The organism is Sandaracinaceae bacterium, assembly GCA_016706685.1.
Lineage (GTDB): Bacteria > Myxococcota_A > Polyangia > Polyangiales > Houyiibacteriaceae > JADJJE01.
The window spans coordinates 403,701-461,371 of record JADJJE010000001.1; the positions used below are offsets into that span (position 1 = coordinate 403,701).

General features: G+C 70.7%; 47 protein-coding genes and 2 pseudogenes (2 of these 49 cut by a window edge). 10 read left to right on the forward strand and 39 right to left on the reverse strand.

Going from position 1 to position 57,671, the window contains the following annotated elements; genetic code table 11:
- From IPI43_01725 to IPI43_01745, 5 genes are all read right to left on the reverse strand, one after another.
- On the reverse strand, positions 1-1,264 hold the beginning of the coding sequence (locus tag IPI43_01725) for an efflux RND transporter permease subunit (GenBank protein ID MBK7772847.1). 1,880 nt of this gene lie to the left of the window's left edge; only the first 1,264 of its 3,144 coding nucleotides appear in the window; its start codon is at positions 1,262-1,264; the stop codon falls past the left edge of the window.
- 10 nt (positions 1,265-1,274) lie between these two features.
- Positions 1,275-2,456 (reverse strand): efflux RND transporter periplasmic adaptor subunit, encoded by a 1,182-nt coding sequence (locus tag IPI43_01730; GenBank protein ID MBK7772848.1) that lies wholly within the window; start codon positions 2,454-2,456, stop codon positions 1,275-1,277.
- On the reverse strand, positions 2,453-3,739 hold the full coding sequence (locus IPI43_01735) for a TolC family protein (GenBank protein MBK7772849.1): 1,287 nt from the start codon (positions 3,737-3,739) through the stop codon (positions 2,453-2,455). The genes IPI43_01730 and IPI43_01735 overlap by 4 nt, the downstream gene beginning before the upstream one ends.
- 64 nt (positions 3,740-3,803) lie before the next feature.
- A complete protein-coding gene (locus IPI43_01740; GenBank protein ID MBK7772850.1) occupies positions 3,804-4,826 on the reverse strand; it encodes a hypothetical protein in 1,023 nt (340 codons plus the stop codon).
- Complete coding sequence (locus IPI43_01745) at positions 4,823-5,239, reverse strand: BlaI/MecI/CopY family transcriptional regulator (GenBank protein ID MBK7772851.1); 417 nt, start codon at positions 5,237-5,239, stop codon at positions 4,823-4,825. The genes IPI43_01740 and IPI43_01745 overlap by 4 nt, the downstream gene beginning before the upstream one ends.
- 96 nt (positions 5,240-5,335) lie before the next feature.
- Between IPI43_01745 and IPI43_01750 the strand changes: the two genes are divergently transcribed.
- Positions 5,336-6,016, forward strand: a complete 681-nt coding sequence (locus IPI43_01750) for a hypothetical protein (protein MBK7772852.1) — start codon at positions 5,336-5,338, stop codon at positions 6,014-6,016.
- 10 nt (positions 6,017-6,026) lie between these two features.
- Here the strand turns inward: IPI43_01750 and IPI43_01755 are convergent, their stop codons facing one another.
- From IPI43_01755 to IPI43_01780, 6 genes and pseudogenes are all read right to left on the reverse strand, one after another.
- Positions 6,027-6,545 carry a DUF420 domain-containing protein gene (locus IPI43_01755; GenBank protein MBK7772853.1) on the reverse strand — a complete coding sequence of 173 codons (519 nt, stop codon included), beginning with the start codon at positions 6,543-6,545 and terminating at the stop codon, positions 6,027-6,029.
- A 74-nt stretch (positions 6,546-6,619) separates the two neighbouring features.
- Positions 6,620-7,036: pseudogene (locus tag IPI43_01760) on the reverse strand (hypothetical protein).
- Positions 7,037-7,351: 315 nt separating this feature from the next.
- On the reverse strand, positions 7,352-8,563 hold the full coding sequence (locus tag IPI43_01765; GenBank protein MBK7772854.1) for an aminotransferase class V-fold PLP-dependent enzyme: 1,212 nt from the start codon (positions 8,561-8,563) through the stop codon (positions 7,352-7,354).
- Positions 8,564-8,569: 6 nt separating this feature from the next.
- Entirely contained in the window at positions 8,570-9,802 is a 1,233-nt protein-coding gene (locus IPI43_01770) for a pyridoxal phosphate-dependent aminotransferase family protein (protein ID MBK7772855.1), read from the reverse strand.
- A gap of 2 nt (positions 9,803-9,804) precedes the next feature.
- Complete coding sequence (locus tag IPI43_01775; GenBank protein MBK7772856.1) at positions 9,805-10,974, reverse strand: hypothetical protein; 1,170 nt, start codon at positions 10,972-10,974, stop codon at positions 9,805-9,807.
- A complete protein-coding gene (locus tag IPI43_01780) occupies positions 10,974-12,257 on the reverse strand; it encodes a beta-ketoacyl-[acyl-carrier-protein] synthase family protein (GenBank protein ID MBK7772857.1) in 1,284 nt (427 codons plus the stop codon). Before IPI43_01780 ends, IPI43_01775 begins: the two co-directional genes overlap by 1 nt.
- A 175-nt stretch (positions 12,258-12,432) precedes the next feature.
- On the opposite strand from IPI43_01780, the gene IPI43_01785 reads away from it, so the two are divergent.
- The 3 genes from IPI43_01785 to IPI43_01795 are packed head-to-tail and all read left to right on the forward strand — an operon-like array spanning position 12,433 to position 14,834.
- The gene (locus IPI43_01785) at positions 12,433-14,130 is read left to right on the forward strand and encodes a fatty acyl-AMP ligase (protein MBK7772858.1); all 1,698 of its coding nucleotides are present in this window, start codon (positions 12,433-12,435) and stop codon (positions 14,128-14,130) included.
- 51 nt (positions 14,131-14,181) lie between these two features.
- On the forward strand, positions 14,182-14,415 hold the full coding sequence (locus IPI43_01790; GenBank protein MBK7772859.1) for an acyl carrier protein: 234 nt from the start codon (positions 14,182-14,184) through the stop codon (positions 14,413-14,415).
- Complete coding sequence (locus IPI43_01795) at positions 14,415-14,834, forward strand: YbgC/FadM family acyl-CoA thioesterase (protein MBK7772860.1); 420 nt, start codon at positions 14,415-14,417, stop codon at positions 14,832-14,834. The genes IPI43_01790 and IPI43_01795 overlap by 1 nt, the downstream gene beginning before the upstream one ends.
- Before the next feature lie 28 nt (positions 14,835-14,862).
- Here IPI43_01795 and IPI43_01800 read toward each other — a convergent pair whose 3' ends face one another.
- The 8 genes and pseudogenes from IPI43_01800 to IPI43_01835 all read right to left on the reverse strand — a co-directional run bounded on the left by IPI43_01800 (position 14,863) and on the right by IPI43_01835 (position 27,858).
- Positions 14,863-15,375: a hypothetical protein gene (locus IPI43_01800; GenBank protein MBK7772861.1), complete on the reverse strand. Its 513-nt coding sequence runs from the start codon at positions 15,373-15,375 to the stop codon at positions 14,863-14,865.
- Complete coding sequence (locus IPI43_01805; GenBank protein ID MBK7772862.1) at positions 15,372-15,827, reverse strand: hypothetical protein; 456 nt, start codon at positions 15,825-15,827, stop codon at positions 15,372-15,374. Before IPI43_01805 ends, IPI43_01800 begins: the two co-directional genes overlap by 4 nt.
- The gene (locus tag IPI43_01810; protein MBK7772863.1) at positions 15,817-16,503 is read right to left on the reverse strand and encodes a DUF4956 domain-containing protein; all 687 of its coding nucleotides are present in this window, start codon (positions 16,501-16,503) and stop codon (positions 15,817-15,819) included. The genes IPI43_01805 and IPI43_01810 overlap by 11 nt, the downstream gene beginning before the upstream one ends.
- A complete protein-coding gene (locus tag IPI43_01815; GenBank protein ID MBK7772864.1) occupies positions 16,496-17,293 on the reverse strand; it encodes a polyphosphate polymerase domain-containing protein in 798 nt (265 codons plus the stop codon). Before IPI43_01815 ends, IPI43_01810 begins: the two co-directional genes overlap by 8 nt.
- Positions 17,290-18,012: a hypothetical protein gene (locus IPI43_01820; protein ID MBK7772865.1), complete on the reverse strand. Its 723-nt coding sequence runs from the start codon at positions 18,010-18,012 to the stop codon at positions 17,290-17,292. Before IPI43_01820 ends, IPI43_01815 begins: the two co-directional genes overlap by 4 nt.
- 5 nt (positions 18,013-18,017) lie before the next feature.
- On the reverse strand, positions 18,018-18,719 hold the full coding sequence (locus tag IPI43_01825; protein MBK7772866.1) for a hypothetical protein: 702 nt from the start codon (positions 18,717-18,719) through the stop codon (positions 18,018-18,020).
- A pseudogene (glpK, locus tag IPI43_01830) lies at positions 18,716-20,214 on the reverse strand (glycerol kinase GlpK). The gene IPI43_01825 and the pseudogene glpK overlap by 4 nt, the downstream one beginning before the upstream one ends.
- A 66-nt stretch (positions 20,215-20,280) precedes the next feature.
- Positions 20,281-27,858, reverse strand: a complete 7,578-nt coding sequence (locus IPI43_01835; protein MBK7772867.1) for a tetratricopeptide repeat protein — start codon at positions 27,856-27,858, stop codon at positions 20,281-20,283.
- Positions 27,859-28,012: 154 nt separating this feature from the next.
- Here IPI43_01835 and IPI43_01840 point away from each other — a divergent pair, with 154 nt between their 5' ends.
- Positions 28,013-28,762 carry an SDR family oxidoreductase gene (locus tag IPI43_01840; protein ID MBK7772868.1) on the forward strand — a complete coding sequence of 250 codons (750 nt, stop codon included), beginning with the start codon at positions 28,013-28,015 and terminating at the stop codon, positions 28,760-28,762.
- Here the strand turns inward: IPI43_01840 and IPI43_01845 are convergent.
- Entirely contained in the window at positions 28,723-31,062 is a 2,340-nt protein-coding gene (locus IPI43_01845; protein ID MBK7772869.1) for a hypothetical protein, read from the reverse strand. The genes IPI43_01840 and IPI43_01845 overlap by 40 nt on opposite strands.
- An 8-nt stretch (positions 31,063-31,070) precedes the next feature.
- Positions 31,071-31,718, reverse strand: coding sequence for a PspA/IM30 family protein (locus tag IPI43_01850; GenBank protein MBK7772870.1), 648 nt, complete (start codon positions 31,716-31,718; stop codon positions 31,071-31,073).
- Positions 31,719-31,861: 143 nt separating this feature from the next.
- Here IPI43_01850 and hisC point away from each other — a divergent pair, with 143 nt between their 5' ends.
- Positions 31,862-32,959 carry a histidinol-phosphate transaminase gene (gene hisC / locus IPI43_01855; GenBank protein ID MBK7772871.1) on the forward strand — a complete coding sequence of 366 codons (1,098 nt, stop codon included), beginning with the start codon at positions 31,862-31,864 and terminating at the stop codon, positions 32,957-32,959.
- A 267-nt stretch (positions 32,960-33,226) separates the two neighbouring features.
- Here hisC and IPI43_01860 read toward each other — a convergent pair whose 3' ends face one another.
- Positions 33,227-34,921: a DUF2254 domain-containing protein gene (locus IPI43_01860; GenBank protein MBK7772872.1), complete on the reverse strand. Its 1,695-nt coding sequence runs from the start codon at positions 34,919-34,921 to the stop codon at positions 33,227-33,229.
- Positions 34,922-35,080: 159 nt separating this feature from the next.
- Here IPI43_01860 and IPI43_01865 point away from each other — a divergent pair, with 159 nt between their 5' ends.
- Positions 35,081-36,094, forward strand: coding sequence for an HDIG domain-containing protein (locus IPI43_01865; GenBank protein ID MBK7772873.1), 1,014 nt, complete (start codon positions 35,081-35,083; stop codon positions 36,092-36,094).
- A 22-nt stretch (positions 36,095-36,116) separates the two neighbouring features.
- Here the strand turns inward: IPI43_01865 and IPI43_01870 are convergent, their stop codons facing one another.
- The 17 genes from IPI43_01870 to IPI43_01950 form a co-directional block, all read right to left on the reverse strand.
- The gene (locus tag IPI43_01870; protein MBK7772874.1) at positions 36,117-37,247 is read right to left on the reverse strand and encodes a beta-lactamase family protein; all 1,131 of its coding nucleotides are present in this window, start codon (positions 37,245-37,247) and stop codon (positions 36,117-36,119) included.
- Between the two features lie 176 nt (positions 37,248-37,423).
- A complete protein-coding gene (gene ftsZ / locus IPI43_01875; GenBank protein MBK7772875.1) occupies positions 37,424-38,689 on the reverse strand; it encodes a cell division protein FtsZ in 1,266 nt (421 codons plus the stop codon).
- A gap of 129 nt (positions 38,690-38,818) precedes the next feature.
- Positions 38,819-40,051: a cell division protein FtsA gene (ftsA, locus tag IPI43_01880; protein ID MBK7772876.1), complete on the reverse strand. Its 1,233-nt coding sequence runs from the start codon at positions 40,049-40,051 to the stop codon at positions 38,819-38,821.
- A 66-nt stretch (positions 40,052-40,117) separates the two neighbouring features.
- On the reverse strand, positions 40,118-41,008 hold the full coding sequence (locus tag IPI43_01885; GenBank protein ID MBK7772877.1) for an FtsQ-type POTRA domain-containing protein: 891 nt from the start codon (positions 41,006-41,008) through the stop codon (positions 40,118-40,120).
- 291 nt (positions 41,009-41,299) lie between these two features.
- Positions 41,300-41,779, reverse strand: coding sequence for a hypothetical protein (locus IPI43_01890; protein ID MBK7772878.1), 480 nt, complete (start codon positions 41,777-41,779; stop codon positions 41,300-41,302).
- A gap of 251 nt (positions 41,780-42,030) precedes the next feature.
- On the reverse strand, positions 42,031-42,357 hold the full coding sequence (locus IPI43_01895) for a hypothetical protein (protein MBK7772879.1): 327 nt from the start codon (positions 42,355-42,357) through the stop codon (positions 42,031-42,033).
- 55 nt (positions 42,358-42,412) lie between these two features.
- Positions 42,413-43,792, reverse strand: coding sequence for a UDP-N-acetylmuramate--L-alanine ligase (locus IPI43_01900; GenBank protein MBK7772880.1), 1,380 nt, complete (start codon positions 43,790-43,792; stop codon positions 42,413-42,415).
- A gap of 47 nt (positions 43,793-43,839) precedes the next feature.
- Complete coding sequence (gene murG, locus IPI43_01905) at positions 43,840-45,165, reverse strand: undecaprenyldiphospho-muramoylpentapeptide beta-N-acetylglucosaminyltransferase (protein ID MBK7772881.1); 1,326 nt, start codon at positions 45,163-45,165, stop codon at positions 43,840-43,842.
- On the reverse strand, positions 45,162-46,661 hold the full coding sequence (gene ftsW / locus IPI43_01910) for a putative lipid II flippase FtsW (protein ID MBK7772882.1): 1,500 nt from the start codon (positions 46,659-46,661) through the stop codon (positions 45,162-45,164). The genes murG and ftsW overlap by 4 nt, the downstream gene beginning before the upstream one ends.
- Positions 46,658-48,064 carry a UDP-N-acetylmuramoyl-L-alanine--D-glutamate ligase gene (murD, locus tag IPI43_01915; protein ID MBK7772883.1) on the reverse strand — a complete coding sequence of 469 codons (1,407 nt, stop codon included), beginning with the start codon at positions 48,062-48,064 and terminating at the stop codon, positions 46,658-46,660. The genes ftsW and murD overlap by 4 nt, the downstream gene beginning before the upstream one ends.
- 4 nt (positions 48,065-48,068) lie before the next feature.
- Positions 48,069-49,199: a phospho-N-acetylmuramoyl-pentapeptide-transferase gene (locus tag IPI43_01920; GenBank protein ID MBK7772884.1), complete on the reverse strand. Its 1,131-nt coding sequence runs from the start codon at positions 49,197-49,199 to the stop codon at positions 48,069-48,071.
- The gene (locus IPI43_01925; protein MBK7772885.1) at positions 49,196-50,656 is read right to left on the reverse strand and encodes a UDP-N-acetylmuramoyl-tripeptide--D-alanyl-D-alanine ligase; all 1,461 of its coding nucleotides are present in this window, start codon (positions 50,654-50,656) and stop codon (positions 49,196-49,198) included. Before IPI43_01925 ends, IPI43_01920 begins: the two co-directional genes overlap by 4 nt.
- Positions 50,656-52,170: a UDP-N-acetylmuramoyl-L-alanyl-D-glutamate--2,6-diaminopimelate ligase gene (locus IPI43_01930; protein MBK7772886.1), complete on the reverse strand. Its 1,515-nt coding sequence runs from the start codon at positions 52,168-52,170 to the stop codon at positions 50,656-50,658. Before IPI43_01930 ends, IPI43_01925 begins: the two co-directional genes overlap by 1 nt.
- Positions 52,171-52,190: 20 nt before the next feature.
- Positions 52,191-54,431 carry a transpeptidase family protein gene (locus IPI43_01935; GenBank protein ID MBK7772887.1) on the reverse strand — a complete coding sequence of 747 codons (2,241 nt, stop codon included), beginning with the start codon at positions 54,429-54,431 and terminating at the stop codon, positions 52,191-52,193.
- A complete protein-coding gene (locus tag IPI43_01940; GenBank protein MBK7772888.1) occupies positions 54,428-54,739 on the reverse strand; it encodes a cell division protein FtsL in 312 nt (103 codons plus the stop codon). Before IPI43_01940 ends, IPI43_01935 begins: the two co-directional genes overlap by 4 nt.
- The gene (gene rsmH, locus IPI43_01945; protein MBK7772889.1) at positions 54,736-55,632 is read right to left on the reverse strand and encodes a 16S rRNA (cytosine(1402)-N(4))-methyltransferase RsmH; all 897 of its coding nucleotides are present in this window, start codon (positions 55,630-55,632) and stop codon (positions 54,736-54,738) included. The genes IPI43_01940 and rsmH overlap by 4 nt, the downstream gene beginning before the upstream one ends.
- A complete protein-coding gene (locus IPI43_01950; protein MBK7772890.1) occupies positions 55,598-56,080 on the reverse strand; it encodes a division/cell wall cluster transcriptional repressor MraZ in 483 nt (160 codons plus the stop codon). The genes rsmH and IPI43_01950 overlap by 35 nt, the downstream gene beginning before the upstream one ends.
- A gap of 273 nt (positions 56,081-56,353) precedes the next feature.
- On the opposite strand from IPI43_01950, the gene IPI43_01955 reads away from it, so the two are divergent.
- The 3 genes in view from IPI43_01955 to IPI43_01965 are tightly spaced (at most 20 nt apart) and all read left to right on the forward strand, a layout consistent with a single transcriptional unit that may run on beyond the window.
- Positions 56,354-56,722 carry a hypothetical protein gene (locus IPI43_01955; protein ID MBK7772891.1) on the forward strand — a complete coding sequence of 123 codons (369 nt, stop codon included), beginning with the start codon at positions 56,354-56,356 and terminating at the stop codon, positions 56,720-56,722.
- A 20-nt stretch (positions 56,723-56,742) separates the two neighbouring features.
- Positions 56,743-57,402 carry a gliding motility protein gene (locus IPI43_01960; protein MBK7772892.1) on the forward strand — a complete coding sequence of 220 codons (660 nt, stop codon included), beginning with the start codon at positions 56,743-56,745 and terminating at the stop codon, positions 57,400-57,402.
- Positions 57,399-57,671, forward strand: the 5' end (the start) of a protein-coding gene (locus IPI43_01965; GenBank protein MBK7772893.1) for a PocR ligand-binding domain-containing protein. The gene runs 1,134 nt beyond the window's last position; only the first 273 of its 1,407 coding nucleotides appear in the window; the start codon lies at positions 57,399-57,401; its stop codon lies off the right edge, out of view. Before IPI43_01960 ends, IPI43_01965 begins: the two co-directional genes overlap by 4 nt.

Consider the following 57,671-nt stretch of genomic DNA (forward strand, 5'->3'; position numbering starts at 1 on the left):
CCGCGTTCTCCACGACGATGATCGAACCGTCGACCACGATGCCGAAATCGATCGCGCCGAGGCTCATGAGGTTGCCACTCAAGCCCAGCGCCTTCATCGCGGTGAACGCCACCAGCATGGCGAAGGGGATCGCAGCAGCGACGATGAGCCCCCCGCGGATGCTGCCTAGCAGCAGAAAGAGCACACCGATGACGAAGAGCGCGCCCTCGGCCAGGTTGGTGCCCACCGTGCGGATCGTGCGGTTCACCAGGTCCGAGCGGTCGTAGAAGACATCGATGCGGACGCCCGGCGGAAGCGACGGAGCGATCTGCGCGATGTGCGCCTTCACGTCGTTCACCACTTCGCGACCGTTGGCGCCCACCAACATCATCACGATGCCGGTGACGATCTCGCCACGCCCGTCGCGGGTCACCGCGCCCTGGCGAATGAGCGGGGCCAAATGCACGCGGCCCACGTCGCGCACGCGCACCGGCACCCCGTCGGCGCGCGTCTCGATCAAGACGTCGCCGATCTCGTCGAGGCTCTGGATGCGCCCTTCGCCACGCACCAGCAGCTGCTCACCGGAGCGCGTGAGGTACCCACCGCCGGCGGTGGCGTTGTTGCGCTCGAGCGCCTCGAAGAGGTCGTTCAAGGACACGTTGAGCGCGCGCAGACGCTCCGGGAGCACCTCCACCTCGTACGTCTTGAGCTCGCCCCCGAAGGCGTTGACCTCCACCACCCCGGGCACGGAGCGCAGCTCGTAGGCCACGAACCAGTCCAGCAGCGAGCGCAGCTCCATCGGCGTGTAGCAGGCCTCCGTGTCTTCCGCGCCCTCCTCGCACATGACCTCTGCGCGGACCTCGAACTGGAAGATCTCGCCGAGGCCGGAGCTGAGCGGGCCCATCTCGGGCGACGCGCCGGGGGGCAGCCGCTCGCGCGCCTGGATGAGCCGCTCGGAGATGAGCTGGCGCGCGCGCAGGAGGTCGGTGCCCTCCTCGAACACCACCGTGACTGCGGAGAGACCGAAGCGCGACACGCTGCGGATCTGCTCCACGCCGGGGAGCCCGCTCATGGACGACTCCACCGGGAACGTGATGGTGCGCTCCACGTCCACGGGGCCGAGCGCAGGCACGTTGGTCAACACCTGGACCTGCACGTTGGTGATGTCCGGGACCGCGTCGATGGGAAGCTCGTACGCGCTGCGCGCGCCCACCGCGGCCACGATGACCACGAAGGCGAAGACGAGGAGGCGCCACTCGAGGCAGAACGTGAGGAGCTTCTTCATGGCGGTTCCATCAGTGAGCGTGACCCGCAGAGAGTTCGCCGCTCTCCACCGCGCTCTTCAGGGTGAACGCCCCGCTCACGGCGAGCTCAGCCCCTTCATCGATGCCCGAGCGCACCTCGATGAGGCCGCCCGCGCGCCGACCGAGCGCGACGGGCTGCACCTCGAAGCTGTTGGGTTCGTGGCCCACCAGGAACACCACCGTCTGGCCGTCGAGCGTGGCGATGGCCTCGACGGGCACCACCAGCGGACGCTCGTCGGCGCTGCCTCCCAGCAGCTCGATGCTGCCGAACAGCCCGCTGCGCAGCCGCGCGTCAGGGGTCTCCAACATGACCCGAATGGGCAGCGAGCGCGTGAGCTCGTCCAGCGCGGGGGCCACGTAGGTCACGCTGCCGGACATCACGAGGTCGGGAAAGGCGTGCAGCCGCACCACCGCGGCAGCGCCCGTGGTCACGTGGCTGATCTCCAGCTCGGGGACGTTCCCACGGACGAACACGCGGAGCGGGTCGGTCACGATGAACACCGGCTGCTCGGGCGTGGCTGTCTCGCCCAGCGTCCCGTGCATGGCCACGACCACGCCATCGATGGGCGACGTCAGCGCCAGCTCGCCCGCCCGGCCCGAGCCGAACACCGAGAGCTGCCGCTGGAGTCCTTGGACCTCGGCACGCAGCTCACCCACCTGGGCCTCGGCGCCGATCAGCTCGCGCTGCGCGCCGATGCCCTCGGTCGCGAGCTGCTGCTGGCGGCGCAGCGTGGCCTCCGCGGCCGTGAGCCGGGTTCGAGCCTGGTTGAGGCTGGCGCGGGCCGTGGAGACGTCGATGGAGGCCACGACGCCGAGCACCTGTCCGCGACGCACGCTGTCTCCGAGTGCGACGGACACGGCCGTGATGCGCCCTGGGGCCAGCGGACTCACGTGTGCGGTGCTGCTGGGCTCGAACTGCACCTCGGCCGGGATGGCCACGCCTCCGCGGAGGGCGCGTCGCTCCGCCCGACCGAGGCGAATGCCGGCGCGCTCTTGCGCCTCGGCCGAGACGTGGACCTCGCCCGGGTGCCCAGCCTCACCTTCCCCGTCGTCATCGTGAGCCTCGCCCTCTTCGTCGTCGTGTCGCTCGTGTTCGTCCTGGCCCTCGGGCGTGCCGGCACACCCGGCGTTCCAGGCAACCAGCAGAAGCAGAAGCCAGAGAGGTCGGGTCATGGCGCGCTCCCGTCGTGTTGGTCGTCTGTCCACAGCTCGGCGCCGACCACGCGCTCGAGCCACGCCGACGCAACGAAGAAGTCGAGCTGCGCCGTCAGGGCGTCGCTCTGGATGCGCAGGAAGCGCTCGCGGCCGGTCGACAGCGCGAGGATGTCTATCTCTCCCAGCTCGAACGAGCGACGGAGCAGCGTGAGGTTCTCCTCGAAGCGCGGCAGGATCTCGGTCCCGTAGGCGAGGGCACGCCGTGCCGCCGCGGTGGTCGCGCTGTGCGCCTCGGCGATCTGACCGTCGAGCAAGTCGAGCGTGGCTTGCAGCTCGGCCTCGGCCACGACCACTTCGGCGCGCGCGGCAGCACGTGCCCCCTGGTTGGTCTGGAAGCTGGGGATGGGCACCGAGACCACGCCCATGATGATGTCGAAGGCGCCGGCCCGGGTGGGGCTGCCCTCGCGGTTGTACTGCACGCCGACCGTGGGCCGAGGCCACGCTTCGCGGTCGGCGACGGCCACACGCGCCAGGGTGGCCTGCACGCGGGCGCGACCGGCGACCAGGCTGGGAACGCGCTCACGCGCCAGCGTCTGCAAGGTGGCGAGCGCTGGAGGTTCCCTGGGCGACTCCGCGTGCCCCACAGGCTCCGGCGGGGTGGTCACGGGCCAGCCCGAGAGCTGCGCGAGCCGGATGCACGAAGCCAGGTACACCTGCTCGGCCGCCACGAGTTGCTGCCGCGCCTGCGCCACCTCGGCTTGGGCCAGCCGCAGCGCCAGCGGTGCCGCGGCCCCCGCTGCGATCTGACGCTCGACCACGCGCAAGACCTCGGCCTGGAATTCCACTACGCGCTCGGCGAGCCTCACTCGCTCCCGCTCCACGAGGGCACGGTGAAACGCCGCGTGGACATCGGCGTGCACGAACCAACGCACCTGCTCGATCTCGGCCACGGTCTGCGTGCGGAAGCGCTCTGCCGCCTCGACCCGGCGGCCACGCTCGCCGCCAATCTGGATCTCCTGCATGAGCGACACCTGCACGTCCACGCCGGTGCCCATGTCCCCGAAGCGCGGCCCCACGTAGACCGTGAGCTCCGGGTTCGAGGGCATGCGCGGTGCGGCCGCCGCGTCCGCCGCGTCCGCGCGAGCCTCAGTGCTGCGGGCCGCACGCAAGACCGGCGCGTTGGTGTCGGCGTACTCCAGCAGCTGCTCGAGCGTGACGGGCCCGGAGACGGGCGCGCCGGGAGCTTGCGCCGCCGAGGGGTGCGCACGACCACCGACGAGCGCGAGCAGCAGCAGGACCACCCGACTACTACGTTGGATAGTAGTTCTGCGCGAAGGAGCGAGAGTCGGGGTCAGCATGGGTCCATCACCTCACGAAGTAGTGCAGCACGTGCTCGCTGCCCGCGTGCAGCGTGTCGAGCGCGGTAGAGCCAATCTGGCCCGGGAGGATGGCGGTGAGCGCCGCGAGCAGCAGCACGGTGGGAAGCACCGCAGGGCCCTTCTCACAACAGCGCGAGGGCGGCCGCTCGGAGAACGCCATGAGCATGCGCACCCGGAAGGTGAGCATGACCACGTCGCGCGCCCCGAGGGCGACCAGCTCACGCACGCTCGGACGGGCTGCGCGCAGGATGGCCTCGGCCAGCGGCAGCGGCGACGAGCCACGAATGACGGCCTCTCGGTCGCAGTGCGCCTCGCGGGCGGCGAGCCAGCGCGCCACGTGCGGTGCGAGGAGCAGCTGCCCCACGGGGTTCACGGCCTGGGTGGCGCGCAGAAGCACGTAGCGCAGCGGGTCCAGCGAGCGGACGTGCTCGCTCTCGTGACCCAGGGCGCTCGCCAGCATGTCGTCCGTGAGGCGCGCTGCGAACGCCGAGCCCACGAACACCCGCGGCCGGAAGATGCCGTGCGTGCCGATGGCGAAGTCGGCCGCATCGGTGGCGTGCACCCGGTCGCGCAGGGGCTGCAGCGCCGGGTGAGCCGCGAAGATGTGGTCGAGGCGATCTGCCAGGGCGGCTCGGCCTGCGGGCGACGCGGCGGGCGGCGCAACGTGCTCGCGCAGGGCCGGCGCCGCGAGCAGGCCGGAGAGACCAAACAACGTGAGCAGGAAGAAGGTGGTCTCGGCGCACTCACCCGAGTTGCCGTGGTCCAGCAAACAGACGAGCGCGGAGCCGCCCGACCAGACCTGGTGCAGTCCGGCCGAGAGGAACCAGGCGAGCGGCAAGACGCTAGCGCCCGTGAGCAGCAGGTAGCGGAGGTCGAGGCCGTGCAGCGCACCACCCACGTCGTCGCGCTCGAGCAGCGACAGCACGCCCTTGGCGAGCAGGGAGAAGGCGGGCAACACGCACAGCAGCACGAACGCCGCGCCCAAGATGGGGAACGCCGCCTCGGTCATGAGCCGAGCTCCTCGCGGCGCTGCCGGATGAGCAGCTCGAGCGCGTCGAGGTCTCCTGCGGACGCCTCCGACACCTTGTCGACGAGCATGGCCAACGCCGCGCGCCCTCCCACGGCCTCGTCCAGCACCGTCCAGGCGGTGGCCTCCAGGAACTGCTCGCGCGTGACCTTGGGCGAGTAGAGGTAGCGGCGCCCATCGCGCACCCGGTCCAGCAGGCCCTTGTCATGGAGCCGCGCCACGGTGGTCATGACCGTGGTGTACGCAATCTCGCGCCGCTTCTCGAGCTCGGTGAGCACGTCGCTCACGGCAAACGAAGTGAGCCGCTTGCTCCAGACCACCTCCATGATGACCGCTTCGAGGTCGTGGAGGCGCAGCTCGATGCCACGCTTACCCGGGCGAATACGGAACGACATGCGCAGAGTCCTGCTGGGTGACGACTTACTAGCCATGATAGTAGGTGGCCGCAGAGGGCCAGTCAATGGAGGGCCGGCGGCGCTAGACTGGCGCCGATGCCACCCCCCGATGGACCCGAGAGTCATTGCTACGATGCCGTGGAGCCCCGCGCGTTCACGTGGGACACCTTCTCCCAGCTCGCGGTGCTGCGTTCCCTCGAGGTCGAGTACTCGTATTTCGACTCCAACCCCGCATGCGCGGCGACCTGCATCGTGGGGACTCAATCGTTCGAGGAGTTCCTCTCGCGCGGTGCCGGCACCACGGTGCCGGACGCCGTCCACGCGCAGGTGCGGGACTACCTGCTGTCGCAGCGCACGCCTGGGTCGTCCACCTGGGTCTCGGTGGATTTTGGGTCGCTGGTGGGCCTCGGGGCTCCCTCGGCCGAGCAGCCGTGCGCTGTGTGGTGGGGGTTCTTGGTCGAGGACACCGAAGGGGCACATCCGGGCTTCCCGGGGCCGTCGTACGCAGGCTTCTTCGACGAGCAGCCCGGCGCCGAACGCGGCACGTTGCGGCGCTTGTTGGTCATCCCGGGCGAGCGCACGGTCGTTGCCAACGTGAGCGTGCGATACCCGGTGGCCTCTCCGACGCAGGGCGTCGCGTTCGTCACGCTACGGGCCACGGCGAACGTGCCTGTCACCGCGGGTCAGCACGTGCCCCTGCGCTGCGAAGTGGACCTCGCTGGGCGGTCCGCCACGTTGGTGGACGATGGCGCGAAGGTCGCACGCACCGTGAGCTAGCCCGCCGCGCTCAGCCGTGCAGCATGAAGTAGATCACCACGCCGGTGACCGACACGTAGAGCCAGATGGGGAGCACCACCCGGGCCACGCGCTTGTGGCGCTCGAACTCGCCGCGGTACGCGAACCAGAAGATGGTGAGCGCGCCGGGCACGATGGCCATGGACAACGGGATGTGCGTGCCGAGCACCGCCAGGTACAGGCCGCGCAGCGGGCCCTCGTAGCGCGTGTCGCCGTGCACGGCGTGGTAGAGCACGTAGCCCACCAGGAACACCGCGCTGCAGGCGAAGGCGCTCACCATGAGGCGCTTGTGCAGCTCGCGGCGCCCGCTGCGGATGGCCAGGAAGCCACTGACCAAGAGCACGCTGGCGAGGGCGTTCAGGCCGGCGTTGACGGCGGGCACGAACGAGAGATCCACCTCGAGCCCGGCCACGCCGTTCTGGATCAGCGTGAGCCAGATCAGGAACGCGAAGGCGGCGCTCGAGACGAGCGCGTTGAAGACGTAGAAGCGGCGGTCGGGGCTGAGGCTCATGGCTGCGCGTAGGACGAGAGGGCCAGAAGCGAAGCACGGCCAGGGGGGGAACGCACGCCTCCGTCGGCCTCACCTCAGGGGCAGGGAGACGGGGCTTCGCCCAAGTCCGCCCACTCGATGGGGCCGTCTTCGAGACCCCAGCGTGCGTTGGTGTAGCTCTCGAGGTCGATCAGCGCGTCGGCGCTGCCCTGGTTCTGCGTGCAGCACCCCGAGCAATCCGAGTCGGCGCAGGTGTCGAGCACGTGAACGATCATGCGCCGGTTGCCGCTGCGCAGGCACAGGCGGTGGTGCTCGAGGTTGTTGAAGCCGGGGAACACCGCCGCGATGTCGTGCGCCTCGACCCACGCCTCGGTCTGCTTGCCGTTGCAGCCCGCGAAGAGGCCCTCCCACATGCAGCCGTTGAACTCCACGCACTCTTGGCTACCGGGCTCTGGGTAGGACGTGTAGTTGGTCTTGTTGGCCGTCTGCCACACGAGGCTCGGCGCGTCGCACTCGTCCAGATTGCCCGCGTCCCCCATGGTCTCGGGCGCATCGCCGCCCTGGTCACGGGGCCCTGGGCCGCTGTCGGTCGCGTTCGGGCCGTAGTCGGTCCGGTCCCGGCTGCTGTCCATCGAGGCATCGTCCGGAGACCCGGGACCCGACGAGCAAGCGGCAACCCCGACGCCGAGAAGCAACAGCACAGAGAGCGGGAGAGCCGGCGTGCCGCGTGCGGGGCGAGTGGGCATATGCCTCGCAGGGTAGCGCGCCTCCGGGCGCGGTGACCACCGCCCAGTCCTGCCCCGACAGGAGGAGGACCGCCTCCGTCGCTAGCGCAGCTTCAGCAACGCGTCGCGCACGGCGTCCAGCACGCCGGGCACCTCATCCACGTGGTTGTGGAAGTGCGGCGAGAACCGCAGCACACCATCTGGGATGGCGCACGCCACACCACGCGCCGAGAGGGCCGCTTGGAGACGCACCGGGTCCACTCCCGCCGGCGGGAGCGCGGACAGCAGCGTGGAGCGACGCTCGGGTTCAGGGGCCCGCAGCGAGCCGAAGCCCAGCGGCGCCAGCGCCGGCTCGAGCGCGTCCAGGTAGGCGTTCACGTGCGCATGAATCGCCGCGACGCCCAGCTGCTCGGCCGGCACGATGCCCACGCCCAGCGCCTCGTAGCCCAGCACGTTCTGGGTGCCCGGCTCGAACACCTCGGCGTCGGTGCGCAGTGGCGCGTCGTAGTTCAGATGTCCGGGACCGCGCAGCAAGAAGTCCACCGCGTGTTCGTGCCCGAGCCAGCCCGCCAGGTGCGGTGTAAGCGTGGCCATGCGCTCGCGGCGCACGTACAGCAGACCCGCACCCTCGGCGCCCAGCAGCCACTTGTGCCCGCCCGAGGCCAGGTAGTCGAAGCCCATGTCCACGTGCAGCGGCGAGGCGCCGAGGCCCTGGATGGCGTCCACGAAGAGCTCGGCGCCGCGGGACCTGCAGCGCTGCGCCATGGCCTCGAGCGGCATACGGAGCCCGCTGCGGAACTGCACCGCGCTGACGGCCACGAGGCGCACCCCGCGCGCGAGAGCGGAGTCCAGCGCGGTGAGCCCCTGGTCGTCGCTCGCGTCGAAGTCCGCCAAGTCGAGCCACACCAGCTCGAGCCCGTGCTGCTTGGCCACGAGCTGCCACGGCGTGGTGTTCGCCGGGAACTCGCCGCGGAACAGCACCACCCTGTCGCCGGGCGTCCACGCGATGGACTGCGCCACCGTGATGACGCCTGCCGTGGTGTTGGGCACGAAGGCCAGCTCGTCCGGGCCCGCACCGAGCAACGCCGCGAGCCTACCGCGCAGCGCCTGGCGCCGCGCGAGCGTGGCGCCGAAGCCACCGATCCCCTCGGCCGCATACGCGTCCATGCAAGCCAGCACGGCGGCGCGCACGGGACCCGCGTGCGGCGCCACGGCCGCGTGGTTCAGGTAGGCGAACGGCCGCAGCGCGTCGAACCAGCCCTCACGCGAGCCGAGGCGCGGTGGTGGGAGCAAGGTCGCGGGCGCGGCGCTCAATGCAGCTCACTCCTCCATGGGCGCGAGCTCGTCGCCACCCAGGATGAAGAACGCCTCGCCGTAGATCTTGAGCAGCTCGAGGGCCTTGTCCATGTCCTCGTAGGTGTGGCCGCGCGTCACGTTGAGGCGCAGGCGCTCCTCGCCCTTCTTCACGCCGGGGTACGTGATGGGCACCATCATCACGCCGCTCTCCATCATGGCCACGTGCGTGAACAGCGCCTTGCGCTCGTCGCGGCACATGACCGGCATGATGTGCGTGTTGCTCAGCCCCAGGTCGAACCCGAGCCCGGTCAGGTTCTTGCGCATGTAGTCGGCCTTGGTGTGCAGCTCGGACACCAGCTCTTCGCCGTGGTCCTCGAGCATGTCCAAGATGGTGGCCGCGGCCGCCACGATGGGCACCGGCAGCGACGCGCTGAACAGGAACGAGCGCGCGTTGTGCTTCACGTGGTCCACCACGTCGCGGGGCCCCAGCAGGATGCCGCCGATGCCGCCGAACGTCTTGCTGAACGTGCTGACGATGACGGGCAGCTGCGGGCGCAGGTCGTACTTCTCGAAGATGCCGCGCCCGCCCTTGCCGAGCGTGCCCGTGCCGTGCGCGTCATCGCACACGATGACCGTGTTCTCGAACTCGCCGGCCGCTTTGCAGAGCTCCTCGATGGTGGCCTCGTCGCCGTCCAGCGAGTAGATGCCCTCGAGCAGCACCATGGCGTTCTTGCGCTCGCGAGAGCCCAGGATGCGGCGCAGCGAGCGCGCGCTGTTGTGGTTGAAGAAGCGCACCTCCGGCGCGATGCGCGGGGTGCCCGCCGCCATGAACGTGCCATCCAAGATGCAGGCGTGGCTGAGGTTGTCGAGCACCAGCGTGGTGTCTTGATCCGCGAGCGCGGCGATGGTGCCCACCATGGCTTGGTAGCCCGTGGTGAAGAGCAGGCAGCTCTCGTAGCCGTACCAAGCGGCCAGGCGCTCCTCGAGCTCGACGTGCGCCGTGGTGGTGGCCTGAACGCGGCTGCTGCTGAGCCCGCAGCTGAAGCGCTTCACGGCCTCGATGCTGGCTTCCTTCACCTTCGGATGCGTGGTCAGGCCCAGGTAGTCGTTGGAGCTGAAGTTGACGATGGGCTGCCCGTTGATGCTGCTGTGCAGCCCGCCCGACTCGAAGGGCTTGAAGTAGGGATAGACCTGCTTCTCCTTCGCCTCACGGATTCGCGCCAGCTCTCTGTACGACTTCTCGATGATCCAGCTCATCTTCACTCTTTCGTGACAACGACCGCGCTGACGTTGCCGTAGTAGCCCACCGAGACCACCACGGCGGTCCCGACCTCACTCGTCTTGGGGCCAGCGACGCGCGGCTCCACCGGGGCGCCGTGCATGTAGCCGAGCGCCATGATCATGCCGAACACGCCCGCCGCGCCGAAGTTCTCGCCCGTCAGCTGCTTGGGCGCCGTGACGCACACGTCGTGCCCGAAGACCGCGCGGATGCCCTGGAGCTCGGCATCGTCGATGCTGGGAAGGCCGCAGCGCGCGGAGGCCACCACGTCCACCTCGTCGGGCTCGACCTCGGCTTCCTCCAGGGCGCGCAGGATGGCGGCCACCACCGCGTCGCTGCCAGCGTGCACCAGCACGGCCTCGCTCTGCGGCGTGTCGAAAGCGCTGCCGTAGCCACGGATGTAGCCCAGCACGTTGGCGCTGCGCTCCCAGGCCTTCTCGGCGGCCTCCACCACCAGGAAGCCGGCGCCCTCTCCCACGGAGATGCCGAGCCCGTCGGAGCGCATGTCGGCCAGCACGCCCAGCTTCGAGAGCGCCACGTAGAGCGACTCGCAGACGATCTCGCCGCCGCCGATGAGCATGGCGTCCGCGCGCTGGAAGGCGAGGTGCGTGTGGCCGCTGAGCACGGCGTCCAGGCTGCCGCAGTTGCCGTTCACGATGGTGGTGTTCGGCGCCATGAGCCCCTCCCAGATGCTCACGTAGCCGGCGGCCGCGTTGATGACCGTGTTGGGGAAGCGCTGCGGGTTGATGTAGCGCGGGTCCTCGAGCTCGGCGACGCGGTTGAGCTCCGCGATGGCGTCGAGCGACCCGTAGGCCGTGGCCGACGAGATGCCCACCCGCTCGCCGCTGTAGCGCAGGAAGATGCCCTCGGCGTCCTTGATGCCGGAGTCCAGGAGCGCGAGCTTGGCGGCCGTGATGAGGTACTTGGTGAGCTGGTCGTTGTTGCGGTGACCCTTGTCACCCAGCCACGGCTTCGGGTCCCAGTCCCAGACCTCGGCGGTGTTGGCGTCCGGGAACGCCTCGAGCACGTCGCTGTTGCCGCGAAACGCCTTGGCGCGAGCGGCCTTCGGGTCGCGCAGCGCGTCATGGAACGCCTCGCGTCCGATGCCGAGCCCGCTCACCACTCCGAGACCCGTGATCGCCAGCTCCATCAGCCCTCGTGCTCCGCTTGGTCGTCCGAGTCGTCATCGCCCGCGTGCAGCTCGATGTCGGCGTAGGGCTCGGGCAGGTGCCCGGGCTTGGCGAACGTGACCACGGCGTCGTAGCCACCGAAGGCCAGCGAGTTGTTCAGGACCACGTCCACGTCGCAGGAGGTGGCGGCGGTGACCACGTCCACATCGCACACGGGGTCGAGCGTCTCGAAGTTGAGCGTGGGCGGGATGACGCCGTGCACGATGCTGAGCACGCAGCTCACGGCCTCGATGGCGCTCGCGGCGCCCATGCAGTGGCCGATGGCCCCCTTGAGGCTGGTGAGCGGCACGCGGTAGTCGCCGAAGATGTCGCGCACCACACGGCTCTCCACCGTGTCGTTGGTGGGCGTGGCCGTGCCGTGCGCGTTGATGAAGGTGACGTCGCGCGGCTTGAGACCGCTGGTGCGGATGGCGTCCCGCATGGCGCGCGCACTGCCGGCGCCGCTCGGCTCCGGGCGCGTGATGTGGTGTGCGTCGCAGGCGAGGCCGTAGCCGCCCACCTCGGCCAGCAGCGTGGCCCCGCGTGCCTCGGCGTGCCGCGCCGACTCGAGCACCAGGGCGCCGGCGCCCTCCCCCACCAGCAGGCCGCTGCGGTCCTTGTCGAAGGGGCGCGCGCGGTCCGGCGCCATGGCTCCGAGGCGCAGGAAGCCCGCGTACTGCAGCTTCTCGATGACCTCGGAGGCACCGCAGATGACCACGTCGGCGCGGCCGAGACGGATCTGGTCGGCCGCGTACCCGATGGCGTAGTTGCCTGCCGCGCAAGCCGCTGGGAGCGTCTGCACCATGCCCGCCGCCCCGAAGGCGCGCGCCACGTGGATGGGCAGCAGCGTGGTGCCGTAGGCGGGCAGCCGCGCCAGCGAGACGGCGTGCTCGCCCTCGTGGATCCACTTGCGGTCCAGCTGGCCCAGCAGGTTGGCCTCACCCATGGTGGTGCCGAAGATGACGGCCGTGCGCCGCCCCGCGAGCTGGTCGTCACGCAGACCGGCATGCTCCACCGCCATGCGCGAAGCCACCAGGGCGAATTGCGAGCAGCGCCCCGTGCGGCGCGTCTCGGCCGCGCTCAGGAAGTCGCGCGGGCGAAAGTCGTGCACCTCGCAGGCGATGTGGCGGTCCATGCCGCTGGTGTCGAAGAGCGCCACCTCGCGGGCCGCCGAGCGCCCAGCGACGCTGGCTTCGAGGAACGCCTCGCGCCCGTAGCCCAGCGAGCTGACCACACCCACGCCGGTGACGTACACGCGCTCCATAAGACGGGGGCTATAGCCCGCTCCCGCGACCCTGCGCAAGCACGCATGCCCTGGCCACGCGGTCGGTTTTCGACTGGCCGAACGGCCTTTTTTCAAGGGGTTCCCGCGATCGCTCGGTGACCACGGTCCGCTTGACAGCCCGCGCGCCGGCACCCTATGACGGCCCACCATGCAGCTGGACCGCACGCTCACGCTCGTCACCGCGCTGGCCCGCCTCCCGCGGGGAGACGCGCGCGGCTTCACGTTCATCGGGCGCGACCGCACGGAGCGCTACTACCCCTACGAGAAGATGGAGGCCGAGGCGCTGCGTCGCGCGGCCAAGCTCGCCGAGCTTGGACTGCAGAAGGGCGACCGTGTGGCCCTGGTGCTGCCCGAGCCCCACGAGTTCGTGCTCACGTTCCTGGGCGCGGTCTTCGCGGGCGTGGTCCCGGTGCCCATCTTCCCGCGCGCCAGCTTCAAGAACGCAGACTCCTACGTGGACGTGCTGGCCCACATCATCCGCACGTCCAGCGCCCGCGTGGTGTTCTGCATGGATGCCAACCTGAGCGTGGTGGAGCGCGTGCGCGAGCACGACTGCGGCAACCCGACCATCGTGGACGTCACACACGCCTTCGAGGGTGAGCCCTCGCCGCCCGCAGGCTGGGCCCCGCCCGCGCTCACGCACGAAGACATCTGCTTCCTGCAGTTCACCAGCGGCAGCACCAACAAGCCGAAAGGCGTGGTGGTCACGCACGGCAACCTGGTGGCGAACACCCAGTCGTTCATGAACGAGCACGGGCTGCAGCGAAACGACAGCGACATCGCCGTCAGCTGGCTGCCGCTCTACCACGACATGGGGCTCATCGGCTTCGTGCTGGCCACGCTGCTGTGGGACATCCCTCCGGTCATCCTGCCCACCGAGCTGTTCGCGCGCGCGCCGGGACTGTGGCTCGAGACCATCAGCCGCATGGGGGGCACCATCACCTACGCGCCCAACTTCGCGTTCGACTTGGTGGTGAAGCGCACCAAGGACAAGGACCTGGCCGCGCTGGACCTCAGCAAGCTGCGCGTGGTGGGCAGCGGCGCCGAGCCCATTCGCCCGAAGACGCTGCGGGCCTTCGCCGAGCGGTTTGCCCCGGCGGGCTTCAAGTCGTCGGCGTTCTTGCCCAGCTACGGCATGGCCGAGAGCACGCTGGCCATCACCTTCCACCCCTGTGGAACCGAGATGGTGGTGGACTGCGTGGACGCCGCGGCCATGCGGCAGGGCCTGGCCACAGCGGCCGCGGCCGGCGCGAGCGCGGAAGACCCGAGCGTGCTCGAGCTGATGAGCTGCGGCGTACCCTTCCCCGGCCACGAGCTGCGCATCGTGAACGAGGCCGGCGAGGCGCTGCCCGAGCGCGTGGTGGGCCAGGTGGTGGCGCGCGGTCCCAGCGTGACGCCCGGCTACTTCGAGAACGAGGACGCCACGCGCGAGGCGCTGGTGGACGGCTGGCTGCAGACGGGAGACCTCGGCTACGTGGCGGAGGGCAACCTCTACATCTGCGGGCGCCTCAAGGACCTGATCATCATTCGCGGCGCCAACCACTACCCGCAGGACATCGAGTGGTCCATCGGCGAGCTTCCCGGTGTGCGCCGCGGCAACGTGTTCGCCTTCTCGGTAGACGTGGACGGCCAGGAGGCGCTGGTCATCGCGGCCGAGGCCAACCGCGGCGACGCCGCCGAGCTGCGCGAGCAGATCAAGCGCCGCGTGAGCGAGGAGTTCGGCCTGGTGCCGGCGCACATCGCCATCGTGCCCCTGGGCGAGCTGCCCAAGACCAGCAGCGGCAAGGCTCAGCGCCGCAAGACCAAGCAGCTGTACGAAGCTGGCGAGTTGCCCCAGCACGACGCAGAATAGCGGCCGAGCGGCGCGAGACGCACCGATCCCCCTCAGGAGAGCGACCAAGACATGTCCCAGGAACTCAAAGAATCCCTGCGCGAGATCATCGCGGAAGTCGCCGAGATCGACGAAGTGCCCGATGAGGCCAAGTTCGCGGACCTGGGGATCGACAGCATGATGGCCATCGAGATCGTGGCCGACGTGGAGCGCAAGTACGGCATCAGCATGCCCGAGAGCGAGCTGCAGGAGCTGGTCTCGCTGAACGCGGTCTACGACAAGGTCCGCGCCAAGCTCGCGGCCTGATGAGCGCCACCGACACGGCCGCTCCGGCGCCGCACATCTACCGGCTGCGCACGGGCTATGGGGACACCGACCAGAGCGGTGTCATCCACCACGCCGTGTACATGCGCTACCTCGAAGACGCCCGCGCCGACTACCTGCGGGCCCGTGGGCTGAACTTCGCGGACCTCGAGCAGCGCCAGCGCATCGGCATGGCCGTGGCGCGCGCCACCATGCGCTTCTTGCGACCGGCGCGCTTCGACGACCTGCTGGACATCGAGGTGCGGGTGGAGACGCAGCGCGCGACCATGCTCTTCGACTACCGCGTGCTGTGCGGCGACACGCTGTTGCTGGAAGCCCAGCTCACGCTGGCGTGCATCGACATCGACAAGATGCGCGCCATTCGGCTGCCCCCCGAAGTGGCCGCCGCCTGCCGGCCCTGAGCGCGCGCCAGCTGGGGGCGCCGTGTGGTCAGTTTCCGAAGGTGAACTGAAACTGACAGGTGGCGGTGGTGGAGGCCTGCAGCACTCCCGCGCGAACGCAGGCGGCGTCGGGGCCGCTGGTGTTGATGGCCATGACGCGGCCGCTCTCGAAGACGACCGACAGCTGGGTGTCGGCGCGCTGGGTGCAGCTGGCCGTGCTGGCAGCGACGGCCTGGACCACGGGCATCATGGGGAAGGCACCGCAGGTGGACGAGACGAACCGGACCGTGGTGCCGTCCACCGAGAGTTCATCCATCGTGGCCCGCCACGACGCCGGTGGCGTGGGCACGGGGAGCTCCGGGACGGCCGCCTCGGGCGCGGCTTCGGCTGCGGGCGCAGCTTCGGGCTCAGCGGCCGCAGAGTTGGCGGCGACCTCCGGCGCTGCGCCCTCGGGGCTGGCGCTCGCTGCCGGGGCAGCCGCTTCGGTGGCCTCGCCACCACACGCGCTCAACAGCGCGGCCATGAGAGTGAGGGCGACGACCAGGCGGTGCGGAGCAGTCATTGGCGCAGGGTACCCGAAGCGGAGGGCAACTCCACCTGGATGACCTGACCCTCGCCGAAGCGGCATCCGTCGGGCAGCCGAAAGCGCAGTGGGGTGCCGTGGGCGAAACCGGCGACGCCCACGAGCTGGGGCGGGAGCGCTTCCACCGAAGCCTCGAGGGCACCATCCACCAAGGTGGCCTCGCAGCGCACTCCGTCAGCGTCCGACACTGCAGCGCGAGCTCCGGGCCGCACCAAGCGCGGCGCGTTGCGCTGAGCGCCGAGGTAGGCGCGCACTTCACCGCCTGCCCCTACGGCCGACAAGCGCAGCGACCCGCCACGCTGCCACTCGAGCGCCACGAGCCCGAGCGCCGATGCCACCAGCACCACCAGCGGCAGCCAGCTGGCCACGCCCCGTGCGCCCACTCGAGGTGCACCGGCCAGCTCGGGCAGCCCGCGGCGATCAGTACTCAAGGCTCGCCTCCTCCAGCAGCAGACGCGCGTCGCGCACGTCCAGCTCGGTGCGCAGAGCGGCCATCAGGGGCGCCTGACCCGCAGCCTTGAGCTTGATCTGGTAGGTGTACTCCACCACGCCACCCTGGGCGATCTCGGCCACGCTCAAGGCCGTGCTGCGGGCGCAATGCGTGGCCAGCAGCGCCGGCAAGCGGGACTCTCGCTCGTCGCCTGCCCCGATGCTGAAGCGCAGCACGCCGTCGTACTCGCGCTGCGACGCGAAGCTCGAGTAGTGCAGGTAGACCGAGACCAGCGCGAACGCGACGGTGCCCACCACCGCGACCGGCAGCGCGTCGATGCCGCAGGCCACGCCGGTGGACGCCGCGCCCAGCAGGAAGACCAGGTCACGCGGGGCCTTCAGGTTGGCGCGGAAGCGGATGATGGAGAGCACGCCCAACAGGCCGAGACCGGCGTACAGCGAGCGCCCGATGGCCATGACGAAGGTGGAGGCCGCCAGGCTGGTGAGCACGATGGTGTGCGCGAAGCCGCGCGCGTAGCTGACGCCCGTGTAGGTGCGCTCGTAGGCGAACGCCAGCACCTGACCGAACACGAAGGCGGCGAGCACACCGCGCAGGGCGTCGGTGAAGCTGACCCCGGCGCTCCCGGAGCCGGTGGCCCACAGCAAGGCCTCAGGCATAGGTGCTGCTCCACGTGGGGCGCGCGAACGAGCGCTGGGCGAACGTGTCCATGGCCTGGCTGTACTTGGAGAAGCCTGTGGACGAAAGCTGAAAGGCGCGCACCAACCTGGCCATCCACTCGGGCACCAGGCGCTCGCACTTGAGCTCGAGCAGCACGGGACTGAGCATGCCGCCTCCACCCGCCCAACCGGACGCGTGGCCGCCATCGAGGCGAAAGGCCCGCTGCTCGTCGAAGTCGAGCGAGAACTGGCGCGTGGGATACGCCATCAGGTCGCGGTCGAAGGTGACACGCGCATAGGCGTCAACATGGCTGACGAACGCCTCGCGCCGATAGCGGAGAATGGCGGCGGGCTCGCAGCTCTTGCGGACCATCACGTAGGCAAAGCGCTCGAGGCGCTCGCGCCGCTCGGCCGCGACGGCGTCTTCGGAGGGCGGCGGCACGTCACGCCCCAGCGCCTCGGTCACCCAGTCGGCTCCGGCGAGGACGCGGGTCTTGCGGACCAGCACGCCCGTCTTGCGCTTGAGTTCCAACGTGACCGGCTCACCGGGCGCGAAGTCTCCATAGGCGCGCGCGCGCAGCTTCACGCGGTCGTGGTCGCGACGCAGCTTGGCTTGATGGAACTCACGGCTGCGCGTGTCGAAGTACAGCGTGCGCAGGGTGTACGGCCCGCTGGTGTTCTCGTCTGGGTGGCAGAACGGCGCGATCGCCAGCGTCAGCGCTCGGGCGGTGGCCTCGGACACCAGGAACTTCTGCTCGAGGCGAGCGGGAATGCGCGTGGCGTCGCTCATGCTGTCTCGGGCTGGAAGTCCGCGTGGACGCGCACCGTGACGCGGTCGCGGAGCGTGCCCACCCAGCGGGCAACGGCGATCTCCAGCTTGGCCTGCATCAGGAACGCGCGCAGCGGCTCGCGAACGTCCTCGAGCGGGCGGTCCACGAAGGGGTGGCGACCACCCTCGTAGACGCGCTCCACCTCGGCATCCGAGGGCAGGCTGGCGTCGAGGTTGGCCACCAAGAAGACCGCCACGCTGGCGCGTCGCTGTGCGGCGGCATCCACCTCGGCCGCGTCGGCGCCGAGCGCGGCCAGCAGCTCACCCAGGCGCATGGGCCCACCGGCGAGCGTGGTCAGGCGTGCTCGCTCCCGCGCGACGTCGCGCTCGGTGGGCGCGCCAATCTGCACGCGCGCGGCCTCCATGGCGATGAGCGTCTCGCCGATGAGCTCGTCCAAGGTGGCGATCTGGAGGTCGAGGGGCAGCGGCCCGAGCGGCAGCGCGCCCTCTTCTTCACGCCCGGCAAGGCGCATACGGGCGCGCAGGTCCACGTCGCTGCGGAGGATGATGGTCTGCGTGGAGCCTATCTCGCCCACCACCGCGGCGATGCCGTCCACGCGGTGCACCGCGGGCTGCGCATGCACCCGGGCCTGGCCCACCAGGAGCAGCGACGAACACCCCAGCGCCAGTTGCGCCAGCTGCCACCACCGCAGACCTGCTGGGAGGCCGTCGTGAGCCACGCCCGTCAGTCCTCCGAGGGCGCGCGCTCTGGGCGCGTGCCGGCGTCGGCGCCGCGGGGGCGCTGGCCTCGGCGGGAGATCAGGAACGCGGCAAACGCCTGGACCATCTCGGCCTCCTGAGGCGAGAGCGCGGCGAGGGTGGCCGCCAGCTGTCCCTGCGCAGGCTCGTCGCTGTTCGCCACGCCTGCCGCGGGTGTTGGTGCCTGCACGACGGGCATCGGCATGTCTCCCCACCCTGGGGGTGGCTCGTTGGAGGTGCGCCAGGCTGGCCGCTCTGCGGCGGTGATGCCGTGCGTGGTGAGCCACGCCTCCATGCACGAGCGCAGCCGCTCGGAGCGGAACGTGAACCAGCGCTCGCGGTCCACGGGGTGGCCCATGAGGGCGTCCTTGAAGCGGCGGAAGGCCCCCTTGCCATCGATGGCGGCCAACAGGTTGTGACGCAGGTCGAGGTCGTCCACCGTGGCGATGAAGCGCTCCATCCAGCGGTACTGCTCGCGCGAGGACACGGGGTCGATGCGCAGGTAGATGGGGTCTGCGATGACGCGCGCGTGCATGGACGGGTCGGCCACGCCATCCACGATGCGCAGCACCTCGCCCGTCTCGAGCTGCAGGTAGCTGTGCACCTCGGGGGAGTTGTTCTCGAACGCGTCTTCGAGTGCTTCCCAAGCGACGGGCACCGGAGGGCTGTTCACTTCGGGCTCTGTCACGACGCACCTCGGTCACTGCGCGCGCGTCGGACGGCACTCTGCCACCGCGCGTCGCGCTCTGTTCTCTCTTCGGACGACATGCTGGGCTCGAAGCTGCGCTCGACGGCGTGCGCGGCTCGGATGGCGTCCAGGTTGGCGAAGACGCCCACACCGAGGCCAGCGAGATAGGCGGCGCCCAGGGCGGTGGTGTCCGTCATGGCGGGGCGGTCCACGGGGGCGTTCACCATGTCGCACTGGAACTGCATGAGCAGGTCGTTGCTGCACGCGCCGCCGTCCACGCGCAGGCGCCCGAGACGCGCGCCCGCGTCCTGCTCCATGGCGCGGACCAGATCCATGATTTGGTAGGCGATGCCGTCCAGCGTGGCGCGACAGAGGTGCGCCACGTTGGTGTCCCGCGTGAGGCCGTAGATGAGACCACGCGCGTGGGGGTCCCAGTGCGGCGCCCCGAGGCCAGCCAGCGCGGGCACGAACACCACGTCGCCAGCGCTCTCCACCTCACGCGCGCGCGCCTCGATCTCGGAGGCGTGCTTGATGACGCCGAGGCCGTCGCGCAGCCACTGCACGGCGGCGCCCGCGATGAACGCGCTGCCCTCGAGCGCGTAGAAGGTCTCGTCGCCCAGGCGCCACGCCACTGTGGTGAGCAGCCCGTGGTGCGAGGGGACCGGCGTCTTGCCGGTGTTCATCAGGATGAAGGCGCCCGTGCCGTAGGTGCACTTGGCGTCCCCCGTCTCGAAGCACGTCTGCCCGAACAGCGCGGCCTGCTGGTCGCCGGCCATGCCCGCGATGGGGATGCCGTCTGGCATGGCGGGCACGCCCTTGGTGACGCCGTACACCTCGGAGCACGAGCGCACCTCGGGCAGCATGTTCATGGGCACGTTCAGCAGCGCCGCGAGTTCCGGGTCCCACGCCCCACGGTGAATATCGAAGAGCAACGTGCGCGAGGCGTTGGTGGCGTCGGTGACGTGTACCTCGCCGCCCGTGAGCCGGTTCACCAGCCAGCTGTCGATGGTGCCGAACGCGAGCTCCCGGCCTCGGCGCGCGCGCGGGCACCCGGCACGCTGTCGAGGATGCGCGCCACCTTGGTGCCGCTGAAGTACGGGTCCAACACGAGGCCCGTGCGCTCGCGAAAGAGCGGCAGGTGGCCTGCGTCACGCAGCGCCTCGCAGGCGTCGGCGGTGCGCCGGTCTTGCCAGACGATGGCACGATGGATGGGCTGGCCGGTGGCGCGGTCCCACACCACGGTGGTCTCGCGCTGGTTGGTGATGCCGATGGCGCGGCAGTCGTGGCCCTGCACCTCGGCGCGGGCCAGCGCCTCGGCGGAGGCTTCGGTGACGCTCCGCCAGATCTCGGCGAGGTCGTGCTCCACCCAGCCCGGCTTGGGGTAGTGCTGTGCGAATTCACGGTTGGCGCGCCCGAGGACGCGCGCGTCCTCCGACAATACGACCACCGTCGACCCGGTCGTGCCCTGGTCGATGGATAGAATGAAGCCCGACATAATAAGCGGGAAGCCTAGCAGGCCGAGAGCGAATGCGGAACCGCTCTCGGCACTACCTTCGTGGCCTCAGGACTCGCCGAGCTCGGCCAGGAAGTCGGTGGCCTCTTGCAGCTCCGGGTCCTCCGACTTGGCCTTGCGCGCCCACAGGAGGGCGCGGCGCGCCTCGCCCCGGTCGTGTGCGATGCGCGCCTGATAGAGGAAGGCCATCGCTCGGGACATGGAGCCCGAGGTCTTGGCCAGCGTCACGGCGCGCAGCGCGTTGAGCGCGGTGTCGAGGTCGCCCAGCTCCATGGAGAGATAGGAGAGCTCGGAGGCGATGTCCCCGTTGTTCTTGTCGCTCTCGATCGCGGCCTGGAGCCACTGCATGGCGAGCATCTTTTCGTCTGCCATGACGGCCAGCTTCGCCATCCGGTGCTGGAGGTCCGCAAGCTCCGGCGAGCGACGCCGCGTGTGCCGCGCGATGGCCGCCTCGAGCATGGCGCCCGCGTCCGCGTGGCGGTCGTAGGCCATGTAGGCGTCCGCGAGGAAGAGCGTGGTCTCGTGGTCGTCCGGCCGGAGGTGAGCTGCCGCCTCGAGCGCGGGGATGGCGGCGTGCGCATCACCGAGCCCGTCGATGAGCATGCGCCCTGCGCGCCGGAAGAGCTCGAAGCGCTCGTCTTCGGGAGCCCCGTCGGCGTCCGCCAACAGCATGTCCGCGAGCTCGCGGAACGCACCGATGGCTTCGTAGAGGGCGCGCAGACGCTCGGTCAGCACGGGCAAGCCCGGCTGCACGCTGCACACGTATTCGAGGCCCTCCTTGGCGTAGTGCGGAACGCTTGCGCGCTCCGACGCGTCCGCCAGCAGCAGCGCGGCGTCTACCTGCTCTTGGCCCTCGGTCACGCCCAGCAAGCGGGCGCAGTCGTGCGCCACGCCGTCCCAGCGCTCGGCTGCCACGTCCATATCGCGCAGCCGTAGCAGCGCCTCGCGGTCCGTCGGGTCGTGCTCCACCCACGCGGACAGCTCCTCGCGGGCCGCGCTCACGTCGCGCGGGGCATAGAGCTCCACCAGTCGCAGCGTGGTGGCGCGCCGCGAGGCGTTGTCATCGGAGGACACGGCCGCGTCACGCGCCTCGAGCAGCGCCGCCGTGAGCCCTGCCTCCACCTCGGCCCCGAGCGCCGCATCGTGAAGCTCGCGGGTGACCGCGAAGGCCTCCTCGAGGTCGTCCACGGCTGCACCGGCGTCATGCCGCCCCAGGCTGAGCGTCGCGCGCATGCGCAGCAGCTCCACCAGCGTGACGTCGCGCGCCCCCGACTCGCGATGGCGCTCGAGCGCGCCCGCTACCTCGCCCACGGCACCGTCGACGTCGCCGGCGGCCTCGAGGCTCTGCACCAGCTCGCGCAGGATGGAGAGCGCACCCGACGCGGCGTAAGCCACGCGCAGCACGTCGACCGCACCGGAGGGGTTCCCCAGCTGGTCGCGCTGAATCGCGGCGGCCTCGAGCAACAAGGCACGCGAGGTGTCAGGGTCGCTCACCAGGCGCGCGGCCTCGGACGCCAGGTATCCGGCGAGGCCCTCGTACTCGCTGCGCTCGCGGTACCAGTGCTCGAGCTCCATGCGGATGGAGCCATCGCCGGGGTTCCCGCGGTAGCCGCCCTCGAGCGCGCGGCGCATGCCGTCTTCGTCGCCCAGCGCCTGCCACTCCTTGAACACCTGCCGGGCCAGCGTGGACGCTGCCGCGCCCGTCTCGCTCGCCAGCAGCCGCTCGCGCAGCTCGGTGAGCTCGCGGGGATCATCGCCCTCGCTGTGCAGCCGCAGCAGCGCCTCGACCACGGCGCGTTCGCGCGGCACCCACTCGAGCGCCCGGCGGTAGACCTCCATCGCGTCCACGCGCTCGACCTTCTCGAGCAGCGCACCGAGCTTGAGTGAGGCCGCAGCGATGGTCTCGGCGTCCTGATTGTCGCGCGCCACGTCCAGCTGACGGTGCAGCAGCTCGACGAGGTCCTCGTCGTATCCAGAACGCTCGTAGAGCTCGGTGAGCAGCGCAGCCGCCTCGCTGTGCTCGGGCTCTTCGTCCAGCGCGTTGCGCAGCACGTCCACGGCGTCGTACTCACGACCCTCGATCTTGGCGAGGTAGCGGCCCTTCACCATGCGTGCGCGGTTGCGCAGCTTGGGCTCGAGCAGCCCGTCGATGAGGCCTGCGACGCGGTCGTTGAGCTTGTCGCCCTCGCCGAGCTGTGCGTACACCTCGAGCAGCGGCTCCCAGAGCTCCACCTCGAGCGGCTCTTCCGCCAGCAGCTCCTCGTAGGCCTGGGCGGCCAGCTTGAGGTCACCGCCCTCGCGACGGGCTGCGCTCGCGACGCGCAGCCGCAGCTCGCGGGCCTCTGCGCCCTCGGCCGACGCCGCAGCCTCGCTCAGGCTCTCGAGCGCGCCTCGCACGTCTCCGCGAGCCTCACGCCGCTCGGCGGTCAGCAGCAGCGCCCAACGCACGGCGCCGAGGTCCTCGGACGCACGCGCGATGGCGACCGCCCGGGCCAGGAACGCCTCCATGCGCTCGATCTCGTTGGCGCTCGACGCGCGCTCGACCCCCTCGCGGACCTGCGCGAGCGTGGCATCGGGGCGCGACGCGCGCAGCTTCAGGAAGTCGAGCACCATGGCCTCGTCGCCCGAGCCGCGCGCCACTTCCTCGTAGAAGGCGAGGACAACGTCCACCGACGCATCACGTGTGGCGACCTCGCCGAGCAGCGCGCCGGCTTCGTCGTAGCGCGGGTCCAAGGTGAAGGCGCGCCGCAAGTTGGCGACGCCCGCCTCGACCGCTCCGCCCGCGTGCAGCTCGATGGCCGCTAGACGATAGAGGGCATCCACGCGGTCCACCTGCGGGACGGACTCGGCGCTCACCAGCGCCTCGAGCACGCGCTTCTGCTCGCCTGTGTCCCCTGCGGCGTCCTTGAGACGCGACAGCTCCAGCCAAGCGCGCGTGGGGTCGGGGAGGGCCTCCTCGGCGCGGCGGAAGGTCTCCGCGGCGCGCTTGGGCTCGCTCAGATCTTCCGCGATGACCCGCCCGAGGCGCAGCAGCAGCTCCCCGGTGTGCGAGGCGTCTTCCGCTCGCCGACGGGTGTCCACGCTGTCTTCGAGCGCCGCCACGTAGAGCGGAGTCTTGCCGAGCTCACGCGCCAGCGTGCGGGTCTTCTTGTGCACGGCGGCCGAGTCGGGGTCCGCCCGGAGCGCCAGCAGATACTCTGCGAGGGCCTCTTCTCCCCGGGCGAGGGGACCCGAGAGCACGTCTCCGAGCGCCGCCCGCAGGGCTGCCGTGCTGGCGGCGTTCTCGGGAGAGTCGTCGACCACCGCGCTCCGGCGCCGCAGACCCTCGAGGGCGAGCGCTGGGTTCCCGCGCGCCACGAGCGCCTGGGCGAAGCGCAGCGCTTCGGCGTCCGAGCTGCCGGCTGCCTCGAGCGCGCTGTCGCGCAGCTCGCGGGCCTGGGTCTCGTCTTTGCGAGCCGCCGCGATGGCCTGCAGCTCGAAGAGCACCTCGCCGACGCCCACGTCCACCGGCTCGTCGGCCGAGCGGCGGCGCACGGCCATGAGCAGGGTGCGGTACGCCTTCTCGGCGCGGTCGAGGTCACCCGACTCGCGCGCCAGGTCACCGAGGGTCTGCAGAATGGGAGCGCTGGCCATGGCCATCTTGGTGGCCAGCTCCAGCTGCTCGATGGCCGCCGGCAGGTCACCCTGCTCGCGGGCCACGAGCCCGAGGCGGTGGTGCACCGCCGCGCGCTCGGCGCTGCGACGACGACCGTAGGACTCTACCAGGGCCTCGAGGGTGGCGCGGGCGGCGTCCAGCTGCCCAGCCTCGCGCTGACCGTCGGCCAGCTTGAGCGCCAGCTCCTTGTCCTCGGGGTCCAGCTCCACGCCGCGCGCGAGCACGGCGATGGCGGCGCCGGGCGTCCCGAGGCGGTCACAGAAGAGCTCGGCCGCTTCCCGCACGAAGTGCAGCGCGGTGGCCGGGTCTTGGGTGCCTAGGGCGGCGTCCGAGAGCAAGCGCGCCAGCGGCTCGAGGGCATCCGCCTTGCGGTAGTGCGTCACCAGCAGCTCGCGCACCTCGGCATCGTCTGGGCTCGCCGCCCGGGCGCGCTCCAGCACCTCGGCCGCGCGCTCGTCGCGCCCGGCGTGGAACAGGGCCTTGGCCAGGCGCAAGCTGATGCTGGCGCTCTCGGCCTCGTTCGCGAGACCCAGGCGCCGCTCGAGCCAGCGCGCTGCGGCTGCGTACTCTGCGCGCCCCTCGTGGATGCGTGAGAGTGCGTCCAGCGCTTCGGGCGAGGGCGACAGCTCCACCACGCGACGGTAGTTCTCGAGGGCCCGCTCGTCGTCGTGCAGCTGATGCTCGGCGATGCGCGCTGCCCGCTCGAAGAGGGCGCGGGCGCGCTCGCTCTCGGCCTGGTTGGCCTGAGCCGCGAGCATGTCCGCGAGGTCTGCGTGCCGGCCCTGGGCCTCGTAGACCGACGCCAGCATGGCGATGGACGCCTCGTGCCCGGGGACCTCTTCGAGGTTCTTGCGCAGCGCCTCGAGGCGCCCGCCGCTCTTCTCGATCTCGGCGACCAAGCGGGCGATCTCGAGCCGCAGGTGCAGCCGCCGCTGCTGGTCCTGCGTGACGGTGAGTTCCTCTTGGCAGAGCTTGAGGAGCTCGGGGTGACGGCCCGTCTCGGTCAGGAGCCGGCTGAGCGCGTCGGTGGCCTCCGTGTCGGCGGGCGCGGCCGCGTGCACCAGGCGGTACTGCTCGATGGCGGTGTCGCGGTCACCCGCGGCCACCGCGAGCGCCGCAGCGCTGCGGCGGAAAGCGAGGCGCGCGTCGGCATCGAGGGGGAGCTTGGCCGCCTCGAGCTGAATCGCGATCTCGTCCTGCGAAGCGCCGGACGCTCGGTAGAGCGCCACCAGCCGTTCGACGGACGAGGCCGCGACGGCCACGACGCCAGGGTCGACGTTCTTGCCCGCGCGGCGCACCAGGCCGGACGCGCGCTCGTAGAGCGACTCGTACGTGGAGCGCGCGAGCGCCGCATCCGCGAGCGTCTCGTCCGCCAAGCGCGCTGCGTCGTGTAGGCCAGCGAGATCCGCTGGCTCGCGCTCGGCGAGGCGCAGCAGCGTGTCGAAGAGGCCCCGCCCCGGCGCGCGGCGCTGGAGCCCTGCGAGCAGCTGCAGGTGACCGGTGGGCGGCTCGCCCTCCGAGACCGCCTGCAGGGTCATCTCCACCACATCCTCGGCGCCATCCCCGGCGAGGGCACCGAGGCGCACGATGGCCTCGGCGAAGCGGGCGCTGCGCGGCATGCAGGAGAGCGCGCCTGTGTACGCGGTGAGGGCGGCGGCGTGGTCGGCCAGCTTCTCCTCGTAGATGACGGCGGCCTGCTCGAGCAGCGCCGCGCGGCGGTCCACGTCGCCCGCTGCCGCTTCGGCTGCGGCCTCGAACGCCTGGGCCGCAGCGAGCGGCGCCTCGGCCTCGGCGGACAGGCGCTGCACCTCGGCCTCGACCCGGCGGTCGAAGGGGCGGAGGCCCAAGACACGGCACATGGAGCCGAGCGCGGCCAGCTTGGCTCCGGCGCGCCCCTCCTGCAGCTTCGCGGCCTCCAGCAAGAGCTCCACGACCTCGTCGTCGCCCTTCGCGATGGCGAGGCGCTGATCGAGCAGCGCCAACAGGGGCTCCCACTCGTCGGCCAATTCATAGGAGCGCGCCAGCGCGGCCACGGCCTCGGCCCTCACGCTCGCGTCCTCAGCCAGCAGCGCGAGCCCCTGCCTGGCGCTCTCGTTGGTGGGATCGGCGAGCAGGGCGCGACGGTAGGCGGCCACTGCGGCGGGGGCGTCGCCCAGCTGCTTGAAGTACGTCTCGCCCAAGCGACAGCGGACCGACGCTAGGTGCGCGTCCTCGCGGTTGGCCGCGCGGCCCAGGAGCTTGGCCAAGGCCGCGTGCGCCTCGGTGCGCGTGTAGAGCTCGGACAGTGCGTCCACCACATCGGCCGACTCGCCATACTCGGCGCTGACCTCTGCCCACGTGGCAATGGCCTCCTTGGGCGCGTCCAGGTAGCTGGCCTGGATGCTGGCGATGCGCACGAGATCCTGGCGCTGCTGCCAGCCCGGACCTGCCGCGTCCCCACGGCGGCGCAGCGCGGACACGAGGTCCGGCCAGCGCTCTTGCGTCTCGAGGACATCCACGATGGCAGCGAGCGCGCGCGCGTCGGTGGGGTCGAGCGCGAGCGTGGCTTCGTAGGCGCGCAGGGCGCGGTCGGGGGCCGACTGGGCCTCGGCCACGCGAGCCACCTCGCCCCAGACCTTGCGTTGAGCCGCCGGCTCGGGCTCCAGCCGTGCCAAGCGCTCGAGCGAGCTGAGGTGTTCCTCGGCGCGTCCGGCGAGCGCGTAGAGCTCACTCAGGCTGCGCGCGCAGCTCAGCGCCGTCTGTGCGCTCAGACCGGGTTCGGCCAGGACCGCCTCGAGCAGCGCGGTGGCCGAGGTGGCGTCACCGGTCGCGCGCAGCATCTCGGCGGACTCGACGCGCAGCGCCGTGCGCAGCTTGGCGTCCTCGGTGGCCTCGGCCACCTGCGTGAGCACACCCACCACGCGGGTGACGGCGCCCAGCTGCTCGCCGAAGGCGCGCAGCTTCTCGCGGGCGGCGGCGTCTCCGGGGGCCAGCAACACAGCGTCTGCGTAGTGCGCCAGCGCCTCTTCGTTGCGGCCCTGCCCTTCCAGCCGCTGACCGGCCTCCTTGTGGAGCGCCACGCGCTCGTCATCGCCCGCGAGCGCCAGCGCCGTGTCGAGCGTGCGCACCACGTCGGTGGCGCGGCCCTCCTTGGTGTAGTGTTCCTTGAGGCTCTGAAGGGCCGAGCGTCGCACCTCGGCCGCGACGCTCTCGTCCGCGACGATGCGCTCCAGCATGGCCACCGCCTCGGTCGCGTCCGCGGGCGCCTGCGCTAGCGCCGCCTTCACCTCGCCCAACGCACCGGCCGAGTCGCCGAGCTTGTCGAGGTAGGTGACCGCGATGCGCATGCGCTGGGCGTGCGCGTCGGCCCCCGTGCGCGTGTCCAGCGAGGCACGCCAGAACGCGATCAGGTCGGCCCAGCGCTCGGCGCGCTCGAGCAAGCGCTCCAGGTTGGATGCCACGCCGGCGTCGTCCGGACGCAGCGCGCGCAGCTGGCTCAAGTAGTCCACGGCGCGGTCCGAGCGCCCCGCGAAGTCCTTCGCGGTCTGGGCCGCCTCCTCCAACAGCACGGCCTTGCGCTCGTCGTCGGTCTTGGCGATGGCGCGGTCGTACAGCGTGAAGAGCTCGTCCCAACGCTCGGCCCCCGTGTAGATGACGGTCAGGCGCTGGAAGGCCCAGTCCGATGAGTCCGGGTCCACCACCATGGCGCGCTCGAGCACCTCGATGATCTGGGGCGCGTCCTCGCCGAACCACTCCTCGTGGAAGTTCAGGGCGCGCTGAGCGAGCGGCCCGCCGACCGCGGCCGTGCTGACCTTGGCGAGCGCCGCGCGGTAGACCACGCTGACGTCGTCTGGGCGCTGCGTGGCCCCGGCCCAGTCCTCGAGGGCGTCCCACGCGGCGTCATCCGAGGGGTTGGCGCGCGCGGCTGCGCTGGCCTCGGTGAAGGTGGGGTCGTTGATGGCCGATTCGTCGAACGTCTCTTCTGTCGCCATGAATCCTCTTCGGGGGCACGCGCGGGTCGCTGGGGGACGGTGATGGTACCAACGTCGACACGAAACCGAACCGCAAATTACAAATGGAAATTGCCGCACGCGCGTTCAGTGCATGGTTTAGGCTCCGCGCGGACTCCCGATTAGGAAGCGAATCATGAAACTGGAAGACCTGAAGATCATCGTCACGGGCGCCGCACGCGGCATGGGCGCCCACTTTGCTTGCCGACTGCAGGAGCTGGGCGCCCAGGTGGCCGCCGGCGACGTGGACGAAGCTGGGCTGGCCGAGCTCCCCCCCGGCATCCACCGCCGCCGTCTCGACGTGGCCAACGACCAGGACGTGGCCGGCTTCGTCGCCTGGGCGGCGGAGTCCATGGGGGGCCTCAACGGGCTCATCAACAACGCGGGCATCATCCGTGACGCGCTGCTGGTGCGGAAGAACCGCGACACGGGGGCGGTCGAGCGCCTGTCTCGCAAGGACTGGGACAGCGTGCTGGCGGTCAACCTGACCGGCGCGACCATGATGGCGCAAGAGGTGCTGGCGCACATGCTGGAGCGCGACGTCACGGGCGGCGTCATCATCAACATCTCGTCCATCGCGCGCCACGGCAGCCGCGGGCAGAGCAACTACGTGGCCGCCAAGGCCGCGCTGGCCGCCAACACCCAGACGTGGATGCGCGAGTTCTCGCGCTACGGCATCCGCGTGGGCGCCATCGCCCCCGGGTTGATCGAGACACCCATGACCGCCGGCATGAACGAAAAGGCCCTCGAGCGCCTGCGGGCCTCCGTGCCGCTCGGACGCATTGGCAAGCCCGAGGACATCTTCGTGGCCGTGAAGTTCATCATCGAGTGCGACTTCTTCACGGGTCAGACCATCGACGTGGACGGCGGCGGCGCCATGGGCTGAGCGCGCGCGGCGAGGGCGTCTGCGTCCTCGCCGCGGCCCTCTGCGCGGTAGCAGATGGCCAGCGTGCGCAGCGCGGCAGTCTCCCCCCGCGGGTCCTCGGCAGCGCGGGCGCTCTGCAGCGCGCGCAGGCCCTCGCGCACGGCGGCCTTGCCGTCCCCCTCTTGGAGATGGATCAGCGCGAGGGTGAGCGCCGCGCGGGCGCGGTCTGCCGGGCGGTCGGCGCCTCCCCGGCTCTGCATGCGGGTGTAGGCTGTGCGCGCGGCGCTGGGTGAGCCACGCAGCACCGCGAGCGCCACCCGCAACCGGTCGGCCGCGGCCAGGCTGCGCCCCTGAGCGATGGCCAGCTCCACGTAGCGCTCGGCACGCTCGAAGTCGCGCGCCTGCATGGCGTCGATGGCGCGCACGGTCGCAGCTCCTCCCACCACGGTGCTGGTGTCCATGGAGTCGCCCGGCAGCGAGGCGCGCGCCGGGTTGGCCTCGCGCTCACGCCGCTTGATGGTCTGTGAGACGTGGGCGGCCACACGGCGCGTGTCGTCGTCCGGCAGGAACTGCACGGCGGCCGCCGCCAGGCGGAGCGCGCTACGCAAGTGCCCCGCTTCCGCCGCAGCCACGGCGGCCGTGAGCAGCCCCTTGGCGCCTGCCTCGGCGTCTCCTCCCTCGGCCAGGTAGAAGGCCAGCGTGGCGCCCGCGAACGTGGCGCAGGGCCCGGCAGCGCGCACTGCCTCGGCGACGAAGCGGTAGAGCTCGGCGCGCCGCGCTGGCGGCATGGCGCCCAGCACCACGTGACGCAGCTGCTCGGACGTGGGCCGCCACTCGGTGCGATGCTCCAAGAGCCAGGCGGCCGAGAGCGCCTCCACAGCCTGGGTGGCCTCTTCGCGCGAGATCCCATCGTGGCCGGCCACCACCAGCAGGGCTTCGTCGCCCGCCCCCTGCGGCAGGAGGCAGACCATCTCCAGCACGCGGTGCGCGATGGGGTCCACGCCGCGCAGCCGGTCGGCCAGGAGACGCTCGAGCGGCACGGCGCCGTCCACCGTGGGCGGCGACAGGCGGAAGCGGAAGCGCCCGGCCTCGTGGATCAAGTCTCCGGCCGAGACCAGCGCGCGCGCCGCCTCGATGACGCCGAGGGGAGTGTCACCCCCGATGGCCGCCACGCGCGACGCGAGCCCGCTGCCCTCTGGCTCTCCGAGGACCATGCACGCGAGCGCACGGGCGAGCGCGGGCGTGAGGCGCGGCAGCGAGAACTCCACCACACCACTCGCGGCGATGGCGGCCGGCACGCGCCCCTCTTCGGGCAGGCGCACCACCAGCACGGACTCGGCGCCCGGCTCGTCGATGACCTCGTTGAGGACCTTCAGCGTGGACGGGTCGATGCCGCCCACCGGGTCCAGCAAGACGACCGACTTCCCAGCGCGCTTTCCGTGCCCGCGGTCCAGCATGGCGCGCACCAGCAGCGCCGCCTCGTCGAGGGTGAGCACCTCGCCGCGCAGGAGCTTGGTGAGACGCCCACGACCGGCGTCCGGGAGCGCGGCGAACGCCGTGTGGACCGCGTGGTCCGAGCCGAACTGGTGTGCCAGCGCGAGGCGCAAGCTACCCAGCGGCTCGAGCCCGCCGGGGACACCGGCCACGTGCAGCACCAAGGGCGGGTCCAGCTCCTCCACGAGCTTGGTCCAGAGGCGACGCGCGCCGGCACCGCTCGGACCACGCAGGATGAGCCGCACGCTGCCGCCGCGCCGCGCCGCCTCGACGATGGCGCGCGACGCCTCTTCGACCGGCTGCAGCAGCCCTGCCCGGCGCAAGTGCCGGAGCGCGTCGCGGCAGTCCGTGAGGAACGCGTGACCCCGGTCGATGGCGTCGCCGCGCAGGCCAGCGGAGCCCGTGTTCACGGTGCGTGAGAAGAGGAACGCCTCGCGCGCGATGGCCTGGCACGCTGGGTCGAGCACCAGCTCACCGAACCGGGCACGGTTGGCCAGCAGCTGCGCCCGGTCGAACGCTGCGCCCACCAAGACGGCCCCCTGCTCTTCCACCTCACCCACGGCCACCCCGAGCGCCACGCGCAGGCCCGCCATGCTCTGGTCGAGCGCGTCGGCGCGCTGCAACGTCTCGAGGCCCCAAGCGAGCGCCACCTGGATGTCGTGCATCTCGAACAGCACCACGAGCGTGGAGCCCACGCGCAGCACGACACGGCCCCCGGCCTCACGCGCGCGGAGGGCGAGATCGTCCGTCCACGCGTCGTGCGCCCCGGGATCCTCCTGCTCGTCGAGCACCGGGATCGCGCGATGCCAGAGGACCACGCACTCCATGCGTCAGCTCATTCGCGCAGGCGCGCCTTCAGGGCTTCGAGTTCGTCCTCGATGGCGCCATCGCCGCCGGTGCGCTCGAGGCGTCGGAACTTGGCATCCACCTCGAGGCGCTCGGGGTCTTCCAGCACGGAGTGCGCCTCCACCTCGGCGTCCAGCTGCGCGATGCGCCCGCTCATGCGCTCGAGCTCGCCGAAGGTGCCCGTGCTGCCGAGGCCGCCGCCGGCAAGCTCGCCGGGCACGTCACGCGCCCGCCGCACCTGCTGCGCGAGGGTGGCCTTGCGCGCCTTGAGGTCTTCGATCTGACGCTCCACGCGCTCGAGCGTGTCGCGCATCTCGTCCGCCGCGACCAGGTTCTGGTTGGCCCGCGCCGAAGCCTCGCCGGCCTTCTTGGTGAGGCGCGCTTTCTGCTTGAGCGCTTCCCGCGCCAGGGCGTCGTCTCCGTTGCGCAGCGCCAGCACCGCACGGTCTTCCCAGACGGCCACCTCGGCCAGCGTCTCTTCCTTCTCTTTGTCGATGCGCTTGGACGCGCCCAGCGTGGTGATGAGCTCGCGCTTGGCGCGCTTCACCTCGGCCTCCATCTCGATGATGGTCTGGGAGATCAGCTTCTCGGGGTCCTCCGCGCCGTCCAGCATGGAGTTGAGGTTCGATTTGATCACTTGATTCAGTCGGCCAAAGATCCCCATAGCGCTCCGGGTGGGTCGAGAGGTTCGAGGAGAAGCGTTCCACGCCACGGCGCGCGTGTAAATGGTGCAGGAAGCCCTCGAAGGGGGCGCCCAGTCGGGCTACAACAGGGCCCGCCATGTCCGACCCGCTCACCGCGCTCCGCGCGCTCGTCCCCGAGACCACCCGTGCGCTGACCGCCTACCGCGTGCCGGCCACGCCGCCGCCCATCAAGCTGGACGCCAACGAGAGCCCCTGGCCGTTGCCCCGCGCGGCACGCACGCGCCTCGCGGAAGCGCTGGCGCAGGTGGAGCTGCACCGCTACCCCGACGGGCGCGCGCAGGGTGTGCGGGCAGGCCTCGCGGCGCGACATGGCGGAAAGCCCGACGACTACGTGCTGGGCTCCGGCAGCGACGAGGTCATCGCCATGCTGATGACGGCTTGCAACCAGCCGCGCGCTGGGCGCCCACGCGCCACGGTGCTGTTCCCCACGCCCACCTTCGTGATGTACGGCATCACGTCGCGCGCCCTCGGGCTCGAGCCCGTGGAGGTGCCGCTCACGGCCGACTTCGACCTGGACGAGGCCGCGCTCATGGAGGCGTTCGAGCGCGCGCAGCCCAACCTGGCGTTCTACGCGAGCCCGAACAACCCCACGGGCAACCGCTTCGACGACGCCATCCTCGAGCGCATCGTGCAGGCGTTCCCCGGCACGCTGCACATCGTGGACGAGGCCTACGGCCCGTTCGCGTCGCGCTCGCTCTACACCTGGTGTGACCGCTACCCGCAGGTAGGCACGCTTGGCACGCTCAGCAAGATCGGCGTCGCGGCCGCGCGCGTGGGCTGGGTGCGCCTGCACGCCGAGCTCGCCGCCGAGGTGGAGAAGGTGCGCCAGCCCTTCAACCTGAACGCGCTCAGCCAGGTCACGGCGGAGCTGGCGCTCGGCGAGCTGGCCGGGGTCTTGGACGAACAGGTGGCTTCCATCATCGCGGAGCGAGCCCGCTTGGTGGCGGGCCTCGAGAGCGACCCGCGCCTGCACGTGTACCCGAGCGAAGCCAACTTCGTGCTGGTTCGCGTCAGCGGCGACAGCCAGGCGCTGGCCGACGACCTGCTGTCACGCGGCGTGGCGGTGCGCAGCTTCCAGAAGTACGGCGGCCGCTTGGTGGGCCACCTGCGCATCACGGTGGGCACGCCGAGCGAGAATGAGGCGCTGCTGGAGGCGTTGGCCGCCTCGCGGTGAGGTGACCTCGACTCCCAAAGCCGCAGCTCCGCGACCCGTCGTGGGCGTTGTCGTAGGCGTGGGCGTGGTCATTGACGGCGACGGCGACGGCGACGCTCGACGGTAGCGGCAGCGCTTCTGATAGCAGTCCGTGCCGAGCTCAGCCACGAGCGGTCGGGGGGGATCACGTCGCCGTCGCCGTCAAAGCTCACGTTGACGACAACGTCAACGAACACGTCAATGTACGTCAACGTCAACGCGAAGAAGGGGCTCGGATAGCCGCGACGCTCAGTCGTCCGCGTGAGGCACCCGCCGCCCCGGATCCTGCCCCGCCCCCGGCCCCGCCAGGGTCTGCTCACGGGAGTTCATGCTCTCCTGCACGGCGGCCGGGAGCAGCTGCTCGGCGAGCACGGACGCCCGCGCGGGCCGCAGGTCGGGGAACCAGCCGAAGAACACGTGCAGCTCTCGCTTCCGCGCGGGCTCGAGGTAATCGAAATTCACGCCGCGGTCGCTGATCTCCCAGAACTCGCTGGACTCCACGCCGGAGAGTTCGTCCCGGATGGACGCCAGGCGCTCGTGCCGCTCGTTGCGCATGTCGCGGAACACCTCGCGCGCGCGCGCCTCGTCCTTCTTCAGCAGGTAGTACGTGGCCAGCTTCACCTGCGCCTTGCGCACGCCGCGCAGGCTGGCCTCCTGCACGTCGCTCTCGCTCTCCTTGTCCACCTCGAGGAACAGCTTGAGCAGCGCGTCCGTGGCCGGGCTCTTCACGTCGAAGGCCATCTCGTTCAGCGCGCACAGGTCGTAGGCCACGGTCTCGAGGATGAACGGCAGCTTGGCGCTGAACGACACCTGCCCGTAGTACTTGAAGTAGCGTGCCACCTCGATGGCCCGCTCACCGTTCTCGTAGAGCAGCGCGTTCTCGGCCAGCAGGCGGTACTGGTTGAGCACGTTGTAGGCGGTGCGCACGTCGCGCGCGTTCACCGTGGCGCGCAGGTACGTGTTGAAGAACTTCACCACCACGTCGAACAGCTCTTTGTTGTGCGCGTGCAGCGCCGACTCCGCGATGTGGCGCGTGTTGATGGCGATCAGGTAGTTGATGTCGCGCATCTTGTTCAGCGCTTCGTTGTAGAGCGTCTGGTACTTGCGCAGGATCTTCATCTCGAACCAGATGCGCCGCGCAGTGACCGCGTCCAGGACGCCCGGCGACATGGAGACGAAGTCGGGGTTGTGCGCCAGCTCGCCGTCCACCGCGAACCACTGGTCGCCCAGGGCCGGACGCAGCGCCTGGTAATCCAGCACCATGGCCTGGAGCGCGTCCACCGAGGCCATGGAGACGCCCTTGTCCTTGTGCTCCATGGCGTTCAGGCCCACGTCGGCCAGCTGTTCCACGCCACGCACGGCCTCGGCCTGCCGGTCCGCCACGCTGCGACGCGCCGACGAGCCGATGACCTTGAGCGTGTGCCGCTGGATGCGGTGGACGATGGCGATGGGGCTCAGGAACGCGAACACGAACGCGAAGTACGGCAGCAGCAAGAGCAGGCAGAGGGCCAGCATGCTCATGGAAACGACGATGCCCCAACTGGGCACGAAGCCGAGCTCTCCGCCGGGCAGCGTCTCGAACGTGAGGCCCACGAACACCGCCTGCAGCGCCGAGATGACGAAGAAGCCGGTGACCAGGAAGTTGATGGGCTCGCTGACGAACAGCTCCGTGATGCGGTGCGTGTAGCGGTTGGCCGCGAGCTCCACCACGATGGCGACGACCGTGATGGCGATGCCGAGCACCGCCGAGATGACCTCGGCCGCGCCGCCCAGCGCATCTTGTCCAGCCGTGGGGTTCGGATGGAGCAGCCGGTCCCAGAGCGTGCTCACGTTCCCCGCGTCCAGCCAGTAGGAGAGGACGAAGACGGAGAGACCCGCGCCCATCAGGATGCTCAGGGGGAGCAGCCAGATGCGCGTCCAATTCTGGTCGTTGGGAGTGCCCATGGACCCGGGAGGATACACCTCCTGCCCGCGGCGCTGTGCACCCTTCGCACGCGCGCACCCGAGGGCGGGGGCTTGCACCGAAGGGCACAGGCTCTATGTTCACCGGCCCTCTTCTGCGAGCGACCCGTGCCCGTGACCCCCCAGGCGACCGAACCCTCGATGGACCCCGACGACACGCGCGACCGTGCTGTCACCGCGCTGCGCTGGGCCGAGTCCACGTGCGTGACCGGAGAGCCTCACGCGCCCGTCGTGGAAGGCGCCGCCGATGACGACGACGCGGCTATGGACGACGACAGCGATGTCCCCGAGCCGAGCGCCGTGCCCGAGGGTGTGGCTCCTGCGAAGCTCCCGCCCGAGGCCTTCCGTTCTCTGCCGCTGGCCACGCTGCGGGCCAGCTTCGACGCCATCCTGCTGTCCAAGCGGCCGGACGTGGGGCTCGACGCGCTGCTCGCCATCGGTGCGCTGGACGCCATCCTGCCGGAGATCTCGGCCATGGTCGGCTTCGGCGACGGCGAGTGGAAGCACAAGGACGTGTGGCTGCACACCAAGCAGGTGGTGAAGCAGTCCGTGCCCCGCCTCGAGGTGCGCTGGGGCGCGCTCCTGCACGACATCGGCAAGCTTCGCACGCGCCGCATCGACGAGAGCGGCGGCGTCACGTTCTACGGCCACAGCGAGGTGGGCGCGCGCATGTTCGAGCGCAAGGTGGCCGACCGGCTGGGCTTCGAGGGCGAGCTGCGCGACCGCGTGCACTTCTTGATCCTCCACCACCTGCGCCCGGGTCAGTACAAAGAGTCCTGGACCGACGCCGCCGTGCGCCGCTTCTACAAGCAAATGGACGGCGGGCTGACCGACCTCTTGGACCTCGGACGCGCGGACATCACCACCAAGCGGGCGGAGCGTCGCCGCCGCGGCGTGCGCCAGATCAGCCTGCTGAAGAAGCGCATCGAGGGCATCCGCGACGAGGACGGCAAGCTGCCGCCGCTGCCCAAGGGCCTCGGCACGCGCCTCATCTCGGACCTGGGGGTGCCGCCCAGCCGGCGCCTGGGTGACCTGGTGCGCGCCCTCGAGGTAGACGTCGAGAACGGGCTCATCGAAGCGCGTCAGGACATCGACTACTACGTGGAGTACGTGCGGGCCAACGCGGCGCGCTTCGAGCTCGGCAGCGAGGGCTGACCGCCCGAGCGCCGCGCTCGGGTCAGGGCGCGAGCGCGTCGAAGACGGCCGTCCACGCGGGCTGGGAAATCGCGCTCGGAGTCGAGACGAAGTCGTTCAGCAAGACGGCCACGCACACGCCGGTCTCGAGGTCGATGAACAGCTCGCCCTTGAAGCCCATGGTGCTGCCCGTGTGGCCCACCACCTGGTGGCCTCCGCGCGTGGCGCGCTGGGTGGCCAAGCCATACGGGTCCGACGCGTCGATGGACTGTGGCGTCCACTCGAGCAGCGCGGCGCGTGACGCGGGGCTCAGGAAGTCGCCGCGGTAGAGCGCCTCCGCCCAGCGGCACAGGTCCACACCCGTGCTGACCAAGCCGCCCGCCGCCCAGGTCCAGCTCATGTCGATGTCGTCGGTGGCCGCAGCCCCGGTGACGACGTAGCCCTCGCTCATGCCGCAGTCACGGCCCTCGTGCTGCTCCTCGGAGGTGTCGCTCAGCGCGAGCGGGTCGAGCACCACGTCCCGGACGTGCTCGTGAAAGGGCTGGCCACTCAGCTCTTCGAGCGCCAAGCCCACCACGTAGAAGCCCGTGTTGGAGTAGAGGTAGCGCTCTCCTGGGGCGCCCACCGGCCCGTGCATGAGCGACCAGTCCACGATCTCCTCCGGCTCCCAAGCCTCACGACTCAAGGCCAGGAAGCCGCGGTCGTCCGTGAAGTTGAAGAGACCTGCGGTGTGCGACAGCACCTGCTGGAACGTGATGGTCGGGTCTAGCCCGAGGTCTGGCAGCAACGCGCCGGGCGAGTCGCCGAGTTCCAAGTCGCCTTGCTCCACGAAGCGCAGCAGCGCCGCCGCCGCGAACGCCTTGGTGATGCTGCCCACCCTGAAGCGCGTGCGTGGGAGCACTGGCAGGCCGCCGGCGATGTCGCGCATACCCGCCGCTCCGGCGAACGTGCCCTGCCCCGGCACGTGCACCGTGAGCGTGGCGCCGGGCGCGCTCGAGGCCGCCAGGTTCGCGTCCAGCACCGCTTGCAGCTCGGCCGCGAGCGCGGGGTCGAACGTGGCCGGAGTCTCGTACTGCGCGTCGCAGGGGTCGCCGTCGCTGGCGCAAGCGGGGAGCCACACGCTCGTCAGCGAGATCAGGATGGCGAGACGCGTGGACGCTGAGGTCGTGACCATTGGTGAGAGGGTATCTCAGGATGGCTCTCGTTGCGCGGAGCGCCGGGAAGTCGTCGCCGTCGCCGTCGCCGTCAACGACCACGTCCACGTCCACGTCCACGTTCGTGTGCCGTTCGACGGAACGACGCGAGCCCGCCGGAGCGGGCTCGAAGTCGGAACGAACGGGGGCGGAGGGATCAGTCGCGCGTGGCAGCCGGCGTGCTGCGGCGCATGTAGGCCGGGATGTCCAGCACGGCCTCGTCGTGCAGGGCGCTGGCCCCGAACGCGCGCGTGGGGACGGGCGGCGCGGGCGGCACCGAAGCCTGGCGCGCCACCTCGTTGGGGCGACGCGACGGGCGGCTGCTGCCGATGGCGTCACGGAAGGCGGGCGCGCTGGGCCGCGTGCCGCGAGCCGCCGGCATGCTGTAGCGACCGGTCTGCGTCAGCTGCTGCTGGAGCGTGGACTGTGCGCCGTGAGCCTCGGCCGCCGCGCGCACTTCGTCTTCGAAGCCGGTGGCGATGACGGTCACCTTCACGGTGTCGTTCATGTCCGGGTCGGTGACCACGCCGAAGATGATCTCCACGTCCTCGTGGGCAGCGGACTGCACCAGAGAAGCGGCCTCGTTGATTTCGCGGAGCTTGATGTCCGGACCCGCCGTGAAGCTGAGCAGGATGCCCTTCGCGCCGTCGATGGTGATGTCGTCGAGCAGCGGCGAGTTGATGGCGTACTGGGCTGCGTTGAGCGCGCGGTGCTCGCCCTTGGCGTAGCCGGTGCCCATGAGCGCCCGGCCCGTGTAGCTCATGATGGTCTTCACGTCGGCGAAGTCCACGTTGATCATGCCGTGGTTGATGATCAGGTCGCTGATGCCCTGGACGGCCTGGAGGAGCACGTCGTCGGCGCGCTGAAACGCGTCCAACATCGACAGGTCGTCGTCGCCGAGCAGCAGCAGCTTCTCGTTCGGGATGGTGATGATGCTGTCGACCGAGTCGACCAGCTCACGAATGCCGTAGATCGCGTTCTTGCCGCGGCGGTTGCCCTCGAAGGAGAAGGGCTTGGTCACCACGCCCACCGTGAGCGCACCCGCATCGCGAGCGATCTGCGCCACGATGGGAGCCGCGCCGGTGCCGGTGCCGCCGCCCATGCCGGCCGTCACGAAGACCATGTCGGCGCCGGCCAGCACCTCGGCCAAGCGCTGCACGTCCTCGAGCGCCGACTTGCGGCCGATCTCGGGGTTGCCGCCCGCGCCGAGGCCCTTGGTGAGCTGCGGCCCGAGCTGGATCTTGATGGGCGCCAGGTTGCTCTCGAGCGCCTGTGCATCCGTGTTGGCCGCGATGAACTCGACGCCTTCGAGGCCGCTCGCGATCATCGTGTTGAGGGCGTTGCCGCCGCTCCCACCAACACCCACCACTTTGATCCGCGCGTGAAGAGCCGCGTCGTCTGCAAACTCAATCGAGATAGCCATTGATTTCCTCCCGGCGCTGGTCGCCGGCTCCGCCTATTTCGATGTCCCGGGTTCGCCCACCCGAGATCACCGTACTGTTCCGTCGTTCGTTCTCGAGAGACGCGAGCACTGCTCGCGCCCGTCAGCTGTTCAGAAGACCTCTCGGAACCAGGCGCTGATGCGCCCGCCGAGGCCGGTGCCCTGCTGCACGTGGACGATCTCTTCCTCTTGCACGGGGAGAGACTGCATCCGCGTCATGCCGTACTTCACGAGGCCCACCCCCGTCGAATACGCGGGGCTCTTGACCACATCGATCAAGCCCCCGATGCCAATCGGTGCCGCCCGTCGGACGGGGAGCCCCAGAACCTGCTCGGCCAGCTCGGGCATGCCATCCAGCAGCGTGGTGCCGCCGGTGATGATGGCGCCCGAGGCCAGCATGTCCGCGTAGCCGGTCTCGGCGATCACGTGCCGACACGCCACGAAGATCTCTTCCACGCGCGGCTCGATGATGTCACACAGCGCGCGACGCGAGAGCGTGCGGGGAGCGCGGCCACCCACCGAGGGGACCTCGATGATCTCGTCCTCGTCGATCATGAAGGTGGCGGCGCAGCCGTACTTGATCTTGATGCGCTCGGCCTCGGCCATGGGCGTCCGCAAGCCGGTCGCCACGTCGTTGGTGAGGTTGATGCCGCCGATCGGGATGGAGCTGGTGTGCACCACCGCGCCGTCCACGTAGACGATGATGTCGCTGGTGCCGCCGCCGATGTCGATCAGCACGGCGCCGATCTCCTTCTCGTCGTCGCTGAGCACCGCGTGGGCGCTGGCGAGCGGCTGCAAGACCACCTCGGCCACGTGCAGGCCGCAGCGCTCCGCGCACTTCACGATGTTGGCCACGCAGCTGCTGGCGGCGGTGACCATGTGGACGCGCGCCTCGAGGCGCACCCCCGCCATGCCCACGGGCTCCTTGATGCCGTCCTGCGCGTCCACGATGTACTCCTGCGGGAGCACGTGGATGACCTCGCGGTCACCCGGGAGGGGCACGGCCTTGGCCTGGATGAGCACGCGGTCCACGTCGTCTTGCGACACCTCGCGGCTGGCGATGGCGGCGACACCCTCTTGGTTCATGCCGCTCACGTGGCTGCCCGCGATGCCGGCGAAGACCGTGTTGATCTCCACGCCCGCCATCGCCTCGGCCTGCTCCACGGCGGCACGAATGGCCTGGACCGTGGACTCGATGTTGACGACCACGCCCTTCTTGAGGCCCTTCGCCGGGACCGACCCGATGCCGATGACGTCGAGGCCATCGTCGGTGAGTTCGGCGACGATCACGGTGACCTTCGTCGTCCCTAGATCAAGCCCTGCAATGATTTCGCTCGCGCCCATGAGTGACCGATACATGAGTGCGAGAACGCTGCCAAAAAAGTTGCAGCGAAATAATTCGCGCCCGCGTCAGTGGGCCGCGACGAGCTCGCGTTCTTCACGCAAGCGCACGGTCACGCGGTCGGGTCGGCGCACGTTGTCGGCGTAGATATAGGCCGCGCGGGTCTCGCGAGCGTCCAGCGCGTCGAACACGCGGCGCAGCTTCTGCAGCCTGTCACGGAAGGGCCCGCGACCGAGCCGAACATAGGTGGTGTCGGCGCCCACGTAGAGGCTCAGCGAGTCGTCGGCCTCCACGTGGACCTCGGCGATGGGCTCGCGACGCCAGAGCCCCACCCCGCGGTAGTCGTGCATGACGGCCACGATCTCGAGCAGGATGCTGGCGCGGTAGGCACGGTCACGCACGAAGCGGTCGCGCGGGATGCCCACGATGACGGGCAGGTCCACCAGGTCCTCGGCGCCCAGCTGCTTGAAGACGGTGCCGTCTTCGCCCACCAGGTAGAGCTGGTCGAGCGCCAAGATGGCCACGGCGCGCCGCTCGCGCACGTCGATGGTGAAGGTGCCGGGGAGGCGACGCTGCACCTCCACGGTGGCGATCCACGGGTGCCGCGAGAGGCGCTCGCGCACGTCCTCCGGACCCAGCTCGAAGACGTTCTGGCCCACGCTGAGGCCACTGGCCTCGAGCAGCTCCGTCTCTTCGAGCTGCTCGTGGCCCGCGAACGTGATGGTACGGATGGCAAACGCAGGCGACGTGCGCACGTGCCGCTCGATCAGGCGCCCCACGGCGATGGTGCCGATGACGCAGGCCACCAGCACCACGAGCTTGGCGAGGATGCGAAGCGGGCCGCGCGTGCGCTGCCAGACACGGTCGCCGAAGCCGCGGATACTCGCGCGAAGCGCCACCATCCGGTTGGCGTTCGAGACACGCGGAACAGGTGGCGGAGCAGCCTTCTCGGGGACCACCGGTTCACGCGTGCGCTGGTTGCGCGGGGGCGGCGTGGACGTACGTGGCGGCGGTGTGCTCAGGGGTCCGGGCTGGACACTGGGCGCCGACGTACGTGCGCCGCCGCGTGGGCGTGCGCTGCCGCTCTCGGGCTCGGCCTGACCCTGCCGACGTCTGTTTGTCGCAACCATTCGAAGCGTGCTCTGGGACGCGCAGCCACCGTGCCGGGCGCCCTTGGGTCTTCTCGCGTGCGGGGTGCGCCGTGGTCAAGAAAGGGGTGCTGGAGGCGGGTTGGACCTCTGCCACGCGAGCTAGCGCCGCGCTCGGCGGGAGCGCCACAGACAGCCCAGGGCCAGCAGCAGGGCGAACGCCCAGGGTGCGCCACTGGCGGTGCCAGGAGCCACTGTGCAGCCGTCCCCTTGCGGGCATCGATTGATGGGGAACGTGAAGGCTGCGCTGCCGGACGTGTCTCCCGTGTCCCAGTCGACGTCGATGGTGGAGCCTTCCGGGTCAGGCGGGCCGCCAAAGCCGAGCGTGCCCACGTCTTCGGGCGGGATCGTCTCTGGCACCGTGCACGTGGGGCAGCCGCTGACGGACAGGGTCAGGCTGTCTGGGCAGTCGTTGTAGACCTCGAAGTCGTGGACGCCCGAGGTCATCAACGTGACGCAGGACGGAAGCTCGGTAGCGTCGTAGATCCACCGCGTCGGGGCGCAGGAGCTGGCGACGCCGGTACTAGAGGCCAGCAGGATGACCGTGAGAAGCAGCACTTGAACGAGCGGTCGGTAGGTCATGACGAGCAGTCTCCCTCTCGGTCGGGCGGCCCCGACGCTTGCGTCCTCAGGATACCAGGAGCCACCGCTCGTGCCCACCCGCGCGCGACGGCGACGAGCGCGAGCGCCGCGAAGACGGCCCAGGTCGAACGCTGCGTCGCTCCTGGCGCCGCCGCGCAGCCTTGCCAGTCTCGACACACGGTCGACCTCCTGTGCCGCGGCGCCTCGCAGCAGTCGCGGAGACGTTACCACGGGCGACACTCGGGCCCGCGTCAGAAAGGGTTGACCACCGGCGCGGGGTCGCCGCGGCACTCGGTCCCGGTGGGGGTGAGCGTGCACGACATTCCCGCCGGGCATGGCGGGTCGCAGTCGCCCGGCTCGCACAGCCCGTTCTCGCGGTTGCAGGAGAAGCCGGGCGAGCAGCGTCCCCAGCAGTCTCCGGTGATGCTGCGGTTCACCGCCGTCGCTGCCACCCCAATGGCGAGCCCACCCGCAGCGTCGCCGTACTCGCTGTCGCCGTAGTCGCCCGCGCCGCCGCAAGAGACCAGCGTTGCCGCTACCGCTCCATGGACGAGACCCCTGATCGTGCGACGCCACACGCTCCGAGTGTAGCGAGCCCGCAGGTGCCGTGCCCACCAAGATCTCGACGTGGACCTACGGAGCGGTGGTCATGTCGGCCAGCAGCTCGCGGCCCGTCTTGGTGATGTCGCCGGCGCCGAGCGTGAGCACCACGTCACCCGGCCGGATGCGCGCACGCATCGCCGCCACCAAGTCCTTGCGGTCGTTGATCAGCGTGACGTCGCGATGACCGTGCGCGCGAATGGCGTCCACCAGCGCAGCCGAGTCGGCGCCACGGATAGGCTCTTCGCCGGCCGCGTAAACATCGGTGAGGAACAGCACGTCGGCGCGGTTGAAGCAGCGCGTGAGGTCCAGGAAGCAGTCGCGGGTGCGCGTGTAGCGGTGTGGCTGGAAGGCCACGACCAGGCGGCGGCCGTAAGCGCGCTGCGCGGCGTCCAGGGTGACCTGCACCTCGGCGGGGTGGTGCCCGTAGTCGTCCACGATGGTGACGCCCTCGTGTTCGCCCACGATGGTGAAGCGCCGCTGCACGCCGCCGAACGTGCGCAGGGCCTCGCGCAGCTTGTCGTGCGGCACGCCCAGCTCGTCGGCCACCGCGATGGTGGCCAGCGCGTTGAGCACGTTGTGGATGCCGGGCATGCGCACCTCGAAGTCGCCCAGCGCCTCACCGCGGCGGAAGACCGAGAAGGTCATGGCCAGCCCGGAGAACTTGGGATTGCGCGCACGGTAGTCGGCCTGCGCGGCGAGCCCGTAGGTCACGATGCGCTTGTCGATGGACGGCAGGATGTCCTGCACGTTGGGGTGATCGAGGCAGGCCACCACCAGGCCATAGAAGGGCACGCGGTTGGCGAAGCCGATGAACGCTTCCTTCACGGCCTCGAGCGTGCCGTAGTGGTCGAGGTGCTCGGGATCGATGTTGGTGATGACCGCGATGCCCGGCGTGAGGTGCAGGAACGACCCGTCGGACTCGTCGGCCTCGGCCACCAAGAGGTCGCCCGCGCCGCTGGCCGCGCCGCTGCCGAGCGCGTTGAGCTTGCCGCCGATGACCACGGTGGGGTCCAAGCCCGCGTCACGCAGCACGGTGGCCACCAGCGACGTGGTGGTGGTCTTGCCGTGCGAGCCGGCGATGGCGATGCCGTCCTTGAGGCGCATCAACTCGCCCAGCATCTCGGCGCGCGGGATGACGGGCACGCCGCGCAGCCGCGCCTCCACGATCTCGGGGTTCTTGGGCGAGACCGCCGACGAGAAGACCACCACGTCCGCGCTGGCCACGTTCTCGGCCGCGTGACCGAGGGCCACCTTGGCGCCCTTGTCCACCAAGCGCGACGCGTAGTCATTCATGCGCAGATCGGAGCCGGTGACCTCGAAGCCGTAGTCCAGGAGCACCTCGGCGATGCCGCTCATGCCGACGCCGCCGATGCCGATGAAGTGGATGGACCGAATCTTTCCGCGAAACATGCTGCCTTGCTCTCTTCGGGCCGCGCGCGGCCCCGGGTCTCAGGCCCTCACTCCCAGCTGGCGTCGCCCACGGTGACGCGACGGCGCAGCGCGGGGGAAGGAGCCGAGAGGCACGCGCGGACGTCCCGCACGCGCGGGATGTAGGGGCGCACCCCGCGCAGGGACTTTGGAGCAAGCTCGGTGTCCTCGCCAGCGTCCGGCGGCGCGTCGTCGGTGGCCGGCTCGGTCTCGCTGGCCTCGAGGGGCTCGCTCCCGCCGCCGCCACGCACGTCGTCCCAGCCCAGCCAGTCGCACACGTCGTCCACGATGGCGGCGGCCGCGTCGGGGCGCCCACGGCCACGCGCCGCATCGGACATGCGGCGGCGCAGGGCAGCGTCCCCCAGCAGCTGGCGCACGGTGGCGGCGAGGCCGTCGGCGGTGAGGGCCTCTTCGCGGATACAGATAGCGGCGCCGGCAGCCTCGAGCGCCTCGGCGTTCTTGCCTTGGTGGTCGTCGGCGGCGAAGGGGAACGGGATGAGCACGGAGGGGCGCCCCACGGCGCAAATCTCGGCGAGGGTGGTGGCCCCTGCGCGGCCGATGATGAGCGTGGCGTTCGCGTAGGCGCGCGCCATGTCGTCGATGAAGCTCTTCACCTCGGCGTCCACACCCAGCTCGCGGTAGCGCGCCTCCACCTCGTCGCGCATGGCGGCGCCGGTCTGGTGCACCACGCGCACCTTGGCGTCGCGCAGGCCCGCCTTGGCGAGCGCCTCGGGGATGGTCTGGTTGAGCGCACGCGCACCCTGCGAGCCGCCCAGCACCAGGATGTCGGTGGCCCGCGCCTCGAAGCCGATCGGGTCGGTCACGGCCCGCTGCGCCGCGCTCACGAAGTCGCGCCGTACGGGGTTGCCCACCAGCCGCGCTCGCTCCGTGCCAAAGCGCTCGACGGTCTCGTCGAAGGTCACGTAGGCGCGGCCCACGCGGCCTGCCAGCAACCGGTTGGTGAGGCCCACGTGCGCGTTCTGCTCCAGCAGTGCGGTGGGCACACCCAAGCGCGACGCGGCCAGCAGCAGCGGCCCCGAGGCATAGCCGCCCACCCCCAGCACGAGGTCCGGCGCGAAGTCGCGCACCAGCGTGGTGGCGCGGCCGAGCGCGCCCGGCAGTCGCGCCACGCTCTTGAGCAGCGCGATGGGGTTCTGCCCCTTGAGCGGCGTCACCTCCATGGTCTCGAGGCGCTCTCCGCGCGCAGGGATCACGCGCGCTTCGATGCCGCGCTCGGTGCCCACGAAGAGCACCTCGACATGGCTGTCGCGCCGCCGCAGCTCTTCGATGACCGCGATGCCCGGGAACAGGTGCCCGCCCGTACCGCCGCCCGCCACGATGATCTTCCGACTCATGCTGCGCTCCCTCTCGGCCGCCCGCTCAACGTGGCGGGCCGCGCTCGCGGGCCTCGCTCGTTGACGGGTCGACCGCGCCCTTGGGTTTCGTCCGTGCTCGTCACCGCGTCGGGTTTCGCCCCCCTCCGCGGTGCCTTGTCTTTGACCTGATTGCGCGGCGCGCCTTCGTCGTCCGCTTGCGCCGTGATCGCGCTCACGTCGCGCGGACGCGACACGTTCAGCAACAACCCCACGGCCGCGCAGTTCACCAACAGCGAAGAGCCGCCGTACGACACGAAGGGCAGCGTGAGGCCCTTGGTGGGCAAGAGCCCTAGCGCCACCGAGAGGTTGGTGAACGCCTGCAGGCCCACGAAGAGCGTGACGCCCGTGGCCAGGTAGGTGCCGTAGTCGTCCGCCGCGTTCATGGCCGCGCGCAACCCGCGATAGACCAGCAGCACGAACGCCAGCAGCAGCACGCTCACGCCCAGCAGGCCCAGCTCTTCGCCCACGATGGCGCTGATGAAGTCGGTGTGGGCCTCGGGCAGGAACGCGTGCTTCTGACGGCTGTCGCCGATGCCCACGCCCCACATGCCTCCCTGCGCGAAGCTGATGAGCGACTCGGCGATCTGGTAGCCCACGCCGGCGCGGTCCGCGAAGGGGTTCACGAACGCCTCGATGCGGCGCATGCGGTACTCGGAGTTCGTGATCAGCGCATACGCCAGGGGGATGCCGATGGCCGCCGCGCCGAGAATGTAGTTGACGCGGGTGCCGGCCGTGAAGAGCAGCACCACGGTGAGCACGCCGATCATGACGGCGCTGCCGAAGTCCGGCTGCATTTGGCACAGCAGCATGAACACGCCCGCCACCAGGATGTGCGGCAGGAAGCCGATCTTGAAGTCGCGCAGCTGGTCGCGCTTCTTCGAGAGCGAGTACGAAAGGTAGAAGATGATGGCCAGCTTGGCGATCTCGGCCGGCTGCACGCGCACCACCTTGAGGTCGATCCAGCGCGCCGCGCCGCCCACGGTGCGGCCGCCTCCGAGAGCCACCACCACCAGCAGCGCGAAGGCCGCCATCAAGATGGGGTAGGTGACGTACGCCGCCTGGTAGCGGTGGTAGTCCACGCGCGCGACGATCACCATGATCCCGAGCCCCACCACGGCATAGATGGCCTGACGGATGAGGTAGTGATAGCCGTCGTCGAACAAGCTGGTCGCGAGCGAGCCGCTGGCGCTGTAGACCATCACCACGCCGAAGAAGACGAGCCCGATGATGGTGGCGGCCAAGACCACGTCGGCCGTGCCGGTCACGCGCGGGAAGCGGCCCGCTGGAGCCTGCTTCGGTGTGGCGACCGGGGCCGCGACGCTGTCCGGCGCCCCGGGGCGCATGGAGACGTTGCGGGTGACCACGCGCGGCTCCGTGCCATCCGGCCGGGACTCGCGCGCACGCGTTGGCGCGCTGACCGCGGCCTCCTCGGCGCGCGCTTCACGAAGGGCGCGGAAGCGGTCGAGCACGCTCATGGCTGCCCTCCCCCGCTCTCGGCGAGCTGCTTGACGGCGCGCTGGAAGTCACGGCCGCGCTCGGCGTAGCCGCCGTACCAATCGAAGCTGCTGCAGGCGGGCGCGAGCACCACCACGTCACCGGGTTGCGCCAGCTCGGCGGCGGCCTTCACCGCGGCGTCCATACTGGTGGCCTCGGCGCGCGGCAGCGGCTCGCCCTCGAACGCCGCGCGCAGGAGCGGCGTGGCGTCGCCAATCAGCACGGCGGCACGGCCCCGCACGCGCATGGCTTCGACCAGCGGCGCGTAGCTGCCGCCCTTGTCACGCCCGCCCGCGATGACCACCACGCGCCCGCCGGTGCTGTCGAGCTCCGAGAGCCCGTCGAGCGCCGCCACGGCCGCGCCCACGTTGGTGGCCTTCGAGTCGTCGTAGAAGGTGACGCCGAGAGACGAGACCACGTGCTGCATGCGGTGCGAGAGCCCGGGGAACTCACGCAGCACGGCCGTGATGACGGCCGCGTCGATGCCCAACGAGCGCGCCGCGAGCGCCGCCGCACAGGCGTTGTCCACGTTGTGCCCGCCGCGGATCTTGAGCTCGGCCGTGGGCAGCGCGAGGCCGCTCACGGTGTCCACGATGACGCCGTCCACCACGCCCACGCCCTGGTCGCTGCCGGCGGCGGCCCGCCCGAAGAAGCGCGGGACAGCCGGCGTATGCTGGGCCTCGAAGGCCTCACGGCAGAGCGCGTCACCCGCCGGCAGGATGGCGAAGTCCGCGGCCCCCTGGCGCTCGAAGATGCGCGCCTTGGCGGCCACGTAGTCCGCGAAGCCGGTGTAGCGGTCCAGGTGGTCGTCGGTGACGTTGAGCAGCAGGGCCACGTGGCAGCGCAGGTGCGTCACGCGCTCCAGCTGGAAGCTGCTCAGCTCCACCACCACCACGCCCTCTGGCCCAGCGGCGGGCGTGCCCACCACCTCCACCAGCGGCCGCCCCAGGTTGCCGCCCACGAAGGTGGGCAGCCCCGCGCGCTCGCACATCTGGCCGATGAGCGTGGTGACCGTGCTCTTGCCGTTGGTGCCGGTGATGCCCACGATGCGGCCCGTCACGAACCACGAGGCCAGCTCGATCTCGCTCGAGATGGGAACCCCCGCGCGCTCGGCCTCGGTCAGCGCCGCGAGCGGCGGCACCCCCGGCGACACCACGATGTGGTCCACCGCGGTGAACAGCTCGACCGGATGTCCCCCCGTGACCAGCTCGGCACCGAGCGCGCGGACGTCGGCAGCCCTCGCGCCCAGCTCCGCCTCGGAGCGCAGGTCGTTGACACACACGCGCGCGCCCTGCTCCACCAGCAAACGCGCCGCGGCGAGGCCGCTCGTGCCGAGGCCGACCACCAGGAAGCGCTTTCCGCGGATGTGGATGGGCGCCGTCATTCGCTCACCGCAGCTTCAGCGTGGCGAGGCTCGCCACGGCCAGCATGATGGAGATGATCCAGAAGCGGACGATGACCCGCGGCTCGGGCCAGCCCTTCTTCTCGAAGTGGTGGTGGATGGGCGCCATCAGGAAGATGCGCTTGCCCCCCGAGAACTTGAAGTAGCCCACCTGGATGATGACGCTGACGGCCTCCACCACGAAGATGCCGCCCAGCAGGATGCTGAGCAGCTCGTTCTTGGTGGTGACGGCCAGCGCGCCGAGACCGCCGCCCAGCGCCAGCGAGCCCACGTCGCCCATGAAGACCTGCGCGGGGTACGTGTTGTACCAGAGGAAGCCGAAGCCACACCCGATGACCGAAGCGCAGTAGATGGGCAGCTCGCTGGCCGCGTCCACCGACGGGATGTCCAGGTACGCGGCCACGTTGTTGCCGAAGAAGATGAGGCCCGCGAGGTACGCGAGGATGGCGTAGGTCCCTGCGTTGACCATGACCGGGCCGATGGCCAGGCCGTCGAGGCCGTCGGTCAGGTTCACGGCGTTGCTGGTGCCCACCATCACGAACGACGCGAAGATCACGTAGAGCCACGCGGGCAGCTCGATGGGGTGCTTGTCGAACGCCAGGAAGGGCACCGAGAGGCGCAGGCGCACCTCGATCCAGTCGGCGGGGAGACCCGCCTCGCCCATGAAGAGCCAGCCGCACACCCCGAGCGCCACGCCGAACTGCAGCAGCAGCTTGTAGCGACCGGCGAGGCCGCCCGTGCTCTTCTTCTGGACCTTGGCGGCGTCGTCTACATAGCCCACCACGCCGTAGGCCGCGGTCACCGCCGTCACCACCCACACGAGCGGGTTGGCGGGGTCCGCCCAGAGCACCGTGGCCGTCACCAGCGCCAGCAGCATGAGCGCGCCACCCATGGTGGGCGTGCCGGCCTTGCTGAAGTGCGACTCGGGCCCCTCGCGCCGCACCACCTGCCCAATCTGCTTGCGCTGCAGGCGGCGGATGAACCACGGGTAGAGCCCGAAGGTCAGCAGCATGGCCGTCATGGTGGCGCACAGCACGCGGAACGGGACGTAGCGCAGCACGTTCAGGAACGAGAGTTCCGGGTGCGTGTGCAGCGGGTACAGCCAGTAGTAGATCATGGGTGTGCCCCATCGGTGGCGCGGTCTGCGTGCCCAGTGAGCGCCGCGACCACGCGCTCCATGGCCATGGAACGTGAGCCCTTCACCAGCACCACGTCCCGGTCGCGGACCAGCGCCAGCGCTGCCAGGGCAGCCGCCTCGCTGCTGCCGGTCTCGTGGACCTGCACCCCGCGCTCGCGCGCCGCCCTCGCCGCCGCCCGCATCTCGGGCCCGGTGGTGATGAGTAGCCGCGCCTTCAGGCCAGCCAGCATGCTGCCCACGGCGCGGTGCTCGCCGAGGCTGCTGCGGCCCAGCTCGCGCATGTCACCCAGCACGACCACCAGCGGACGCCCGCCCTCGCTGGCGATGCGCGCCGCGGTCTTGATGGCCATCGCCGTGCTGGCGGGGTTCGCGTTGTAGGTGTCGTCCAGCACCAGGCGTTCGCCCGCCAGGGGGCGAGGCACCAAGCGGCCGGGCTCGGGCTCCACCGCGGCCAGCGCGTGGAAGCTGTGGTGCGCCACGAAGCCGAGGGCCTCCAGCACGGCTGCCACGGCGGCGATGTTCTCGGCCGCGGCGTCGCCGATCATGCGCAGCCGGAGCTCCAGCTGCGCGCCGGGATCACGCTCGTCGGGCGCGCGCTCGAGGGCGATGCGCGTGCCGCTCGCGTCGAGCGAGACCACCTGGGCGCGCCACAAATTGCCCGGCCCGAGGCCGTAGCGCACCTTGCGGAGCGCTGGCGAGCGGTCGAGCTGACGCGCCACGTGCTCGTCGTCGCCACATCCCACGGCCACCTGGTGGGGTGCGAGCGCGGCGAAGAGCGCGCCCTTCTCCACGGCCACGTCTTCGAGCGTGCCGAGCCCTGCGGTGTGTGCGATGGCCACGTGCGTGACCACGCCGACGTCGGGCTGGGCGATGGCCGCCAGGCGCGCGATCTCTCCCGGCTCGCTGGTGCCCATCTCGATGACCGCGTGGTCGTAGCGCTCATCCAGCACGAACAGCGTCATGGGCACGCCCACGCGGTTGTTCAGGTTGCCCGGCGTGGCCCACACGCGCGTGCCCACGCCCGCGAGGCCCGCCGCCATGAGCCGCTTGGTGGTGGTCTTGCCCATGCTGCCGGTGATGCCCACCACGCGCCCGGGCCACGCCGCACGGTGTGCGCGCGCGAGCTCACCCAGCGCGAACAGCGTGTCGTCCACGGCCACGCCGCGCAGGCTCGGGTGCTCGCTGAGCGCCGGGTGTCCCTTGCGCACCAGCACGAACGCGCCGGCAGCCTCGGCCGCGCCCAAGAAGGCGTGGGCGTCGTGCCGGTCGCCCGCGAGCGCCACGAACAGGCGGCCCGGCGTGAGCCGCCGCGAGTCCAAGGTCACGCCGACCGCCACGTCGGCTCCCGAGGTGCCCGGCAGCAGCTGTCCGCCCGTGAGGGTGGCCACCTGATCGAGGCTGAAGCGCGCCTGGTTCTCGGGGATCGCGGTCGCCATCAGCCCTGCCTCCGTGCTCGCGCGGCGAGCGCTGCGGCCGCCTCGACGCGGTCGTCGAAGGGCACCTTGGTGGTCCCGAAGATCTGGTAGTCCTCGTGACCCTTGCCGGCGATCAACACCGTGTCGCCGGGCTGCGCGCTACGGATGGCCAGCGCGATGGCCTCGCGCCGGTCCACCACACGGGTGTAGGCGCGCGTGGCGTCCGAGAGCCGGTCCGGCGAGACGCTGGCGATGCCCGTGGAGGCGAAGCCCGCCTCGACGTCGTCGAGGATGCGCTCGGGCTCCTCGGTGCGCGGGTTGTCGCTGGTGAGCACCACCAGGTCGCTCGCCACGCAGGCGGCCTGCGCCATGAGCGGACGCTTGCCGCGGTCGCGGTCGCCGCCGCAGCCGAACACGGTGATCAGCCGCTGCGGGCTCAGCGCGCGCAGCGCCTGCACGGTGCGCTCGAGCGCGTCGGGCGTGTGCGCGTAGTCCACGAACACCGCCACGTCCTCCTCACACGGCACGCGCTCGAGGCGACCGGGCGCGCCCACCAGCGTGGCGCAGGCGGCCACCGCGTCGGCATACGGCACGCCCACGGCGGCGGCACAGCCCAGCGCCACCAGCAGGTTCTCGAGGTTGTGCGCGCCCACCATGGGGCTGTCGAGCGTGTGCTCGCCGTCCGGCGTGTGCAGCGTGGCGCGCATTCCGGCTCGCGTCATCGACCAGGCCAGCACGCGCAGCGGCGCGTCGCTCTCGGTCCGCACGGAGCAGCGCAGCACGTGACCCTGGGCGCGCTCGGCCAGCGCGGCACCGAAGGCACCATCCACGCAGATGACGCTGGCGCGCGGCGCGTACTGCGTGAAGAGCAGCGCCTTGGCCTCGCCGTAGGCCTCCATGCTGGGGTGGAAGTCCAGGTGGTCCTGCGAGAGGTTCGTGAAGCCGCACACGGCGAAGCGCGTGCCCAACACGCGCTGCAGCTCGAGCCCGTGGCTGGACACCTCCATCACGAGGTGGCTCGCGCCCGCGCTCACGGCCTGCGCCAGGTAGCGCACCAGGTCGTCGGCCTCTGGCGTGGTGTAGCCCGACGTGGTGGTGTACCCCGGCCCGCGCACCGCCACAGTCCCGATCAGGCCAACGCGCTTGCCCGCCGCCATGAGGATGGCCTCGAGCAGGTAGCTGGTGGTGGTCTTGCCGTTGGTGCCGGTGATGCCCACCACCTCGAGCGCGGAAGAGGGCTCGCCATAGACCAGGTGGGACGCCAGCGCGAGGCCGCGACGCACGTCGGACGCGAGCAACTGGGGGAGCGCGAGGCCCTCGATGGGCGCGCTGGTCAGCACCGCGCAAGCCCCTGCACGCGCGGCCGCGTGCGCGAACTCGCCACCGTCCACGTGCTCGCCCGGCAGCGCCACGAACAGGTCGCCGTGCGAAACACGACGTGAGTCGCGCTGCACGCCCGTCACGGCCACGGCAGCGTCGCCCTGTAGGGACTCGGCCACGCGCGAGCGCACCAGCTCCGCCAGGGTGACCGGCACCGCACGAGGGCGCAGCGGGCTCACAGCGGCCTCCCGGACGTTGCCCCGGCGGCGGGTGGAGCGCTGGCCAGCGTTCCGGTCTGCTCGGGCTCGATGGCCTCGTCCACGTCAAAGCGCGGGCGCTGCAGCACGAGGCGCACGGGCGCGGCAGCCGTCCCGAACGCGCCCGGTGCGGGCTCCTGGGCCACCACGATTCCGGAGCCCTCGAAGCGCGGCATCAGCCCCTCGCGATGCAGGGTGATCAGCGCCGCGCGGGCGCTCATGCCGCGCACGTCGGGGACCAACACCTCGCCCTCTTGGGGCTCGCGGTGGGCAATGGCCGGAACGGGCGGCAACGTCCCGGCATAGGCGTCGCGCGCCGCGACCACGCCCTCGTCACCGCTCACGCCGTCGTCGTTGCCCAGCGCTCCGGCGCCTTCGGTCACGCCCTCGGGCGCACGGCCCTCACGCGCGGCACGAGCCGCCTCGCGGGCTGCGATGCGAGCGTCACGCCGCGCACGCTGCAGCCGCGCCGAGTGCTCGGCCAGCGCCTGGCCGCCACCGTTGGGGGGCACGCCCAGGTGACGCAGGGCCGCCTCACCCACACGACGGAACACCGGCCCGGCCACGATGCCACCGGCGTGCGCGATGAGCGGCTCGTCGATGACCACCGAGATGACCAGGCGCGGGCTCTCCGCCGGCACGAAGCCCACGAACGACGACAGCCACTGGTCGCGCGCGTAGCCGCCGGTGACGTAGTCCGCCTTCTGCGCCGTGCCCGTCTTGCCCGCGACCAGGTAGCCATCGATAGCGGCCTCGATGCCGGTGCCGCCGGGCCCGGTGACCGCGGTCATCATGTCCGCCACCAAGCGCGCCGTGGCCGTGGGGATGACCTGCCGGCGCACCTGCGGGAGGTTGTCCTCCACGAGCTCGCCGTCGGCGTCGTGGACGCGGCGGATCAAGGTGGGCCGCATCAGGCGCCCGCCGTTGGCGATGGCGCTCATGGCCGTGGCCATCTGCACCGACGTGACGCTCATGCCCTGCCCGAACGAGATGGTGGCCGCGTCCATCTCGTACCAGCGCCGGTAGTGGCGCAGCACGCCGCCGGTCTCGCCGGGGAGCGGCAGGCCCGTCTGCTCACCAAAGCCGAAGCGACGCATGGCGCGGTAGAGCCCGCTTCGCCCCATGGTGGCCGCGATGCGGGCCGTGCCGATGTTGCTGGAGAAGGCGATGATCTGCGCGGGCGTCAGGTTCTGGTAGTGGTGCGAGTCACGGATGGTGTTCTCTTCGTCCACCACCATCTGGCCGTCGCCGCAGTCGAACGTCTGGTTCGCGCGGATGGTGCCCGCGGCCAACGCGCCCGCAATCGTGAAGGGCTTGACCGTGGAGCCCGGCTCGAAGCGGTCGGTCACCGCGCGGTTGCGGCGGGCGCTGACATCGAAGCGCCCCGGCGAGTTGGGGTCGAAGGTGGGGTAGTTGGCCAGCGCCAGGATCTCGCCCGTGTTCGGGTCCATCACCACCACGTGCCCGGCGCGCGCCTCGAAGGTCTGCACCGCCAGCGCCAGCTCGCGCTCGGCGATGTGCTGGATGGTCTTGTCGATGGTGAGCGTGATGTCCTGCCCGCGCTGCGTGGTGCTGTCCAGGAGGTGGTCCGAATACACCACGCGCCCACGGCGGTCGCGCACGGCCTCGAACTCGCGCTCGGGTCCACGCAGGCGCTCTTCCATGAAGAGCTCGATGCCCTCGATGCCCTGCCCGTCCACGTTGGCGAAGCCCAGCACGTGCGACGCCAGCTCGCGGTTGGGGTAGAAGCGCCGCGCCTCCTGCTCGAGACGCACGCCGGGGATGGCCAGCGCCTCGATGCGCTCCGCCTGCTGCGGCGTCACGTGCCGCTTGATGAACGCGAAGGCGCGGTCTTCGCTGAGGCGGCGCGCCACGGTCTGCACGTCCAGTCCACGGATGACGGTGGCCAGCTGCTGCGCGGTGGCCAGCGGATCGCGACCTGCGGCGCGCAGCTCGCGTGGGTTGGCCGTGACGGTGTCCACGTCCACGCTGACGGCGAGCTCGGCGCCGTGACGGTCGTAGATGGTCCCGCGCTTGGGCGAGAGGCGCACGTTGCGCGTCTGCAGCCGCTGCACGTGCTCGCGGATGACGGGCGCCTCCGCGATCTGCACCGAGTACGCGCGCAACAGCACGCGGCCCGCGAAGCCAGCGAGCAAGAGCCCCAGGAACGCGATGCGCACCTTCAGCCAGCGACGCCGCGCGAAGGGCAGGTTGTTCATCGCACCCTACCCGCGGTGGCCCGCCTGTGCGCTTCCTCGTTGCCGATGGGGATGATGCGCGCCGGCGTGGGCACGCTCATCTCGAGCGAGCCGCGCGCCACTGTCTCGATGCGCGCCGCCTGACGCAGCGTGGCCGCCTCGAGCGACAGCTGCCTGCGGCTCTCCACCAGGGTGCGCTGCTCACGGCGGGCGTCGCCCACGCTGTAGCCCAAGCGCACCACCTCGGCGCGGATGGAGAGGTGCACCACCACCGCAGCGGCGCTGGCCACCACGGCAGCGAACCACAGCACCAGGAAGCGCGCGTTCATGGCGCCACCTCGCGCGGCACGCGGCGGGCGACGCGCAGCTTGGCCGTGCGTGCGCGCGGGTTGGCAGCTAGTTCGGCCTCGCCCGCGATGACGGGCCGCTTGGTGGTGGGCGTCAGGCGCGGGTCATCCCGAAAGGCCCACTTCACGATGCGGTCTTCCAACGAGTGGAACGAGATGATGGCCGCGATGCCGTCGTCCTCGAGCACGTCCGGCAGCGCCGCCACCAGCGCGGTCAGCTGGTCCAGCTCGCGGTTCACGGCCAGGCGCAGCGCCTGGAACGTGCGGGTGGCCGAGTCGATCTTGCCGCTGCGCGGACCCATGACGCGCACCACGGCCGCGCGCAGGTCACCGGTGGTGCGCAGCCGCCCCTCTTCCTGGGCGTTCTTGATCGAGCGGGCGATCGGGCGCGAGCGGCGCTCCTCGCCGAGCTCGTAGATCACGTTGGCCAGTGCGTCCGCGTCGAGGCGCGCGATGAGTTCTTCGGCGGTCTCGCCCGACGAGGAGTCCATGCGCATGTCGAGCGGGCCGTCCTGTCCGAACGAGAAGCCGCGCTCCGGAAGGTCTAGCTGCGGGCTGCTGACGCCGACGTCGGCCAGCACGCCGTGCACCCGAGAAAGCCCCGCGTCCGCCAGCACGGTGGGCAGCTGCTCGAAGGTGGCGTGCACGATGGTGGCTCGGCCGCCGAAGGGAGCCAGCCGGCTGTGCGCCGCAACGAGCGCGGCCGGATCGCGATCGATGCCGATCAGGCGACCGTCGGGACCCGAGCGCAGCAGGATGCCTTCGGCGTGCCCGGCCCCACCCAGGGTGCAGTCGGCATAGACCCCTCCAGCACGCGGCGCGAGGGCCTCGAGGGTCTCTTCATAGAGCACCGGGACGTGGCTGAATGCGCTCACAGCCCCAGCTCCGCGAGCCGCTTGGCCATGGCCTCACGCTCGTCTTCGGCCGAGAGCGCTCCGTCACGCATGCTCTCGAACGTCCCGAGGTCCCACAGCTCGATGTAGCGGCCCATACCGGCCCACAGCGCCTCGCGGCCAAGGTTTGCGTGCTTGCGCAGCCCGCGGGAATGAGCAGGCGGCCCACTTTGTCGACCTCGCACTCCACCGCGCCAGACACGTAGATACGGCGCAGCATGGCCACGCTGCGGTCGAACTGCGGCAGCTGCGCCAAGCGCTCTTCGAACGCGAGCCACTCGCTCATGGGATACGCGACGAGGCAGGCCTCGAGCCCGGTGGTCACCACCAAGCGTGCGTCCCCCTTGGTGTTGAGCACCTCACGAAACGCGGCGGGAAAGGACGTGCGTCCTTTCGCATCTATCGCGTGCTCGTAGCGGCCTCGAAACAACCTTGCGTCCTTCTATCTGGGGGTCTGTGGCGACCGGGGCGGTGACCCCGGCTGGGGATGATGGCACCGCTTGGCACCTTTTACCACTAGGGTCCGAACGTACGGCCGCAGATTTCCAAAAGTCAACTTCCTAGGCCGTGCATCGCCGATGAATACGGCACATTCAGCGGGCGAACGTCGAATGGATCAAGGTGGATCAAGGTGGATCGACATCGCCACCACGTGACATTCGATCAGTGCTTTTGAGCCACTGAAACCGGATAGAGTGGCGCGATGCTTCCGCATGAACCGTCGCTGCCCGAGCCTCTGGCCCACGCGTGGGAAGCGGTGCGCGCCGACTGGCAGAGCGAGGCGCGCCACGCGGCCTTCATCGAGCTGTGCGCCCAGCAGCAGCGGCTGCCCGACGCCGGAGCGCTCTACCGGGGGGTGAAGGAGCGTGAGCCCGCGCACGCCGAGCAGGCCGAGCAGCAGCTGCAGCGCATCATGGCGCGGGCCCTGGTCATGCTGGCCCAACAGGCGCCCCAGCCCGTGGCCCCCGGCGCCCGGCGCTACGTGCTGCTGCTGGCCGTGCTCGTGGCGGGGTTGCTCATGGGCTCGGCCATCTTCGCCGCGACACGCTTGGTTTCTGAAGGCAGCAGCTGATAGTCTCGGCGAACGCTTCCATGCAGCTGGACTTCAACGCGCGCGAGCTGACGATCAAGCTGGTCTACTACGGCCCGGCCTTGAGCGGGAAGACCACCAACCTGCAGGCCATCCACACGCTGGTGGACTCCCACGCCAGCGGCCGTCTGATGACGCTCGAGACGCGTGACGACCGCACGCTGTTCTTCGACCTGTTGCCGCTGTCCTTCGAGGCCGGCGGGCTCACCATCCGCATCAAGCTCTTCACGGTGCCGGGGCAGGTCATCCACAACGCCACGCGTCGGTTGGTGCTGCAGGGCGCCGATGGCGTGGCGTTCATCGCCGACTCGCAGGTCGCCGAGACCGCGGCCAACCGCGACGCCTTCCTCAACATGCAGGAGAACCTGCGCGAGAACGGCCTCGACCCGGACCAGGTGCCGCTGGTCATCCAGTTCAACAAGCGCGACATGCCGAACGTGCGCACGGACGCCGAGCTGGACCGCATGGCAGAGCGCGGGAAGGAGCCGGTCTTCAAGGCCGTCGCGCTGCGCGGCGTGGGCGTGCTGGAGACGCTGCTGGGCCTGCTCGAGCACACGTTCGCACACCTCGAGCGGCTGCACGCGCTCGAGACCAAGTTCGGCCTCAAGCAGTCCACGTTCATGGCCGAGGTGCGGCAGCGCCTGGAGACGGGGCGCCCATGAGCCTCGAGACCAGCGCCACGCGGGGTGCCATCGACATCGCCCTCGGCGACGTCGCCAAGCTCGAAGAGGTGGTGGACCGCGAAGCACTCACGCAGGTCTGTCGCTCGTTCTTCGACCTCTTCTCGCTCAGCGTGCGCATCTTCTCGAGCTCGGGCGTGCTGCTGGCAGACGTCCACGAAGAGCAGAGCATCTGCCGCTACGTGAACACCCTGCCTGGCGGCCGCGACGCGTGTCGCTCCGTGGTGGCCGGCGTGCGGAACGCGCCCATG

Excerpts from the sequence above, each read along its gene's own strand:
- IPI43_01780 (MBK7772857.1), bottom strand. The coding sequence starts at position 12,257 with ATGGAGCGCGTGTACGTCACCGGCGTGGGTGTGGTCAGCTCGCTGGGC.
- IPI43_01730 (MBK7772848.1), bottom strand. The coding sequence starts at position 2,456 with ATGACCCGACCTCTCTGGCTTCTGCTTCTGCTGGTTGCCTGGAACGCC.
- IPI43_01960 (MBK7772892.1), top strand. The coding sequence starts at position 56,743 with ATGCAGCTGGACTTCAACGCGCGCGAGCTGACGATCAAGCTGGTCTAC.
- IPI43_01845 (MBK7772869.1), bottom strand. The coding sequence starts at position 31,062 with ATGGAGTGCGTGGTCCTCTGGCATCGCGCGATCCCGGTGCTCGACGAG.
- IPI43_01815 (MBK7772864.1), bottom strand. The coding sequence starts at position 17,293 with ATGAGCGACGCCACGCGCATTCCCGCTCGCCTCGAGCAGAAGTTCCTG.
- IPI43_01750 (MBK7772852.1), top strand. The coding sequence starts at position 5,336 with ATGCCACCCCCCGATGGACCCGAGAGTCATTGCTACGATGCCGTGGAG.
- IPI43_01865 (MBK7772873.1), top strand. The coding sequence starts at position 35,081 with ATGGACCCCGACGACACGCGCGACCGTGCTGTCACCGCGCTGCGCTGG.
- IPI43_01860 (MBK7772872.1), bottom strand. The coding sequence starts at position 34,921 with ATGGGCACTCCCAACGACCAGAATTGGACGCGCATCTGGCTGCTCCCC.
- IPI43_01740 (MBK7772850.1), bottom strand. The coding sequence starts at position 4,826 with ATGACCGAGGCGGCGTTCCCCATCTTGGGCGCGGCGTTCGTGCTGCTG.
- murD (MBK7772883.1), bottom strand. The coding sequence starts at position 48,064 with ATGACGGCGCCCATCCACATCCGCGGAAAGCGCTTCCTGGTGGTCGGC.
- IPI43_01920 (MBK7772884.1), bottom strand. The coding sequence starts at position 49,199 with ATGATCTACTACTGGCTGTACCCGCTGCACACGCACCCGGAACTCTCG.
- IPI43_01835 (MBK7772867.1), bottom strand. The coding sequence starts at position 27,858 with ATGGCGACAGAAGAGACGTTCGACGAATCGGCCATCAACGACCCCACC.
- IPI43_01900 (MBK7772880.1), bottom strand. The coding sequence starts at position 43,792 with ATGTTTCGCGGAAAGATTCGGTCCATCCACTTCATCGGCATCGGCGGC.
- ftsW (MBK7772882.1), bottom strand. The coding sequence starts at position 46,661 with ATGAGCGTGCTCGACCGCTTCCGCGCCCTTCGTGAAGCGCGCGCCGAG.
- IPI43_01755 (MBK7772853.1), bottom strand. The coding sequence starts at position 6,545 with ATGAGCCTCAGCCCCGACCGCCGCTTCTACGTCTTCAACGCGCTCGTC.
- IPI43_01800 (MBK7772861.1), bottom strand. The coding sequence starts at position 15,375 with ATGACTGCTCCGCACCGCCTGGTCGTCGCCCTCACTCTCATGGCCGCG.
- hisC (MBK7772871.1), top strand. The coding sequence starts at position 31,862 with ATGTCCGACCCGCTCACCGCGCTCCGCGCGCTCGTCCCCGAGACCACC.
- IPI43_01955 (MBK7772891.1), top strand. The coding sequence starts at position 56,354 with ATGCTTCCGCATGAACCGTCGCTGCCCGAGCCTCTGGCCCACGCGTGG.
- ftsZ (MBK7772875.1), bottom strand. The coding sequence starts at position 38,689 with ATGGCTATCTCGATTGAGTTTGCAGACGACGCGGCTCTTCACGCGCGG.
- IPI43_01745 (MBK7772851.1), bottom strand. The coding sequence starts at position 5,239 with ATGTCGTTCCGTATTCGCCCGGGTAAGCGTGGCATCGAGCTGCGCCTC.
- IPI43_01840 (MBK7772868.1), top strand. The coding sequence starts at position 28,013 with ATGAAACTGGAAGACCTGAAGATCATCGTCACGGGCGCCGCACGCGGC.
- IPI43_01810 (MBK7772863.1), bottom strand. The coding sequence starts at position 16,503 with ATGCCTGAGGCCTTGCTGTGGGCCACCGGCTCCGGGAGCGCCGGGGTC.
- IPI43_01790 (MBK7772859.1), top strand. The coding sequence starts at position 14,182 with ATGTCCCAGGAACTCAAAGAATCCCTGCGCGAGATCATCGCGGAAGTC.
- ftsA (MBK7772876.1), bottom strand. The coding sequence starts at position 40,051 with ATGGGCGCGAGCGAAATCATTGCAGGGCTTGATCTAGGGACGACGAAG.
- IPI43_01935 (MBK7772887.1), bottom strand. The coding sequence starts at position 54,431 with ATGAACAACCTGCCCTTCGCGCGGCGTCGCTGGCTGAAGGTGCGCATC.
- IPI43_01775 (MBK7772856.1), bottom strand. The coding sequence starts at position 10,974 with ATGGAGCTGGCGATCACGGGTCTCGGAGTGGTGAGCGGGCTCGGCATC.
- IPI43_01940 (MBK7772888.1), bottom strand. The coding sequence starts at position 54,739 with ATGAACGCGCGCTTCCTGGTGCTGTGGTTCGCTGCCGTGGTGGCCAGC.
- IPI43_01890 (MBK7772878.1), bottom strand. The coding sequence starts at position 41,779 with ATGACCTACCGACCGCTCGTTCAAGTGCTGCTTCTCACGGTCATCCTG.
- IPI43_01795 (MBK7772860.1), top strand. The coding sequence starts at position 14,415 with ATGAGCGCCACCGACACGGCCGCTCCGGCGCCGCACATCTACCGGCTG.
- IPI43_01925 (MBK7772885.1), bottom strand. The coding sequence starts at position 50,656 with ATGGCGACCGCGATCCCCGAGAACCAGGCGCGCTTCAGCCTCGATCAG.
- IPI43_01770 (MBK7772855.1), bottom strand. The coding sequence starts at position 9,802 with ATGAGCTGGATCATCGAGAAGTCGTACAGAGAGCTGGCGCGAATCCGT.
- murG (MBK7772881.1), bottom strand. The coding sequence starts at position 45,165 with ATGAGTCGGAAGATCATCGTGGCGGGCGGCGGTACGGGCGGGCACCTG.
- IPI43_01870 (MBK7772874.1), bottom strand. The coding sequence starts at position 37,247 with ATGGTCACGACCTCAGCGTCCACGCGTCTCGCCATCCTGATCTCGCTG.